This window comes from Psychromonas ingrahamii 37 (assembly GCF_000015285.1).
Lineage (GTDB): Bacteria > Pseudomonadota > Gammaproteobacteria > Enterobacterales > Psychromonadaceae > Psychromonas > Psychromonas ingrahamii.
In genome coordinates this window covers 4094675-4152345 of the sequence record NC_008709.1, presented here as the reverse complement: position 1 = coordinate 4152345, position 57671 = coordinate 4094675, and the positions used below count along the sequence as shown (strand labels likewise).

The following is a 57671-nucleotide window of genomic DNA, read 5'->3' as shown; positions in this document are numbered from 1 at the left end:
CAATTAAACCCACTTCAAAACGCTGTTTAGTCTGTTCAAGTTGGCGTTCAACCGCGCGTTTATTTGCTTTAATTGATTTTACCGCTTCATCTGCACGTAAGACATTAAAGTAAGCCGTTGAGGCTCTAAATAATAAATCCTGCGCAGCTAAACCATAAATGCTGGCATATTGTGTTGCTTGTTTTTCAGCAATGCTTAATTGTTGCCAATGTGAACCATTATAAAGTGATTGGCTTAATCCAATATTGGCCCCAACGTTTGAATTACTTAAATTATCATTATTGTAATTGGTATAATTTGTTTCCAGTCCAAAGCCTATTTGTGGTAATAATGCGGCATTTGCTTGTGTTACTTTTTCTAAATAGGCATCATACTGCGCTTTGCTTTTGAGGATAATAGGATCTTTGATTTTGGCGGTTTGGTAAACTTGTAATAACGTATCAGCTTGAACAGAGTAACTGTAGCTAGTCACGGCAAACAATGCCGCGAGAGTAAATTTTTTTATGGCCATGTTAATAAATCCTATGAGTGTGCGAGCTGCTTCAAATTTAGTGACAGATTAAGTGTAATATAAAACATCCAGGTTAGGTGTTTTGCTAAGGAATAAAAAAATGAACGTTCATTCAGGTGGAAGTGTATTTTATAATCAAGATGATGTACAAGTATTATCGAAAGAATCTTTATATAAAGGCTTTTTTGAATGTAATTTATATACATTAAAACATAAATTATTTGCAGGTGGTTGGAGCCCCGAAATAAAACGTGAGTTTTTTGAACGTGGTCATGCGGCCGTATTATTACCCTATGATGTAAAAAACGATACCGTGGTATTAATAGAGCAGTTCCGTTTGGGGGCCATGGCAGGTGATAAATCCCCTTGGTTATTAGAGTTAGTGGCAGGGATTATTGAGCAGGATGAAGTGGCTGAACAAGTCGCTAAACGTGAAGCCTTTGAAGAAGCGGGTTTAACCGTTAAATCATGCCAATTTATGCTTAATTATTTAGTGAGTCCGGGTGGTACAACGGAACAGATCGATCTTTTTATCGCCAACGTAGATAGCAGTGAGGTGGGGGGACTATATGGACTCGCGCATGAAGGAGAAGATATACGTGCCCACGTTGTACCAAGAGAAACAGCTTATCAGTGGGTAAAAGAAGGGAAAATATATAATGCGGCGACTATTATTGCCTTACAATGGCTCGAACTAAATAGAGACAATTTAACAATTTAAGGCGTGAGAATCTAAAAATAAAAAGGTTTGGATTACTTATCAGTAATAATCCCGTTAGTTAGATCGCAAATTTACAAGTAAATGGCGCATGATCTCATTTTTTCAGCATTTTTTTAAAAAAGCTAACTAAGCCAATGGTAAAGTTATTCACTTAAGTTATAACGGCAATTATATTAAGGTCAGATCATGTGCGTTAACAAATATTGCAATCATTAACTCTAGGTCAAATTATGAACATTAACCAATATTGCAATATCCATTAATCTACGAATGAAAGTTATGAGCACACAAGCCACAAAATTAAGATCAGACCAGCAGGGTTGTTTACAACTTCTGCAAATCACCGATACCCATCTTTTTTCCGATCGGAATAAAGACTTGCTTGGTATTAAACCAGCTGAAAGTTATGAAGCTGTGATTAAACACGCCTCTCGTTACTCATCCAAGTGTCAGGCAGTTTTATCAACGGGAGATCTATCTCAAGATCATACCCAGCAATCTTACCTTGATTTTACCAAGCAGATAAAAACCTTGAATTTACCCTGTTACTGGTTGCCCGGCAATCATGATACGCAATCGGTGATGTTGCCCAGTCTTTTGCAGGAGGGCCTCGCGCAGAGCAAACAAATTGTTAGCGATTTTTGGCAAATTATTTTACTGGATTCACAAGTTGAAGGTGCGCCCCATGGGTTTTTAACGGAGCAGCAACTGAATTTTTTACAGCAAGCTTTGACTGAATATCCCGATAAACATACTCTGATTTGTGTGCACCATCATGTTTTACCGGTTAAATCAGCCTGGTTAGATCAGCATATTCTAAAAAATAATCAGCAATTTTTAGAACTCATCAAGTTGCATAAAAATGTACGTGTGGTGCTGTCCGGGCATGTTCATCAGGCGGGTGATATCGAATTTAATCAGGTGCGATTTTTAACCAGCCCATCTACCTGCTTACAGTTTAAGCCCAATTCTGAGGATTTTGATGTTGATGATAGTGCGCCCGGTTACCGCTATTTAGCGTTGCATAAAAATGGTACTATTACGACCAAAGTTGAGCGCGTAGCGCATGGAGAATTTTCCCCCAATAAAAACGCAACAGGTTATTAATGCAGAAAATTTTATTATCCCTACACGGTTATCATAGTTCTCCCGGATCCTTAAAAGCGCGATTAATGTCTTCTTATTTAGCTGAGCACTTCCCTGAAATAAGCTTTCTCTGTCCACAACTCCCCTGCCAGCCTGAGAAAATGTGGACGCTGATTGAGTCTGTTTTTGAGCAATATAAGGGTGCGGAAATCGCTGTTATGGGGAGCTCCTTGGGGGGGTATTTAGCAGCAAATGCGAGTGAGCAATATGGGGTGAAAGTAGTGTTAATAAATCCTGCTGTTCTTCCCTATTGTTTACTGCAGCAATACACGGGAATGCAAACTCACCCTTATACACAAGAGTCTTATCGGATAGATGAAAACTATCTGCAGCAGTTAAGAAAATTAGCGGTAAAAGAGTTGAGTGATCGGCAAAAATATTGGGTTTTATTACAAAAAAAGGATGAAGTTTTAAATTATCAGGAAGCCTTTGATAAATTCCAGGGATGTAAAATAACCTGTGAAGAGGGGGGCGATCATAGTTTTATTGGTTTTGAACGTTTCTTACCTGATATTATTAAATTTTTATTTTAGCGATTATTTTAGGTGATTATTTTAGGTGGTCACCGGTTAAAATAACTTTCCCCATTTTTCCAAAACAACTCCCCGCGTATTACAATATAACCTTTTACAACTGACGCGGATAGAAATCGCCAGGCAGATTCAACTTTGAAGTATTACTGACTTAGCGATGAAAAATTCTGAACATAAGTGTAAGTAGCACTATTTCACAGCAAATATTATCCATTTGCTAATCACTCTGTGTTGATTTGTCGCAGTCTCTCTACTTATTCGAAAGATAGCTGATTAATCAATAAGATCTTTCGTCTGCTGTGAATAAAGAAACTAGTTAAAAAATAAGGTAATGATATTTATGAAAAAATTTGGGTTTATAGGCTTAGGAATTATGGGTAATGCAATGGCATTAAACTTGGTTAAAGCAGGGCTAGATGTAACAGTTTGGAATCGAAATGTTGATAAATGTACTGAACTGGTTGCACTGGGCGCTCATCAAGGAAAAACACCAAGAGAAGTAGCAGAAACATGCGATATCACTTTTACTATTGTTTCTGATCCTGCAGCTGCTTTAGCTATTTCTGAAGGGCCTGATGGCGTAGTGGCAGGCATTGGTGAAGGTCGTAGTTATATTGATATGTCTACTGTTGATGATGCGACTTCACAAACTATTTCAGCAGCAATAATAAAAGCAGGCGGGCGCTTTTTAGAAGCTCCTGTTTCTGGGACAAAAAAACCAGCGGAAGATGGCACTTTAATTATTTTAGCAGCAGGAGATAAGTCCCTTTATGATGATGCCTTACCCGCCTTTGAAATAATGGGGAAAATGTCTCCATACTTGGGTGAGGTTGGTCAGGGCGCTAAAATGAAACTTGTAGTCAATATGATTATGGGTGGAATGTTAAGTATTTTCAGTGAAGGAATATCACTCGGCCTTAAAGCAAACCTTGATGGTAAACAGTTACTAGATATTATTGATGCAGGTGCAATGGCAAACCCTATGTTTAAAGTTAAAGGGCCAATGCTATTAGATGAAAATTACACTACAAGCTTTCCTCTTAAACATATGCAAAAAGACATGAGATTAGCTGTAGATTTAGGTGATAAATTAAATTTAACGTTACCGACTGCCGCTATTACAAATGAATCTTTCAAACAAGCACGTAAAGCTGGTTTTTCAGATGAAGACATAGCTGCAATTTATAAAACAGTGAAATAAAGTCTATAAGATATAGTGCTAATTTTTCTACCTTAAATAATCGTAGTAATAGCAGCTATTACTGCGATTATTTTTATTGAACTATATAAAATAATGATCGAATAATAAGAAACGTAACCTAATTATTTTAATTACTCTGGAGTATTAATCAAAACTGAGGTTATATATACCCATGTTACTTCAAGATGCTTTGTCAGGCGCAAGCTCTTCGATCAGAGCAAGACGCAAGATGACCTTTCGAGCGATTAACTGCGTTAATCCTCTAGCGGTAGATGTAAATGGTTATTCCCTTTCCGATTGGTGCAATTTTCCCTCACAGGGAGGACCAATTAATTTCTGATGGGACTAACAAAAGAAACCGTCATTCAAAAATGACTATTAGTGAACGAATGCCGATTGTTATCGCATTCCATCAATCAAATCATCGAGATTTCAAGATCTTCTATATCGGTCTGGTATAAAGGTATTGGTCTGAATTTATTCCTAACCCACTCAGCTATGCCAAAAGCATTAAATTTATGATCAAGTTCTTCAAAGGAAGAATTTACGATTACAAAGCCGCTGGGATAATTTTTAATAGTAAATCTGATCACTTTATTAATACGTTTGGTATTACCCGTTTTATAATAATCGCCAAACTTATCAATTCAAGAAACATCTAAAAAGCCATAGCTGGATATATATGGAGGCTCCACATCTGTCAAATAATTGAATTAAATAAATCATTAAAATACTCTGTTTCGTAACCCTAAGGGTAATGCAGTGAAATAAACGGCCGGTGTTCATGAACAGGTTTTCACTAGCGTTAAACCATTTTAATTCGGCTCTGTTCCATTTTATTGTTGTCCTCCATATGCAAATTGTAAAATTTTCTGAGAATTAAGCTTTGAGTGACTTTCCCTAAACTAAGCTAGATAATGTGGCAAATACTTTGTCGCAACTCCTCGCATTTTTCCATTAACCCAACCTTTAAAGTGAGCAATCGCGCCATTAACCGTTTGGGTCTTCATTTTAGGTGATTACTGGTTAAAATAACTCCCCGCGTATTACAATATGAGTACAAGCATGAGCGAGTAGTACAATTCAGATTTTATTTTAGTGATTAATTTCAGATGATAATTGGGTAAAATGACCCCCCCGTTTTTTCAATATAAGTACAAGCATGAGCGAGTAGTACAATTCAGATTTTATTTTGCTGATGAATTTTAAGTGATAATTGGGTAAAATGACCCCCCCGTTTTTTCAATATAAGTACAAGCATGAGCGACCAATACAATTCAGACTTTATTTTGCTGATGAATTTTAAGTGATAATTGGGTAAAATGAATCCCCCCATTTTTTCAATATAAGTACAAGCATGAGCGACCAATACAATTCAGACTTTATTTTGCTGATGAATTTTAAGTGATAATTGGGTAAAATGAATCCCCCCGTTTTTTCAATATAGGTACAAGCATGAGCGACCAATACAATTCAGACTCGATCGAGGTATTAAACGGTCTTGATCCCGTTCGCCACCGTCCGGGAATGTACACCGACACATCACGTCCGAATCATCTTGGTCAGGAAGTTATCGACAATAGTGTGGATGAAGCGCTAGCGGGGCATGCGGCGACTATCCAAGTGATTTTACACGAGGATCAATCATTAGAAGTTATTGATGATGGACGTGGTATGCCGGTTGATATTCACCCTGAAGAGCGTATTTCAGGTGTTGAGCTTATTTTCTGTAAATTACATGCAGGGGGTAAATTTTCAGGTAAAAATTACGAAATATCTGGTGGTCTTCACGGTGTTGGGATCTCCGTCGTTAATGCATTATCAAAACGTGTTGATGTGAGTATTCGTCGTGATGGTCAAGTGTATGAAATTGCCTTTGAAAATGGTGAAAAGGTTGAGGAGTTACACGTAACGGGAGTCTGTGGAAAACGCAATACAGGTACGACAGTACATTTTCATCCCGATCCCGCTTACTTTGACAGCGCCCGCTTTTCAGTGTCCCGTTTACTGCATCTGTTAAAAGCCAAAGCCGTCTTATGTGCGGGTCTTACCATCAAATTTAAAGACAAAGTAAATAAAAATGACTATCAGTGGTGCTATCAAGATGGTTTAAATGATTACCTGCTGGAAGCTGTTGCAGACAACGAGTTATTACCACCGCAGCCCTTTACTGGCAAGTTTTCAGCAAAAAGTGAAACAGCAGAGTGGTCGGTAGTGTGGTTACCCGATGGCGGGCCTTCACTATCAGAAAGTTACGTAAATTTAATACCGACAGTGCAGGGCGGCACACACGTTAATGGTTTTAGGCAGGGACTGCTGGATGCAATGCGTGAGTTCTGTGATATTCGTAACCTTCTACCGCGCGGTCTAAAATTAAGCCCGGAAGATATTTGGGATAGATGTGCCTATATCCTTTCGGTTAAAATCAAAGAGCCGCAGTTTGCCGGACAAACTAAAGAACGACTCTCATCAAGGCAGTGCGTCGCTTTTGTTTCCGGTATAGTAAAAGATGCCTTTAGTTTATGGCTCAATGCGCATGTTAATGAGGCTGAGTTACTGGCTGACTTCTGCATTAATAATGCCCAGACCCGGACGCGTAAAACTAAAAAAATTGCCCGTAAAAAAATAACTCAAGGCCCCGCTCTTCCAGGTAAATTAACTGATTGTTCGACTCAGGAAACCATGCGTGGGGAGATTTTTTTAGTTGAAGGTGATTCGGCTGGTGGCTCTGCAAAACAGGCGCGGGATCGCGAGTTTCAGGCTATTATGCCGTTACGGGGAAAAATCAAAAATACCTGGGAAGACGACTCTGATATTATTTTAAATTCCGAAGAAATACATAATATATCCGTGGCGATAGGAATCGATCCTGCTTCCTCGGACTTATCCGGTTTACGTTATGGAAAAATCTGTATCCTTGCCGATGCCGATTCCGATGGTCTGCATATCGCGACGCTTATCTGCGCCTTGTTCGTTCGTCATTTTAGAGCCGTGGTTGATGCCGGACACCTGTTTGTCGCGATGCCGCCATTATACCGAATCGACATAGGTAAAGAGGTTTATTATGCCTTGGATGAAGCAGAAAAAGACGGGGTGTTAGACCGTATCGAAGCGGAGAAAAAACGCGGTAAAGTCAATGTTCAGCGCTTTAAAGGTTTGGGTGAAATGAACCCGTTGCAGTTACGTGAAACGACTATGGATCCTAATACTCGCCGTTTAGTTCAGCTGACGACCGAAGGCGCTGAGGAAATGTTAGAAATGATGGATATGTTACTGGCGAAAAAACGCGCAGGAGATCGTAAAGTCTGGCTTGAAGATAAAGGTGATATGGCATCGGTTGATTAATTACCCGCGCTCATTGCACATTAATACTATAAAAAGAGCGTGCTTATCACCTGCTTATCTTGGTAGATAAGTGGTTGATGAGCACCATATTTGAGCTTTAAATGAATTATCCAACCCTGTTGCAGGGTGAATAATTCATTTTTTTTGAGAATTTTAACTCATAGAGAGTAGGGCTACACTGCGGCTAATTCTGCCTTGCTGCGCTGGCAGGTAGCTCCACTGCGGGTAACGGCATTAAGGACTGCCTGCAAAGAAGCGGTGACTATATCGTGGCACTTGGCTGCCGCGCAGTAACGCGCGCCTTGAACGCTAAGTTGCACATAGGCGATCGCTTCGGCCTGTTCATTTTCAGCCCCTTTTTTGCTCGGCAGGGCATGCTCGCTATAATCGATTAAGACAATATCACTTCCGATTGACGCACTTAACCCTTTGACAAAAGCGTCCAGAACCCCTTTACCCTGACCATTAATAGTCACTGCACCGTTATTAGTATCGAGTATCTGCGCCTCTAAACTATCTGCGTTACTTTGACGGTTAAGCTGGTAGTTGTCGATACTGGCGGTTTTCTGTGCTGCTAAATAAGTACTGGAAAAAATATCGTGAATAATAGTCGCTGAAACTTCACTTTCTGAGCGTTCGGCATGCTGTTGTACATGGGGACTAAAGTCAACCTGCATCCAGCGCGGCATTTGTATACCGTAGTCCTGCTCCAGTATATAGGCGACTCCGCCTTTTCCTGACTGGCTATTAATGCGAATAACCTGCTGATAAGTTCGCCCTAAATCGCGCGGATCAATCGGCAGATAAGCCACTTGCCATTGTGTTTCTGGTTTCTCTATTCGCTGCGCCGCATCAATCGCCATACATTTGTTAATCGCATCCTGATGGCTGCCAGAAAATGCTGCAAAAACTAATTCACCGGCGTAGGGATGACGAGGGTGTACGGCTAATTGTGTGCAGCGCTCAATGGTTGCAATAATACGATCCATATCGGAAAAATCGAGTTTTGGATCAATGCCCTGACTATATATATTCATCGCCATCGTCACTATATCCATATTACCCGTGCGTTCACCGTTGCCAAGTAATGTCCCTTCGATACGATCAGCACCGGCCAGTACACCGAGCTCAGAGGCAGCGACGCCACAGCCGCGGTCATTGTGAGTATGTAAGCTGATGCTGACCGATTGGCGGTGGCTGATATTGTCGCAGATCCATTCAATTTGATCTGCGTAGACGTTAGGCGTTGATGTCTCAACCGTCGAGGGTAAATTAATAATTACCTTGTTGTCAGGTGTCGGCTGCCAAACGTTAATGACAGCATTACACACCTCTAAGGCATACTCCCTTTCGGTGCCGGTAAAACTCTCGGGCGAGTATTGAAACGACCACTTTGTCTCGGATTGAGCGGCGGCAAATTCCTGCATCCATCGCGCACCTTGTATGGCAAGGGTTTTAATTTCATCGCGCGATTTTTTAAATACCTGTTCTCGCTGCACCGTTGAGGTTGAGTTATATAAGTGCACTATGGCTTTTTTTGCGCCTTTTAAAGCGGCAAAGCTGCGTGCTATTAAAGGCTCGCGTGCCTGGGTTAATACTTGAATAGTGACGTCGTCTGGAATTAAATCCTGTTCAATTAATTGACGCACAAAATCAAAATCAGGTGCCGATGCTGCGGGAAAACCAACTTCAATCTCTTTAAAGCCGACATCAACTAACAGTTTAAACATATCAAGCTTTTGGCTTGGGCTCATAGGTTCAATCAGAGCTTGATTACCATCGCGTAAATCTACACTACACCACAGAGGTGCTGCTTTGATACTTTGATCTGGCCAGCGTCTATCGGTTTTTGGAATGGATGGATAGGCGCGATATTTTTTATGGTTAAAGCTAGAGTTGATATTCGACACGAGTCATTTCCTTGTAAATCATTGGCAGTGGAGAGATGAATTTGCGAGTTGGTGCACCTTGGTAAGGGGTTAACCGCCCGTTTCCGGTAAGAAACTTCGCTCGCTATCCATGTACTAATTTTATAGCGAGTTGGTGCACCTTGGTAAGGGTATAACCGCCTGTTTCCGGTAAGAAACTTTGCTCGCTGTCCATGTACTCACTATAGAGTGAATAGTGTAGCGAGTGGTTGCAAAGTAACTCTTATTTTTAACTTTTTGTGCAATAAATAACTATATAATATATTATTGTTAGATAAAAACTCTACACAGGTGAAATGTTATGCAGGAAGTCATTAAATTAGACCGTATTGACAAGAATATTCTTAGGCTGATGCAGGGAAATGCACGCATTAGTAATCTGGAATTAGCCGACCGTGTTGGCTTATCACCCACGCCTTGTTCACGTCGTGTGAAACGTCTGGAGGAGTCGGGAATCATTGATAAACATGTTACTTTATTGAAACCCTCGGTACTTGGCTTAAATTTGACCGCCATGATTGGTATCTCAATGGATCGCCATACCCCGGATCGTTTTGATAAATTTGAACGTGCGGTTGCAACGTTACCTGAGGTACTGGAATGTTTAATTGTGACAGGGCAGAGTGCTGATTTTTTATTAAAAGTAGTAGTACGCGATATGCAGCATTATGAGAAATTTTTACTAGGGCAATTAACTAAGCTCGAAGGGGTTACTGGTGTACATTCAAGTTTTGTATTAAGGGAAGTGGTCAAAAAGACTGAATTTCCACTCGATTGAGTTATCTGTCTCTATTAGCAAAGATATTTTCGACTGTTATCGTGCTTAAAAAAACAGCGCAGGATTAAGCGCTGTTTTTTTGTCATTAGGCCTAAAAATAGTAACAATGTTATAGATGATAAAAGCAAAGATAGCTGAAACTGTTTTTCAAATAATAAATAATAAATGATAAGAGCATCGGATTTATTATAAGTCACCCTTTACAATTTAAGACCCTGAGCCAGATCCTTGTACTGACCGAAAAAAGTTTTCAAATAATCAATTAATAAGCGCAGTTTTTTAGATTCTGCTCCACCGGATGGAAATACCCCATAAAGATCAATATCATTAAGCTGGTATTCACCAAGAATTGATTCCAAGGTGCCTGCCTGTATTTTTGGCCAGGCATCATAAGTTGGAATACGGCCTAACCCATGGCCACCTTCAACAAAAGCGGTGCGCGCTGCTGCATTATTAGTACTGATCCCCCCTTTGACTTTAATACTAAAGGATCTATTACCTTTGCTTAACTCGATCGTACTGGATGTGAGTTTGTAAATAACCCACTCATGGGCAGTTAACTGAGCAGGGGAGGTTGGATAACCATGCTTTTTAAAATACGCGGGGGCGCCGCATAAACAGGTGCTTAGACTGAAGAGTTTACTGGCCTGCAAACCGGAATCTGGTAAGGGTGCGCCACGAACGGCAAGATCGATTCCCTCCTTAATAACATTAACCACTTCATCGGTGAGTTTCAGATCCAGATCGATTTTAGGGTAAAGCTTTCGAAAAGCATTTAATGCCGGGACGATGATTTGCAGACCCAGATTGACCGGACAGGTTATTTTTAACAGACCTTCAGGTTCATTTTTTAAATTTTCAATCTGCTGGTGGGCAGCTGAAGCCTGTTCGGCAATAACCCTGCAGCGTTGGTAATATTGTGAACCCGCCTCCGTTAAGGTAATAGATCGCGTGGAGCGATTAAGCAGTTTAATGGCTAAATGGGTTTCGAGCTTTTTAATGTGATAACTCACCACGGCACGTGATAAACCAATATGTTTGGCCGCGGCGCTTAAACTGCCCTGCTCTACTACCCGGGCAAAGACAATCATACTTTTGAGTTGCTCAAATGAAATATCCATTATTTCTCTCTATAGCTAAATATTTATCTATTGTATCAATTATTGTAACAATGATGTCAGTTATGTCTGCATTGTTAAAATTCCTATACCGGCATACACTAATCACATAAATTAATCACACACAATCTATTTAACACTACATAAAGGATATAAAAAATATGAATGCTAAAAAAATATTAATGGTATTAACTTCGCACTCTGAACTGGGCAATACAGGTAATAAAACCGGATTTTGGATAGAAGAGTTTGCTGCACCTTATTATATTTTTAAAGATGCAGGCGTTGAAATCACTCTGGCTTCACCAGCTGGTGGACAGCCACCTATCGATCCAAACAGTGATACCGAAGATTTTCAAAGTGACTCAACTCGACGTTTTGCCGAAGATAGCGATGGGCAGTTGCAATTAAAGAACACTAAAGTGTTAGCAGATATTAATGCAGCGGACTATGACACTGTTTTCTACCCTGGTGGTCATGGCCCATTATGGGACTTGACGGAAAATGCTGATTCAATTAGCTTGATTGAATCATTTTTAACAGCTAACAAACCTGTTGCTGCCGTGTGTCATGCGACTGCCGCGTTGCTTAATGTTAAAAACCCTGACGGAGAGTTTGCAGTTAAAGGTAAAGTCGTTTCAGGTTTTACCAATAGCGAAGAAGAAGGCGTACAGTTAACCGATATCGTACCTTTTTTACTGGAAGATGAACTCATTAAACGTGGCGCAGAATATCAAAAAGGTGCCGATTGGTCAGCCTTTGCGGTACAGGATGGACTGATTATTTCAGGGCAAAACCCAGCCAGTTCAGCGTTGGTTGCAGAAAAATTAATGAAGCACCTGACGACACAAAAGTAGCTTAAATAATAGCCGCTTAAATTAGAGCAATTTAAATATGAGCCCCTTAATTAAGTGGCTCATATTGCCAATAAACAGTAGGAAGTCATATGTTAAATTTCAGTTTTCAAAATCAGACACGTATTCATTTTGGTGAAGGTCAAATCGATAAACTCTCTACCGAGATCCCAAAGGATGCCAAAGTATTAGTTGTTTATGGCGGTGGTTCCATAAAAAATAATGGCGTTTATGATCAGGTGGTCAATGCGTTAAAAGATCATACTTGGTTTGAATTTTCAGGCATTGAGCCTAATCCAAAGTACGATACTTTAATGAAAGCGCAGGCCGTCATTAAAGAGCATGATATCGATTATATAATGGCTGTTGGTGGCGGTTCTGTGGCTGACGGTTGTAAATTTATTGCGGCAGCAGCGCTTTATGCGGGTGATGATCCTTGGGATATTCTGGCTAAACAACAGCCGATAGAAAGTGCCTTACCGATTGGTGTTGTGCTGACCTTACCGGCAACCGGTTCTGAGACAAATACTAATGCTGTGGTAACACGTGACGGCAATAAATTACCCTTCTCAAGTGCTGCGGTGCGGCCACAATTTGCAGTGTTAGATCCTGCGGTTACTCTGTCGTTATCGGATCGACAAATCAGTAACGGTGTGGTGGATGCTTTTATCCATACTATGGAGCAGTACCTTACCTATAGTGTTAGTGGAAAAGTACAAGACCGTTTTGCTGAAGGTCTATTACAAACCTTAATTGAAGAAGGGCCTAAAGCGCTGCAGCCGGAAACCAAAGATAATCTTGACGTCCGCGCTAATATTATGTGGTCTGCCACTATGGCATTAAATGGTCTGATTGGTGCCGGTGTACCGCAGGATTGGGCTACCCATATGATAGGTCATGAGCTGACGGGCGCTTACGAAATTGATCATGCGCGTACTCTGTCGATTGTTTTACCTGCAGTAATGAAAGTGCGCCGGACAGCGAAACATGAAAAACTGCTGCAATATGCAGAGCGTGTTTGGCATATTACCCAGGGCAGTGAAGATCAGAGAATTGATCAAGCTATCGCCTTGACGGAAGATTTTTTCCAGAAAATGGCGATGCCTATCCGCTTGTCAGATATTGAATTAGGCGCCGCAGATATTGATATTCTAATGGCTAATCTGGAAGGTCATGGCATGGTGGAGCTAGGTGAAACGAAAGAAATTACCCTTGCAATCAGTCGCCAAATATTAGAACAAGCAAGTTAATAACCACTTTCCCTTTCTTGATACTTTAGCTGGGGAAGCTTTCAGCGCAGTGATGGCTGAAAGCTTCCCCAGTCAAAGTGGAAAGCCCTCCTAGCACAGATTGGAATTATTTATGAGTCAAACTAAACAAGTCAATCGCCAATTTTTATTAGCATCGCGTCCGGTTGGCGCGCCCGTCCGCGCTGATTTTAATCTGGTTGAAACAGCTGTCCCGGCAATTAAAGAAGGTGAGGTTTTATTACGCAGCGTCTATCTTTCTTTAGATCCTTATATGCGTGGTCGTATGAGTGATGCTAAATCCTATGCGCCGGCGGTGGAATTGGGAGAGCCTCTGGTTGGTGGAGCAGTATGCCGTATTGAACAGTCACATAATCCTGATTTTGTAGTGGGGGATTGGGTTGTCGCCTTTGCCGGATGGCAAGATTATGCGGTCTCTGACGGTCAGAGTCTGCTTAAAATCGATGCCAGCCTGGCACACCACTCCTATGCGCTGGGTGTGTTAGGAATGCCTGGTTTAACCGCTTATATGGGCTTACTCGATATTGGTCAACCACAGGCCGGTGAAACCGTAGTGGTTGCCGCAGCAACCGGCGCAGTCGGTAGTTTAGTTGGACAAATAGCTAAATTAAAAGGCTGTAAAGTGGTCGGGATTGCGGGCGGTGCAGAAAAATGCAGGTACGCAGTTGAGCAGTTGGGGTTTGATTTTTGTCTGGATCATAAATCGGAAAATTTAGCAGAGCAATTAAGCAAGGCCTGCGATAACGGTATCGATGTCTACTTTGAAAGTGTTGGCGGTAAGGTTTTTGATGCCGTTTTTCCATTATTAAACACTAAAGCACGTATTCCTGTCTGTGGTTTAATCTCACAATATAACGCCACAGAGCTTCCTGAGGGCCCCGATAGACTTTCTATGCTGATGGGTACTTTGTTAGTTAAACGCATTAAAGCCCAGGGATTTATTGTTTTTGATGATTATGGTGATCGCTATAATGAGTTTAGTGAAGCGATGGGGGAATGGTTAAGTGACGGAAAAATTAAATATAAAGAGCAGATTGTCGATGGTTTAGAAAATGCACCATCTGCTTTTATCGGGCTGCTGCAGGGTGAAAACTTTGGTAAGCTTATCGTGCGTGTTGGACCTGATAATTTACAGTAAACGATAATTTAATTTATATTGTAAATTAAATACCATAAATAAAAAAACCGCTTAAGTTACTGCTAAGCGGTTTTTTTATTGATCCACTAAAGCTCCCTGAGATTAAAAAATCTCTCTTTAAGTGGTTTATCTTTGTCCTATGCCGTCAATACTGCATATTAATGGCTTCTTTAAATGTGTTGGCAAGGAGCTATATTTTGCCTTTTCATATAAAAATATTAGTTTAATCAGTATATTGTAATACTTCATTCTTTATAAAATCCAATATAATATTTATTGAATACAATAAAACCTACCGATTTTTCCCCTTTATAGTGGCTTATTTTCGCAATGCCAGGCCATGTAATCTCTATTGTTTTTTCTTAAACTGTCCTGCCTGTTGACTGATTAGTGATAATTAAACTTTTTTATATTGCTCTATTGTTAAATTCATGCTTTTTTGTGAGTACAGGGTTTACTTAATACTTAACAAATAATGATTAATCATTATTAATAAACAAGCGACAAGATGGAGAGTCTTTTTCAGCAGGTGTTAGCAGTTAAGTCAGTCGAATAATATGACTTACAAAACAGGGACTGTACTTCAACGCATAAGAACGTTTTTTTGTGTGGTCGTTATACAAGGAAGTTGTAGCCTATGGATTTAAATTCAGTAACCTCAACAATAAACAATAAAATTGCCAGACAGGGACATTTGCTGATCGTTAGCGGGCTCATCACTGTCTGGTCTTTGATTTAACCTGCGGACAGTCAGATGGACTTATGGGATATTGCTCAATGACAGGATGCTAAATACCTTTTGGTCTTTCATAAATAGCGGTCAGACCAGAACGGCATGGATAGCAGCGGCTTGATAACAGAGTGAATATTTATAAGTAGTGTTGCGAATACTTAATTCGTAATAAAATTAAACAAGGAGAAATGTCAATGGCAACACAATTATTGATTTATGGGCAAGTAGAGGCATTAAATAACAAACGTCATATCGATTGGTCTATTAAAGCGGGTAATAATTATAATTATGCCAAAAAAGTGAATTCTGTGCCTTTAATGGCAGTGGAATTTTCCAAGGCGTTTGAAGAATACTCAATTGTGTTTGCAGGTAGCGGTGATGAGTTATTACCTGTGGTTATTATGGGTGTACGTGAAGATGAAAATCTTTATGTCGATCAAGAGGGATCGTGGAAAGCTAATTACGTACCTGCGTTTATTCGTCGCTATCCGTTTGTATTTGCCAGTACTGACGATGGAAAAACATTGACCTTATGTCTTGATGAAAATTATGACGGTTGTAATCAAGAAGGGCTTGGTGAGCGTTTATTTGACGCTGATGGAGAACAGACTGAATACTTGGGTAAGGTGCTCGATTTTTTACAAGACTATCAAACTCACTATAAACGCACACAATTATTTTGTCAGGCATTAAATGAACTTGATTTATTTGAAGATATGGGTGCTAAGTTTACTTTGTCGTCGGGTGAAGAACGCTCCTTAACCGGGTTCAAAGTGATTAACCGTGAAAAATTGAAAGCTCTTTCTCAAGAAGCATTGTCAACATTGATGAAAAATGATGGTCTTGAATTGATTTATCTGCATTTACACTCAATGCGCAACTTTAATAAAGTGTTAGAGCGTCTTCCTAAACAAGAAGAAAATGCCAGTGAAGAAGTAAAAGAACTAGAAGCAATTGAATAAACAGCTACAGAGTCAGCTGACATGGTTCATACGCCCCAGTTAAGAGTTAATGAACTTAACGGGGTAAATAGAATGACAACATATAAAAAATATTTAAAATTAGATGCCATATAGCTGGTAAATGATCATGGTTAATGGGGAGGATTGATTGATATTTGATCGTTGTTGCGGATATTGAAAATATTTTGACCTTACTTCGAAGTCTCAATAACCCGACTGTGATTGTTATGGACTAATTAAGCTCAAAACGAAAAGCGAAAAGTTGCTCTGACATCACTTGATCTTCGCCTTGCAGCGCGGGCATAAATAATTCCTGGTCAACAAAAGCCAGCACCGCATCATCCAAAAGGGGGAATCCGCTAGAAGTTAGTATTTTAGGGTTTTTGGGCAGACCTTTTTTGGTGATGGTTAATTTTATGACTACTCGGCCTTGCTGGTTACGCAAAATGGCGCGTTGCGGGTAGACAGGTTTGCGACCGGAAACGACAATGGCTTCCTGCAATACGCCTTGATTTTTTGTGCTACTGGCCAGTGATGAGCTGTTTTCTGAGGGGGATTTTTTTATAACCGCCTTCTTTGCTGGACCGTTGCTCGTTTGTGGTGAAGAGGCTTGGTCTTTTGTTTTGCTCAGTTGCTCTGTTTCGTTGGTTAATATTTTCTCCGTTGCAAGTTGCTCGAGAAAAATCTCTGCTTTTAACTTCGCCACATTATCGGTACCGGCTGTTGCAAAGCTTTCCAGCAATGCCTGCTTTCTTAATTTAATTTCTGATTCAGAAAGTATTAAGCTTTTTGCACTGTATTTTATTACTTTTTTTGACTTAACTTTTGCTCTTTCTACGACTTCTTCTTCTGTAACGTAGGATTTCGCCTCTACTATTTTCTGCTCGGTTGGTGCTGCTAGTTTATCTTCTGCTGGATTCTGTCCTTTGTTAGGTTGGGAAATAAACTGGACTTGAACCGATTGCTCGCCGGAATTTAGCGGCAGTGTTGTAATGCGCTTGGGTTGATCAAGATAAAGAAAAATAAAACCATAGAAAACAAGGCTGATAATAAGAAAAGGGAAATAAGAGCTAATTATTTTCATGCACCACCGTCACTTTCATTGGTCTTTGTCGGTTGCAAAAGCAACATGATGGAATCCGGACAAGCGTAGTTTATCCAAAATTGATAAGGCGACACCTAAATCGGATTTTTTGTCACCACGTATTAATATGGGTAATTTATTGTCTTTTTGCAAGTTAATAACTTGCGCCAACATAAGCTCTTCAGTGGTTACTTCCTCATTAATAAAAAGTTGATTTTTGCTGTTTATACTAATAACTAACAGCTCCTCAGTTTGTTGCTGGCTATCAACTAACTGCGGTAATTCAATATTAATACTACTTTGCATAGTCATTTTAAGCATAACAAAAACAAAAAAAATCAGTAATAAAAAAATCACATCAAGCAGGGGTAACAACTCAAATCGGGCAGGCTGTTGAAAATTTTTCTTGCTTAATTTCATCGCGTTTTATTCCTGAAAGACTCTTTTTGTACCTGCCGAGCAGTCTCTTTCTGCTTTTGTAATTTAAGCTCATCAATGCTGAAATACTCTTTCTTTTTACTAATGGGGCTGGTGTACATCTCGGCCAGTGATTCCTGCGAGGTTTTATGCAGCTCTTTCATTTCCTCATGAAGATTAACCTTCACTTCATCTGACCCCTCTTTAAACTCGTAATGATAAGGCATTTCACTGTCTTTCTGCACTGTGTACTTAAACACTTCTTCGTTATCCTTGTTAGTACGACTCAACTCTTGCGTTTTCATAATTTCACTGAGCTCATTGGAGATAAGGCGCTGCTGATGGCAAATATGATAAAATTCACTGCCCACACCTTCCAAATGCAGTGTCAGTCTTTGCAGTAGTGCGCGAAATAGATTAAAGGGTAATAATGCCAATAGCGCAACCGATAAACCCATCGCAGTTGACACTAAAGCCTGTGCGATACCTGCAACGACCTCAGTGGGGTTGTTGACTCCCTGTACACCGAGAATATTAAAAGAGTGAATAATACCCAATACTGTGCCTAAGATGCCAAGCATTGGGGCAAGGGTTATCACGGTATCGAGTAAAGTTTGCCCGCGGGACATATTGTGGATTTTCCGTTCTGCGTAGGATTCCATTTTTTCATTGGGCGAAAATGGCAGGGCGTTGATACCAAATGCCAACATATTTAAAGCGGGTGTATCTAAACGCTGGCATGCGAGCAGTGCCTTGGTTTTTTCTTTTTTATTTAAATAGGCAAAACAATCGAGCAGTGGCAAGTGTTCTTTCTTAAAGTAGTAATGGAGCCAAACAAAACAACGCTCCAGAGTGACAACAGTGGTTAAAAATGAAGTTAACAGTAACAACCACATTATTAGGCCACCCTGTTGAAACCATAACGGCATCGCTTCATTGATTTGCTGCACCACAACAGAGAAATTGGCAGTGATCATGGTTATGTTGTCTATTGCCATACTTTATTTATTCCTATTTCTATTATTAAAGCTAATGCGTTACAGAAAAAACGTTCACACAGGTCCTATTTTAAACTCGACTGAAAGACGAGCGAATCCGAATTGTCGTCGGACGTTAGTTAATTTTTTTGAATCGTTATCCTAGTCTTTTTTAACCGGACTAATATTTGCCAAACTGATTTTATTGTTGATTTTAATTATATCAGCATTAATGGAAAAGTATGTGCTTAGATTTTTCTGGTTAAGCACCTGTTCCGGGGTGCCATCTGCAATAATAGTTCGCCCTGAATTAGCCTTTCCTGCGCCATGATTGAACTCAGTCTCCCCGAGCAATATTAAACGATCACAATAACTTGCTGCAAGGTTAAGGTCATGAAGTGCCGTGATGGCTAACTTTCCCGATTGCGTTAGCGATTGTATTAACTGCAGGGTTTCTATTTGGTGGCAAATATCTAAGCTTGCGATCGGCTCATCAAGCAAAATAGTCGCGGCCTGCTGAGCCAGTGCGCGGGCGATAATAACCCGCTGCTTTTCGCCACCCGATAAGGTGGTTACCGAGCGCGTTTTAAGGTGGATTATATCGGTTTTCAGCATCGCCTCCTGAATAATTCTGGTATCTTCCGCCGTTTCTAACTCAAAGGGCCCAAGGTAGGGGTTTCGTCCCATCGCAACCAGAGCCTGTACAGTAAAAGCATAGGGCAGTTCAATAGATTGTGGCACAAAGGCTAATTGTTTGGCGATATCGCGACGCTTTTGCGCATGAATATTCACACCATTAAGGTTGACGCTACCCGATTGTTGTTTTATCAAGCCTAACAGCAGTTGCAACAGGGTACTTTTACCCGAGCCATTGGCACCGATCAGGCCAACAAATTGGCCGGTTTTAAAGTCTAAATTAATATCCGTTAATAACGGTTTTTTATCATAGGAGAAAGCGAGCTTGGTACAACTTAAAGGCGACATAAATAAGGCTCCACTAACTTAAAACAAAACGTTGTTTGATTAAAAGAAATAGAAAGAAAGGTGCTCCTAACGCAGCCGTCACCACACCCAGTGGAATAGCCTGCTCACTAAAAAAACTGTTTAAAAACAGATCTGCGCCAAGCAGCGTAATTGCTCCGCCAAATAAACAGGCGGGTAACAGATAACGGTGTGCGGGGCCTAATAATAAACGTAAAATATGCGGTACAACCAAGCCGATAAAGCCGATTCCGCCGACCACTGAAACCGATGCTCCCACCATCGCGCTGCTGATAATTAAAAGATTGAGGCGCGTTTTGCGTACATCAACACCGACCGAGAGAGCATGCTGCTCACCTAACAATAATAGATCTAATTGTTTGCTATAAAATAGCAGTAATACAAATCCGCTCAGGACAATCGGCAGAATAATAAGCACATGATCCCAGGTGCGCCCATCAAGTCCGCCCATGGTCCAATAAATAATCATTCGTGCGACATCCCAATTACTCAGGGATAAAGCCAGTAATAATGAGGTGGCGGCGACATTAAGTGCGCTGATGGCAACGCCTGAAAGCAGCAGGGTAGCGATATTCGTTTGTCCTCTGCTGGAGGCCACGCGGTAAACAATGCTTAACGAGACTCCGGCACCAATAAAAGCAAACAGTGGAATGGCCCAGGCGGAAATAAGGGAAAAACCAAGATAAATAGCGATCACAGCGCCTAATGAGGCACCCGATGAAACACCTAATACGGAAGGGGAGGCCAGAGGATTACGGAACATTCCCTGCATGACCAGTCCGCATAACGCTAAACTTGCACCGGCAAACAGGGCAATAATAACGCGCGGTAAACGAATATCCATAATAACGCTGTGCTGCCAGTTGGCAATATCACTGCCTGGCGCAGTAAACAGAGCCTGTTTGAAGATAGTACCAATATGACTTAATGAAATATCAGCAGGGCCTTGTAACACCCCTAAGACAGTCAGAGCGATAACCAGCAGCATTAACAGTAATAATACTAAGCGGATGGTGGTTAAATTAGTGAACATTGATTTTCTCAGGGTAACTTTCTATTGCTGGATGCAGCAGTTGAGCTATTGCTTCAACACCTTTGATCCGGTGCTGGGAAACACTTCTGAGCCAGGTACCGGGAACGGCATAAATGTGATTGTTTTTCACGGCGGGTACATCTGCCCAGGCTTTTTTATTTTTTAAAATAGTGCGTGGGGAGACTTGCCCCTCTGCCTGATTAAAAATCCATTGGTTCATGACAATCACATCGGGTTGTAATGAAATAGCCAGCTCTTCGCTGATTTTATTTTCACCGTCAGCAAGGACGTCGTTGGTTACATTAATGCCGCCAGAAAGTTGAATGGCCTCATCCATTAAAGAGTTGCCGCCGACGCTGTAACCGTTTAGATCGTAATATAATACGCGCGGTGGTTTTTTATCTTTCACCTGCATTTTAATAAATGCGATGCGTTTTTGAAGATCGACAATCATGGTTTCACCCGCTGCCTTTGTATCGGTGACATTGGCGATAATGCGAATATTATTAAAAATATCGGCAAAAGAATTAAATTCACTGAGACGCACAATGGCAATGCCGCTGCGCAGGAGGTAACGCACTGTTTCGGGGTTGCTGTAGGAAGCGACAAACACTAAATCAGGCTGTAGCACGAGCATAGATTCAATCTCTCCTTGTGTACGGTAAATACTTTTATCAAAAAAACCCACAATATTGGACATACTGGGAGTATCAACATAACTGCTCACTGCCACTAAACGTTGCGGATTAATTAAACCTGAGAGCATATGATCGGTCGCCAAGGTGGCTGAGATAATGCGCACGGGTGTTTTTTTTAAAATAAATTTAATGCCCGTGGTATCTATTAATGTTTTGGGGAAATCCTGTCCTTCTATTTGGGTGGTAAAGTTACCCAAACCTTGGTCAAAAAGGGCAAATATTTGCCCTTTTTGAAAGTGGATCAGAGTAATAAAAAACACTAAAAGAAGGGTGAAAACGATCAGTTTTAGATTATTCATTTACCCTCCCGTTAGTGCTTTTTTTTACTTAAAGCTAAAGCCGATATAAGCTGTAAGCGGATCAGTGTTAAAACCTGAAACTTCTTGATAGTCTTTATCAAGCGCATTTTCAATACGGGCAGAAAGGGTGATATGTTCCTGAATCTGGTATGCAGTGCTGATATTGACAACCGTATAGCTAGAGAGTGTTGAATCATCACTGTCCAGGCGTTTACCAACATAACGAGCACCAATATTGGCACTTAATTCAGGCGTGTATTTGTAATTGGCATTGATACTGGCTGCATGTTTTGGTCGACGAGCCAGTTCATTGCCGTTACCGTCATTCGTCTCCATATAGGTATATCCTGTATTGACACGTAATTTATTGCTCACTTTTACTTTACCCGTAAATTCAATACCGCGTGCAGTGGCTTTATTATTAAGATTGATATACGTGGAATTAGGGAAACTACCAGACCATGTATGCATATCGGTATAAAGTGAGTCAAAATAGGTAAGATCGATATAAGCATCTGTACCCACAAAGTTATACTCTACACCCGCATCCCAACTGCGGCTTTTCTCTGGTTTTAGATCAGCATTTCCAACATAACCCCAGCTAGCATTCTCACCATATAACTGTCCTAAATTGGGGTTTTTGAGACCGGTACCATGGCTGGCATGTAAACGTGTACCATCATTTACCCAGACTGAGGTATCAATATGGTAGGTGGTGGTATCATCAAATTTATTATTAAAGTCACTACGAACAGCTACGTTAACAAAAATTGTTTTTGCCCAGTCAACGCCATAGCCTAAAACAACTCCCGATGCTTCGATACGCTCGTCTTGAGTCATTGACAAACTTTGATATTTATCACTTTCGTGCTCGGCAAGGAATGAGATGCGCTGTGTGTATCCATTAATAGCACTAATATAATAATCACTCTGCAGATCAGTTTTTATTTTTTTCCCTTCATATTTACTGTCGCCCCAGCTGGAAAAATCTTCGGTGTTTGAATCAGAAAAAGCGACTGAAAGACGATTTTTCCATTGATTATTTAACAGGTTAAGATGGCTGCTTAATTTTGCCTGACGTTGACTATTTGTGGTATAGCCTGAATCATATTCTGTTTCTGCATCGTTGTAACGTAGCACTGTATCCATTGAGAAAATATCGGTAAATTGATGGCCGGCTTTTAGGCTGACACTCTGATTTTTGTAACCATCGTCATCTGGATCGGTATCAGTTGCACTAATACCGTCGGTTTTCATGTTACTGGCTGATAGCGAATAATGGCTGTTACCCTGTGCGGCGCTAAGAGTGACATTTTCTTTATGATAGTTATTTCCCCCAACCTCGATACTAGCCGTTGGATGGAATCCTGCTTTGCCTTTTTTAGTGATGATATTAATCACGCCACCCATAGCATCGCTGCCCCAAAGTGCGCTTTGCGAGCCTTTTAAGACTTCTATACGTTCAATATTATCTGCCATCAGGTATGCAAAATCATAACCCCCTTCAAAGTTCCCTAAGTTATTGACTTCAATACCGTCAATAATCACTAAGGTTTGATTGGAATTAGCTCCGCGGATAAATACCGAGGTCGCTTGCCCTAAACCACCGTTACTGGCAACACTCACGCCAGGCACATCCTGTAAAAGTTCAGCCACAGTGCGCGCTTGATTTTCTTTTATATATTGTTCATCAAGCACTGTTACTGAGCTGCCGCTTTCAATACGTTTAGTTTCTACGCGACTGGCAGAAATGACAATATCATCCCGTGTATCTTGTTCTGAAATGGGGGGGGCTGCTGCAATACTTGTTGCGCTGAACAGTGTCGTTAAGGCAAAGGCAATCGGGGTGTAATATAAGCGTGGCATGTTTCTTCCTTGTTATTTTTATATTAAATAAGAAGAAAGTCTGTTGTTCGGGGTTTTACAGTAAGGTGGTGGCCTTTTATATAATACGCTGAGCATCAAAGACTTTCTTTGGCTCGCCACCATTACGAAAACCTTCAGCCAACTGGAAAATTATTTTCAGTTTTTTGGGGCTTTTTACGTTCCAATAGCCGACCCGCTTAATGGACAGTGACGCTCTTTATGCTGGTATCTGACTACCATTTTTAGATTTAAAAACGGGCACAGTTGCGGGGGCAGTGCATGCTCATTTTTAGCAATTTTTAAAGCTGCTAAAACATGCTTCCCATTTAATTATCGTATTAATAAAGCGATAAACATAAAGACAGGCGATTATAGGTAAATATAAACGACTGTCAATAAACCACCCGTCTCTAAACGGGAGGAGTACATTGAATTTTTATAAAATCAATCAGTTAAAATCCTGATAAGGATAAGGATAAAAATTGATAAATTGCTGTTAAATGAATTTAAGAGAAGTCATTCCAGTTTATTTCGTCAACAAGAATACGTTCATTAGCGATGTAGTGTAAAAAATCGCCACTATTGATAAGGGTCTGTGGAGATGGATTTAAGATCATTGCATCACCATTTTTAAAATGGCTGAAGGCAATGACCATCATCGCATGGTTACTTTTAAATCGGCTAAAGAGCAGCTCGAACTGAATCGGTTTTTTCAGTTCAGGTGTCTGCACACAATACAGTGTCGCACCTGTTAAGGTTGAAAGTAAGTGCTTGGTGACTTGGCTTGATCCCGGATCCTGCATACTGCGCACCATCATTTGTGCGCTGCTATCAATACTGCATTCAATTTGCGGGCAGTGAACCTTTAATAAGTCGGCTTTAGTCTTATCAAAAAAATGCGCAGATATGTTGGCATCGGAGTTGGTATAGGTGGAGATACAAAGTGCAATAGATAAGGTTTCATCATCGGATTTACCATCAATGATAATACGTTCTGCATTACTTAACGCGATACGATTAAGTTCTTCGTTATCGGAAAAACTACGTAAACGCACAAAAGAAACCTCATCATTATCTGGAAACGGATTGTTTATCTGCTCGGTAACGCATAATAATATTTGGCGTTTTTGGCGTTTTTTATCACCAAGAATCAACTGCACTATCTGCTCTGTTGAAGAAGTGTCCCAACCTAATAATAAAATATGATTATTATAATGATAAAAATTACTCGTACCGTTCATGTTTTTTCTCGCTAAATTTATAAATAATTGCGTGGTTTTTCCGATAAAAGAGGCGAAAACGATCAGTCCCGATGGAATTTGCACAAAGGCAACAATGGCTTTTCCCATTTCGCTCGTCGGGCTGAAATCGCCAAAACCCACCGTGGAAACCACCACCATATTATAATAAATAAAGTCCATAGGATGCCGGGTTAATGCACTTTCCCCGGCAAATATAAATAACAGATAAACAGTCATTGTCTGCGCCAGCACAAGCAGAAACATGGTAGGCCAAGTTAATCGATGTGCCAGAACACGAAACAGCTTTTTAATCCGCCTGAGGGGAAGCATTATCAACTAACTCTTAGTGATCATTCGCATGGGATAAAAAGAAACGATAAGCCTGGTTCTCTGTTTCATCTTTATAGTTGTAACCCAGTGCATCTAAATGTTCACTGAATGCATCAACCCCTTCGTCGAGTTCAAAACCGGCAAGAACCTGTCCATAAGCCGCGCCGTGATTGCGGTAATGAAATAGCGTTATATTAGCGTGAGTGCCAAGCATATTTAAAAACTTAATCAGCGCATTAGGCTGTTCAGGAAATTCAAAACTGTATAAACGCTCTTTTATAGCACTGACGGGTGCGCCACCAACCATATAACGGACATGCAGTTTGGCCATTTCATCATTGCTTAAATCGGCAACAGAATAACCTGATTTGTGCAGTTTTTCGGTCAACGCTAAAAGTTCATCAACACCTTGCGGGGTGCGTACGCCAACAAAAATATTTGCGTTTTTACGCGAATTTAAACGATAATTAAACTCGGTAATAGCACGCCCGTCGAGCTGATTACAAAAGGCTAAAAAAGCGCCCTGTTTTTCAGGGATAGTGACAGCCAGCACGCTCTCTTTCTGCTCACCTAATTCGCAACGCTCGGAGATATAACGCAGGGAATGGAAGTTGAGGTTGGCTCCACTTAAAATGGCGGCAAGGTTTTGATTTTTAATTTCGTGTACTTGACAATATTTTTTTAAACCTGCCAATGATAATGCCCCGGAAGGCTCCGAAATTGCGCGCGTCTCTTCAAAGATATCTTTTACTGCGGTGCAGATTTCATCACTGCTAACGGTGATCACTTCATCAACATATTGCTGACACAAACGAAATGTTTCACTGCCAATGGTCTTAACGGCAACACCGTCGGCAAATAATCCAACTTTATCTAAGGTTATCGGGCTACCATGCTCCAACGCGGCTTTTAAACAAGCTGCATTGTCAGGCTCAACGCCAATCACCTTAATATTGGGTAAAAGCTGTTTAACATAAACGGCAATACCAGCAATCAATCCACCGCCACCGACGGGGACAAAAATTTTATCGAGGTGGGCATTTTGCTGTAATAACTCTTTGCCAACAGTACCTTGTCCGGCAATAACATCGGGATCATCAAAAGGAGGAATTGAGGTGTAATTATGTAATTCAGCCAGTTCTTTAGAGTGCTTGCTGGCAGCATCAAAAGCATCACCAAATAACACCACCTCGGCACCGAATGCCCGCACTGCACTGACTTTTATCTCGGGTGTGGTGCAGGGCATAACTATCGTTGCTTTCATCCCCATGCGTTGTGCTGAGAGCGCAACACCTTGGGCATGGTTACCTGCCGAGGCAGCAATCACACCGCAGCTTTTTTGCTCGTCAGTTAAATTCGATAATCTATTATAGGCACCGCGTAATTTAAAGGAATGCACGGGTTGCTGATCTTCACGCTTTAATAAAATTTGATTATTAAAGCGCTCTGATAACTTAGTTAACGGTTGTAAGGGTGTTTCTATGGCTGCTTCATAAACAGGAGCAAGTAAGATTTTTTTTAAGTATTGTGCTGCGGATAATTCTGTCATTGCGCTATCAACCCTTTATTTATGTTCAACTTTACTTGCAAATAGCTCACCTAAGCGTGTTACTGAGCCCGCTTGAAGATTTTCTGCAAAATGAATGCTCTCTTTAGGGAATAAAGCCACCACGGTACTGCCCAATTTAAAGCGGCCCATTTCAGCGCCTTTTTCAAGGGTAATATCTTGATTTTTGTAATCCCAATATTGGATTTCTTTGTCAGCATTAGCCGTTAGTGTTCCGGCCCAAACGGTTTCGATGCTGGCCACTATCGTGGCACCCACTAAGACCATTGCCACAGGGCCTACTGCTGTTGAAAAAATGGCCACAGCACGCTCATTGCGGGCAAATAAATTCGGGACATTTTGTGCGGTTAATGGATTGACTGAGAAGAGGTCGCCGGGAATAAAAATCATCTGTTCAAGTTTACCTGTGATCGGCATATGAATACGGTGATAATCTTTAGGCGCTAAGTAAATCGTAGAAAACAAACCCTTATCAAAGGGCGCAGCAACATCATCTCGCCCGCCTAACAGTTCTCGCAGGCTAAAATCATGACCCTTAGCTTGAAAAAGTCGACCTTCTTTAATATCGCCCATTTGGCTAACAGCACCATCCACAGGATGAGCAAGGTTATCTTCACCTGCGATAATTTGCCGCGCCTCCGGTTTTAATTCACGGGTGAAAAAGTCGTTAAAAGTTTTAAAATACTCAGGGTCTGAATATTTTGCTTCACTCATATCAACATTAAATTTGTTAATGAATTTTTTGATTAAAAAAGTGGTTAATTTACCTGCTTCAGCGGCGGCTAATTTACCTAATAGACGCGATAATAGCTTTTTTGGCAGCAGGTATTGCCCAATAATTTTAAGTTGGTCAATCATGTTCTTCTCATTTTGTTAATTTATGCCGAAAATTGTACCTAAATTTTGTACACCGTAAAGGCGTTGTTAATCATAGGTGTTGGGTGGACGATGGCGCGCATTTTTTGCATCATCCATGGTCTCTAAAATGCGTAAAAAGCTACGGTAGCGAGCATTATCTATTTGCCCCTCGGCAACGGCCTTAACCAGTGCACAACCGGGATCTATCTGATGTTTACAATCCCGGAAACGGCATTGTCCTAAAAAAGGACGAAATTCGATGAATCCAGTCGCAATGCGTTCAGGCTCCAGATGCCATAATGAAAACTCACGAATGCCCGGGCTGTCAATAAGATCACCTCCATCGGGGAAATGATAAAGACGTGCCGTGGTCGTGGTATGTTTACCTAATCCAGAGTTTTCCGAAATTTCAGCTGTCGCGGCTTCAATTTCAGGTAATAACAGATTGACTAAGGATGTTTTACCCACACCTGACTGACCGACAAAAATATTAATTTTATCTTTCATTGCACTTTTTAGCCCTACTAAGCCGTCGCCGTGCATCGAACTATATAAAACCTGATAACCGATATCCCGGTAACTTTGTAATTCCTGATCGATTGACTTTGCTGATTGCTCATTCAATAAATCACTTTTATTTAAAACGATAATGGGCGTAATGCCGATATCTTCACAGGCAATCAGGTAGCGATCAATAATATTACGAGAAAACTCAGGGGCAATGGAGCTGACGATAATAATATGGTCAATATTGGCCGCGATAGGTTTTATACCATCATAATAATCAGGACGTGTCAGTACTGTTGTACGCGGATGTACCGCTTCAATCACGCCACTGATACCATGATAAGCCTGATTACCTGCACGCCATACAACCCGATCTCCCGTTACCAGCGATTTTACGCCGCGGCGCAAATTACAACGTTCGATTTTGCCATGCTCGTCTTCAACATCTGCATGCTGTCCAAAACGACTGATCACTATGCCTTCGAGTTGCGGGCCAAGTTCAGACTCGTTCCACTGTTCGATATTATCTTTAGTTAAACGTTTTTTCTGATTAGTTTGAACGCGGCGTGCTTGATTTTTACTGAGTCGTTTCTTCTTGGTCACAGGTTTCCTTAGCTATCACTCATTGTGTTAATACCGTATCATACTATATTAATTTAGAAATGCGGCTCTCTTGTAGCGAAAAGGATCAGAATAACGATGAATAAAAATAACCTGGTATGGATTGATTTGGAGATGACCGGTTTAAATCCAGATACGGATAAAATAATCGAAATCGCCACTATCGTGACGGACAGTGATTTAAATATCCTTGCACAAGGACCTGAATTTGTTATTCATCAAAGTAATCAAGCACTTGATGCGATGGATGAATGGTGCACAACGCAGCACGGTAAGTCAGGTTTAACAGATCGTGTGAAGGCCAGTCAGATTAGTTGCGCGAATGCCGAACAAGCAACCCTCGATTTTTTGAAAGAGTGGGTACCCGCAGGCGCCGCACCGTTATGCGGTAATAGTATCGGCCAAGATCGCCGTTTTTTAGTACGTCAGATGCCAGCGTTAGAGGCTTATTTTCATTACCGTAATATTGATGTCAGTACTATTAAGGAACTGGGCAACCGTTGGGCACCGGAAATGGTTAATCAGCATAAAAAAACCGGCGCTCACACTGCGCTTCAAGATATTAAAGAATCAATTTCTGAATTACAGCATTACCAAAAACATTTCTTTAAGTTTTAAATCTGTTTTTTGGAGCAGATGGATAATGTCTGCTCAAAAACTCAGCAGACAAGCACTAGTCAATGAAAAATCAGCAGAAAAAGCTTGCATTCATCTACTCCCTAATTATAATGCGCACCTCATAACAAACAGGTATCTTCCAACATGCCTAATAATTTGTTATGGAAATAAGATGTGATGCGGTACTAGCTCAGTTGGTAGAGCACGACCTTGCCAAGGTCGGGGTCACGAGTTCGAGTCTCGTGTACCGCTCCAATTTTTCTTTAATAAGAAAAATTAATGCTTATTAAAATGTGATGCGGTACTAGCTCAGTTGGTAGAGCACGACCTTGCCAAGGTCGGGGTCACGAGTTCGAGTCTCGTGTACCGCTCCAACTTCTTTTTAAGAAGTAAAAGTAATATTTGATGCGGTACTAGCTCAGTTGGTAGAGCACGACCTTGCCAAGGTCGGGGTCACGAGTTCGAGTCTCGTGTACCGCTCCAAATTACTTTTCCGGTTTCGAACTTCCAAAATTTCCTGCGTTTAACCTTTATGTTTTTTAGTTCAATTGCCATAGCACGACCTTGACCAAGAATAGCCGGGGTCATGAGATTCTTTTAGTCTCGTGTACCGCTCCAAATTCACTGCCTTTCTTGTTTTAAGCTCCCCAAAAATAAAATTCCAGTTAGTAATATTTCTATATTTATAGCTAGTTATAACTCAGTTGGTAGAGCGCAACCTTGACCAATAAGAGCCGGGGTCATGAGCTGTTTTTTAGTCTCGTGTACCGCTCCAAATCCACTTACCTTTATCGTTCCAATCCCCCAAAACGTAAAAATTCAGCCCGTAATATTTCTATATTTTCTGTAAGTAGCTATTTATAGTTCAGTTGCTAGAGCACGACCTTGACCACTAATAGCCAGGGTCATGATGTGTTTTTTAGTTTCGTGTAGCGCTCCAAATTCACTTCTTTTGCCTGTTTTAAACTTACCAAATTTAAAAATTCACTCAGTAATATTTGTTATTTATAGCTGTTTTTAGTTCAGTTGGTAGAGTACTACCTTTACCAATAATCGCCGGGGTCATGAAATATTTTTTAGTCTCATGTAGCGCTCCAAATTACTTTCCTGTTCCACTCCCCCAAAAAATAAAACTTCAATCAGTAATATTTCTGTGTTTGTCATTTATATCTATTTTTTCAGTTCAATTGCAAGCGCATAACCTTGATTATATAAACTGGCCCCATGAGCTTTTTTTTATAGTAATCCGATGTATATAAATCAACCTTAATCACTTGCTAATTACAGGTTTAAACGGAGATGACATGGCAGGCATAATATTATTATGCAACCGAGAATCAGGGAAATAAATTATCGCGGCCACTCAATTGACACTGGTTATTAACAATATATTTCACTGATTAGCGATTAGCTAAGTGAGTGGATTATTTTAAACCCGGCAAAAAACACTTATCGTAGCTCTGCCGTAATAAACATTTATTTTTTATCACTCTCTTTATAAACACCCGATCATTAATTAAGACTTTTTATTTACTTATAATTTATAATGCTTTGTTATTGCTGGCTTTTTTATGTAATTTTGATGGGGTGTGTCTTCTTTTATAAGAGATAATTCTTCGTGATTGTGTTAAATTAGCGCTATCTGTTTAGGTTAAAAAAAGAACAATCTTAATGTTATGTTTTAATTGATTATTTGGACTCTTCATTACTTTTAGTAATTTATTAGAAAATTGTGCATTGCTTCTCAGTTGTACCTATAGGTGAAAGAATTTGATGCAGGCCGATCTGAAAATGGGGGGATGAGATATTTTTCCTAAAATACTGCTGCCGGAAGCAAAATAAAAGCAATTTTAAAATTGTACTCAAACTGCAGAATAAGAAACTGGATACCAACTATATATGCAATTTATTCCTTTCGTTAAATATACATCCTGTGGCAATAGTTTTGTTATTGTCGATGAGACCGAGCAGAGTTTGCTCAGCGAGGATGATATGTCCCGTTTCGCATTCCAGGCGACCAACATCAGTTTCGGTGTAGGTTGTGATAATTTGCTGATTATTCAGCGTTGTAATGAATTGTCACTGCAATCGATTAATCGTAGCCGGGACTACTGGATACAACCTCCACAGGAAGAACAGGCTGAATTTGTGTTTCGAATGTTTGAACCGTCGGGGGAAGAAGCGCTGTGCTGCGGTAACGGTCTGATGTGTATCGCCAGTTATTTATTGGACAAACATGGTATAAGCAGCGCTTCCATAATGACCGAGATCCCTCTGGCAACACCTAAGGTTATCAAAATCGGTACAGATCAGAATCGAGTTGGCAGTTGGGTTAATCTCGGGCATCCGCGTTTAACGCCACCGGAATTGGTGAACGGGGAGTATGCAGCGTTGGTTGATCCGGCCATTCATGAGATGCAGGAACTGGTCGTTAAGTTTCGCGCTGATGATCTGAAGGCTTACACAACCGATAACGAGTTACGTATCAGAGCATTGCTGGTGTTTACCGGTGAACCCCATCTGGTGATATTCCCCGATAGTGACTTTTCAGCACCGGAGCAGGCGGACTATATTTTTGCAGGTTCCAACCAGGGCGTGGAGCGTCGCGAAAGCTTCGGATCCTGGCTGGTAGAGCATATCGGCAATTATATGAACAATCATATGCGGCATATCTTCCCCGCGGGTATCAATGTTAATTTTGCCCGTCGTCTTGCCTCCGGGGTGATAGAAAACCGTTGTTTTGAACGGGGCATCAATAGAGAAACCCTGGCTTGTGGGACCGGTGCATTAGCGGTAGCCTATATCTATAGTCAAATGCACAAGCTGAATATCTCAGAAGTTGATGTATTACCCCATCGGTGTTGTTGGCATGATAAGAAAGCTAAAATTTGTATTAAACAGAATTCTGACGGGTGGCAGATCAGCTCTGATCCGGTTATGTTATTCGATGCTGTGTACCGTTTTCCACGAAAAAAGAACAGCTTGCCAGAATTATTAAATAAGGACCATGATGAGATAGTTACTGAAGACCGGAAACTAGCGGTTTAAATGGTTATTAATCGTTCCATCTCAATACGTCCGGTCACTACTACTGCATTGGTAATGTTACCTCTAAGTCTGATGATTGCCTATTTATTGCTCAGTATGGGATCTGCTTTCTCAGAAGAGCTGATTTATCTTAAACAGAGTATGGCTAAGACGGCAGAACTGCAGGCGGTGTTATGGTCGCTGTTGGCAGGTGGTCTGGTTCTGACCATGTTTAATCTGTATCACCCGGCAGCTCGGTTTTGGCTGGAACGAATGCCTGCTGCGGGCATAAGTATGGTGCTGGGCACCGCGCTACTGACTTTCCTTTGGTTATATATAGACCCGATTTACAATACCAACGCCACACCTGGTGCTTTACCAGAGTTGCTGGCTGCTGGGGTTACGGCAATCTTGATTGCTGCACTGATTTGTATCGAAGTCTCCTTTGTATTGCTCTCCAGACTCACTGCCCGGGCCAAGACGACTGAGCTGAAAAAAGAAGCTGTAGACTACCGGCTGATGCGGCCGGCGATCTTTGTCTTTCTGTTCGGAATCGATCTGTCGATGGCTTTTATTCCGCTGTATATGGGTAAAATGGAACAAGATTTCTTTGGGCTATCACAAAATATAATGATGGGGCTGCCCATTTCTGTTGAATTTTTTTGTGTTGGTGTGGCGATTCTGCTGGCGGGTGTCTGGTTTGACCGGCGCGGCTGGCAGGAGCCTTTCTATGCGGGACTGGCACTGGCAACGCTCGGTGCGCTGTATTCCTGGATGGCTCCCGATGCCCTGCATTTCATCCTTTCCCGAGGGCTGGTTGGTCTTGGTTACGGCTTGGTACAACTATCTTCTCACGGCTTCGTTATTCGTAATACGGATAAATCCACTAAGGCTCAGGGAATGTCTCATTTGGCTGCCGGTCTCTATGCTGGCAGTCTTTGTGGTGCTGCCACTGGTGCGGTGATGGCTGAGCAGTTCGGCTACGAGGTGGTATTCCTCAGCGGTGCGGTGATTATTACCTCAGTAGTCGTATATAGTCTGCTGATTTTGGGGTATCCCGCCAAAACGCCAAGCAAAACTAAAAGCGTGCCGCTGCAACATGTGGGTAAGTCAGTCTTGCGCCGTTTCTTGCTCGACAAGCGGGTGCTGGCTGCCATCTTTTTCAGCAGCATGCCAGCGTCTATTGCCGTGGTTGGTTTTCTTAACTATTTCAGTCCGGTCTATCTTAATCGGCAAGGTATCTCGGAATCCACTATAGGTCAGGTGCTGATGCTGTTTGGTATCTGCATCGCTGTGCTTGCGCCAAGGGTTGGGCGGCTAATAGATGCGACCGAAAATAAACAACAGCTGGTGCTGATTGGTAGCTTGCTGGGGGCTAGCGCATTCCTTACTTTTAGTATCTGGGACGGGCTGCTGGCGACAACCATTGCCATTTTTTTGTTGGGGTTGTCCAACTGTCTGGTACTCTCAGCGCAGAGCGTATTTCTGCTGAAACTCGATATCACTCAAGAGCTCGGTGAAGGCAAGGCAATGGGTATATTTCGTGCCTCCAGCCGTATCGGCCAAATGCTTGGGCCGATCATTTTCGCCTGGCTGTTTCTATTTGAGGATGTGAGTATTGGCATCACTTATCTAGGGCTGGCATACATTGTTATGTCCCTTATTTTTATCTGGTTGACACGTAGTGATGCCGATCAACTAAAAAAAATACAGGAAGGAACTTCGTAGTATGAATACACTTAAGACAGATGACTGTTCCACGGAAAAGGACTCTTTGATCGATCACTATATGGCTGAGATTAGAAAGCGCCTGCCGGTTGTAGACAAAACATTAGAATTGTACGGAGAACTGCTGCTGAGCGAATATCTTGATGTGGTGACTGAAACCGCAAGCGAGCGCTACCAGTCAGCCGATGATCTGGCTGATGTTGTTTATGAATATGCCGCACCGCTGCTAGGTGAAAAAGTCGCCGCAATGGCGCGGGAGGAGCTGAAACAGAGCCCAGTGGTATTGACGGCTAACCACCATGGTGTTGACTACTTTGCCCAATCGGTGCAGGGAACGCTGCTGTTCAGCCAGCGCAAACTGCCCAATGGCCAGAAAGCTAAGACAGTGCCAGTACTGGCCTGTGGCGCTATTCCATTGAACAATATGACTTATCCGCGTGGGATGTTGTGTTATGATATAACTGAGTTTAAGCGGGCTGGAATCCCTATCCGCTTGCCCCTATTTCCAAAACGTCGACAAAACGAGACTGTCTCGTTGACAGGACCTTTTGAGAAAGGAGCTGTTGAACGAGCGGAAAAGTCCACTCGTAAAATGGTGGGTGATCATTTAATCTCAGCTGCGACTGGCAAGGCGTTAATGTCGGTGTTGGAAGATGAATATTCCAGCCCGAGAGTATTGGGCCTTTCTTCCTACTCAGAGCAAGCCGTTGTGATCAACAGCCTGCTCTGGAAGCGGCTGTTTCACAATAGTGATACATCGCAGTTATTATATCTGGAGCAAGAAGAGATTGTTCGTATCTTATTGGTGCGTGATCTTAAATCGGAGACCTCTATGGCATCGCTGTTAATGCTAGATGTGGACTTTCTAAAAATACTGCTTGCTAACCTAGATGATGCGCGAGGTTGTTGGCAATCCGAAGGGCTTGAAAGCCGTATCTTGTCTGCGGATTCTTTACGGATTAATCCTACTAAATCTACAGGGAGTTTTCTCTTTTGGTGGATAGATGATGCAGGGCGAAGAGTCCCGCTTGTTTTGGATAAAAGCTCTGATCTACTATGTTTAATAGGGATCAGCGAGTCAGGAGTGGAGCACAAGGTAGAGTTGACAGCAAACAACCTGATAGATAGCTTGGAGACTAAAAGGTTGATACCGTCTACCTTTACTTGTTTCTTAGTATTGGCTTTTGCTCGAGGTGTAACTTGCGCGGGTGGTTATTATCAAGCCGATTATCTGCCAGTTATTCAGCAGGGGCTCGTAAAGTCTATCGAAGAGCATGGCAGTCATATGTCGTTGATCCCATATATTCAGGGAATACCTACGGATAAATATTTGTCAGGTATGCAGACAGTTATGCGCAGATGGGAGCATGGTGCCTTACATCCAGCTGGCCCATTAGAAATGATAGCGTCAGAGATGTCGCTTAATGACCATATCAGTAACATTGTTGAGATGACCGTACATGACGCACATAAAGCATCTTTGGTAGAAACTGTCGCTGATGCAGCTCCAGATCAAGTAATGTCTGAGGATTGGTATGCCCGGTTGGCAGATCAACTAGGAAGTTATTTTGCTGGCAACGTAGTAACTGTCTGATCTAAGGTTGAGTACTTAGATAATTAGAAAGGCTCTACTCGTATAACAAAGTATTAATAGATCATAACCATAGGCGGAATTACCATGTATTGTATTCGAAACGTTCTCTACATTTTTATTTGTGCTCTTATAAGTTTCACCAGCATAGCGGAGGCAGAAGATAAGTCTTCTTTTAGCACCACCCCTGTATTAAATGATGGGAAGCATTGGCGTGTTGGCTATTACGAGGGGGGGGAGTATACCGATTACCAGAAGGAGTTTACCGCCACTATAAAGGGGTTAATGAAACTAGGCTGGATTGAGCTGCAAACTATTCCAGAGCAACCAGGAGAACGTACAGACCTTCTCTGGAAATGGTTGTCAACACAGATTAAGAGTGATTATATCGAGTTTGTTCCGGATGCATACTATTCAGCTGGTTGGGATGAAGAGCTCCGTAAGCAAAGTGCTGCAGCAGTGATTGATCGACTCAAGAATAAGCCGGATATTGATCTGATGATAGCCATGGGAACTTGGGCGGGTAAAGATTTGGCAAATGATCGTCATACAACCCCCACGTTGGTTTTGTCTGCCAGTGATCCGCTAGCTGCTGGGATTATAAAAAGTGTCGAAGATTCAGGCTATAGCCACTTACATGCGGCTGTTGATTTAGATCGGTTTGCTCGTCAGGTAAAACTCTTCCATGAGTTAGTAGGATTTAAAAATTTGGGGGTCGCTTTCGAAAACAGCGCTAGCGGCCGTAGTTATGCTGCGATTGATTCGATTGAAATACTGTCTAAGGAACGTGGCTTTGACATTATTCCCTGTTATACGCAGAGTGATATCAGCGAAAAGGCGATAGCTGAAGCCAGCGTGATCTCTTGCTTTGAGCTTCTTGCTAAGAGTGCTGAAGCAATATATGTTACCAATCAAGGAGGAGTGACTTATAATAGTATTCCAAAACTAGTAGAGATTGCCAATAAGCACCGGATACCAACATTCTCTCAGTCTGGTGCCGAGGAAGTTAAATATGGATTTTTATTGAGCCTGTCGCGCGCAGCATTTCGTTATCTGGGTGATTTTCATGCTCTCACAATTGCTAAAGTCTTCAATGGTGCGAAACCTGGGCAATTGATTCAACTTTTTGAGGAACCTCCAAAAGTGGCAGTGAATCTAAAAACAGCAAAAATCATCGGTTTTAATCCTCCGCTTCTTCTGCTTGGGGCAGCTGATGAGATCTACCACGAAATCCAGAGCAGCCAATAATATAAATAATCTGCGATTAATACTAGTGGCAGGCAGGAGTACAGAAAAATGAGGAAAAAAAAACAAGGCATTTTTATCTGGTTAGTACTGTGCTGCAGTGTTCTGACAGCGAGTGTCAGTGCTGAGAATTTCAGCACTCGTCCGCAAGCTAAGCCAGATAAACCTTGGCGTATCGCATACTATCAGGGCGGTGAGTACGTATCTTATTATGATTATTTGTATGCAACGGCCAAAGGTCTGAGCCAGTTAGGTTGGATTGAACCATTTTATCTACCTGACTTTCCCAATAAAGATACCCGCAAATTGTGGCAGTGGTTGTCGAATAATATTAACAGCGAGTATTTGGAGTTTGTTGCTGATGGTTACTTTTCAGCCGGCTGGGACGAGATTGTTCGGAAAAAAGTGCGTAACAGCCTGATCGCAAGGTTCAATCATAGCAAGGATATTGATATGGTGTTTGCTGTTGGGACTTGGGCAGGGCAGGATCTGGCCAATAATCTTCATCATGTACCTACTGTTGTAATTTCTACTTCTGATCCCCTGCGTTCAGGCATTATTCATACATCTGATGATTCTGGTTATGATCATGTCTTTGCCAGTTACGATCCTAGTCTTCTATCACAACAGATACAGGTTTTTCATGAGCTGATCGAATTTAAAAAATTGGGCGTGCTTTATGAAAATACCCTCAGTGGCAGAAGCTATGCGGGTATGGATTTGATTGAACAGGTCTCGGCTGAACTGGAATTTGAAATAGTGCCTTGTTATACCCAAAGTGATATTGCCGATCAACAGCGGGCGGATCAGAGTGTTCTAGAGTGCTTCAATAAACTGGCACAGAAAGTTGATGCTATTTTTGTTTCTGCTCAAGGGGGAGTAAACGCTAAAAGCATTCCCAAGCTTGTAAAGATTGCTAATCGCTACGGTATTCCAACATTCGCACAGAATGGAGAACAGGAAGTGCGTTATGGCTTACTGTTAAGTCTGATCCCGCGCTCGGGAATCGGACCTGAAGGGCTGTTTGTGGCTGATAATGTTGGGAAAATCATTAACGGCGCTATACCGCACAATTTGAAACAGCGCTTTGAAGGGTCCTTCAGTGTGGTCATGAATATGAAAACCGCGGAAAAAATAGGTCTGTATGTCAATGCCGACCTGCTTGCTGCAGCGGATAAATTATACTGGCAGATTGAGATTCCACAATGATCTTTACTTCGCTGAAATTTAAGGTGGTGGCGCTGATTCTGCTGGTGCTGGTGATCACTTCTGCGGCTACTTTGTACTTTACTCAACGTGATGTCGGCAGCGCTATGCTTCGGGCGGAGCAGTCATCGGCTGAAAATGTGCTGCAACTGGCTGAACTGAATATTCGCAGTAGTTACGATCAGCTAATCAGTGACAAAATTGAGCTGTTAACACAGTTAAAAAAAGAGATGGTACAGACTGCAAAAGTAAGCAATTCTGTGCTGCACGAATTTATGCTGCTGAGTCAAGGTGGCCGTTTGTCAAAAGAGGAAGCGCAGCAAAGAGCAAAGCGCTGGTTGTCTAAAGTTGATTACCCTAGCGGTGACATTTTTCTGTTTGATCACAAGGGTACTATCCTTTCCTCTAGTCAATCTAAGCTCAATGGGGTGGCTATTACTGATATTCGGGACGTTAAAGGGCGTTTGATTTATGACGCGATGCGGGACGATCAGTTAGAACCGCGCGGCGATACGGCGATATTTTCCTGGCAGAAACCTTGGCAGACAAAACCGAGTCAATTTATGGGACAGTTTCTGCCCGTTAATGGTTGGTCCTGGACCTTGGCTGTGGTTGTCAATTTTGATAATGTTGAGCAGGAAAGCCAGCGTAAGATGGACAGTATTATTGCCACCCTGACCCAAACCTTTACTAAGATTCAGATAGCAAAAACTGGCTATGCTTTTCTCTTTGATGGTGATAAAAAAATTCTTATTGCCCCTCCGGAAGATAACTTAGATAACTTAGATAACTTAGATAAGTTTAAAGATACCTCCGGGTGGCTGCCCCGATACAGCAGCGTACTGGATAAAATTATTGCCGTAAATGGCAAAAATAAGAGCGCCATCAGTTATAACGATCCCTTTTCCGGTGATCGTGAGGTAGAAGTTTTCACCAGCTACTTTAAAGCATTCGACTGGTATCTGGGGGTGGTCGTTCCGATGGCCGAAATCAAAGCGCCGGGTAAAAACCTTATCAAGCGGCAGAGTATTATTATTGCCCTGATTTCTCTGGTAGGTTTAGCTGCCGCACTGCTTTTAGTGTTTCGAATCTCCCGTCCGCTGAACACCCTGGCATCTTATGCTAAGGCATTACCAACCCAGGATTTCAGTCAGCAAAACCCTGACACCATAAAAATCAAACGTTTGGCGATGAAATATAGTGATGAAGTGGGGCGTCTGGCGGAGTCTTTTGTCTTTATGGAAGCCTCTATTCGCAAGAATATCCAGCAGGCACTGCATGAAAAAGAGATCGCAGTGAAGGCCAGCCAGGCTAAAAGTGAATTTTTGGCGACCATGAGTCATGAGATTCGCACCCCAATGAACGGCGTACTGGGTATGACTGAGCTGGTACTGGAAACCGAACTAAGTAGCGAACAGCGTCGTTTTATGGAAATGATCAAATCCTCCGGCTTCGGATTGCTGGATATTATTAATGATATTCTGGATTTTTCTAAAATTGAGGCGGGTAAACTGCAGCTGGACAACCATCCTATGCAATTACAGGAGCTGATTAAGCATTTGGTTACTTCGCTTAGCCCTCTGGCTAAGAAAAAAGGATTACAACTAAATTATAATTTGCCCCAGGAAATGGATACCTGGGTGCTTGGCGATAGGATTCGCTTGCGGCAGGTCTTAACTAATCTGATTAGTAATGCTATTAAGTTTACCCAGCGTGGTGAAGTTTTGGTGTCTGCGGTCATTTTTGAACAGTCGGCGACGGCGTTATCATTGCAGATCAGGGTGCGGGATAGTGGCATAGGTATTGCGCCTGAGAATCAGGATAAAATTTTTGAGTCATTCTCTCAGGCTGACAGTTCAACCACCCGTAATTATGGTGGTACCGGATTAGGTTTGGCTATATCCAAACAGCTGATAGAAATGATGGGTGGAAGTATAGGCTTTAGTAGTGAGTTAGGTCAGGGAACGACCTTCTGGTTTGACCTTAAGTTAAAGCCTACTGAGCAGATTTTGAGTGATGAAACTTTGCCCGTAAGCACCCTTGAGCAACAACAGATAACACTGCAGGGTAAGATACTGTTGGTGGAAGATCATCCGGTTAATCAGGAATTCGCCATGCAGATTTTGAGTGGTTTAGGTGTTGATCTGCATTTAGCCGGGAATGGTGTCGAAGCACTGAAGCAATTAAAGGAACAAAACTATGATCTGGTGTTGATGGATTGCCAGATGCCGGTGATGGATGGTTATCGGGCAACGGAGTTAATCCGTCAGAAAGAGCAGGAAAACGGATCGCCGCGCCTACCAATTATTGCCCTTACCGCAAACGCAATGATCGAGGACCGGCAGCGCTGCATCAGTGCCGGTATGGATGATTATCTGTCCAAGCCATTTAATAAAGCGCAAATTGTAGTCCTGCTGCAGCGCTGGCTTTCTGCTGATTCAGGCTTGATGGCGGTTGTTGAGCCTGAAATGGCTGTTGAGAAAGCAACGGCGACGAAGGTTATTGAGCCTGAAATAGCTGTGTCAAATGAACCGCTGTTGCCTGCAATTATTGCGCAGCTTCAGGAGATGGATGATAACGACGGTTTCTTTAATCGTATTGTTGATGCTTATCTGGAAAAATCCCCTGCCGATATCGAACAGTTAAATCAGGGGCTCGCGCGCTCCGATCCTGAAGCACTGCGCAAGGCGGCCCATAGTTTCAAATCCAGTAGCTATAATCTGGGTGCTCATAAGCTGGCTGAATTGTGTAAAACGCTGGAAAAAAGGGTGCGGGATAAAGATCTTGAGGAGGCTGCATCGCTGTGCGTAAGTATTGATGGAGAATATCAACGGGTCAGGATGGCATTAATTAAAATTAAAGAGAATAATAATGCAGAAAATTCAGATGAACAGTGGAGCCATTAAATTGACCAGAGTATTAGTGGTTGATGATGATATCACCGCCCGGCTTATGGCCCGTCAGGCGTTGGGCAAAGAAAACTTTGCTGTTATAGAAGCTGAAGATGGCTTTGCTGCATTAGCGTTATTTGAGGCGGTACAGCCGGATATTGTGCTGCTGGATGTCGAAATGCCGGGCATGAATGGTTTTGAAGTCTGCAGACAACTGCGCCGTTTTCCCTGCGGTAAATTAGTACCGATACTGATGGCAACCGGACAGGATGATCTGGATTCGGTACGTCAGGCTTATGAAGCGGGTGCCACCGATTTTGTCACTAAACCGTTTAATTGGAAGATTCTGGCACACCGATTACGCTACATGGTAAGGGCCAGTGATATTACCGAACAGTTAGAGGAATTGCAGAAAAGTGAATCACGCTTAGGTAATGCTCAGCGTATCGCTCGCCTGGGTAATTGGGAGTGGGACCTTAAGAGTAATGAAATTTACTGGTCAGAACAGCTTTATCATATGCTGTGGTTACGTCGCGGCGTTGCTAAACCAAGCTTTCGCGGTTTTATCAGCAGACTGCCTCATGGCGAACGAAAAGATTTCATGGGCTGGATTCAGGGTCTGCGGCATGGTGCCAAGGAAGAACAACGAGGCGGCTGGAATCATAGTCTTAATCAAGCTGACGGCAGTCGCCTGAATGTGCAGCATCAGGCTGAAGTGTTCTATGACGAAAACGGTGCTGCCAAGGTGGTATCGGGTACCGTGGTTGACGTGACTGAATTGACACAAGCACAAGACCAAATTCTTCAGCTGGCTCACTTTGATAGCCTTACCGGATTGGCTAACCGCAATGCCTTTCGGAAACGGGTCGAGCTAGCGATGGAACGGGCAAAACAGTATGGTCACCTTGGGGCGGTTTTATTTCTGGATCTGGATAACTTTAAAAGAATTAACGATACCCTTGGACACAGCATCGGTGATCAACTTTTACAAGAAGTGGCCAGACGTTTAACCGACATTGTTCGCGGTAGTGATAGTATCTGCGGTACGAATTTTAACCATGCAATAGATGATAATCTGATTTCCCGTCTTGGTGGTGATGAATTTACAGTATTATTGCCTGAGATCGGAAAAATAAAAGATGCGGAACATGCTGCCAGAAGAGTGCTTAATTCGATCGGGGACATTATTAATCTTTCTGGTCATGACATTGTTGTCACCCCGAGCATTGGTATAGCGATCTTCCCGCATCATGGTGAAAATGTTGATAGCCTGCTTAAAAATGCTGATGCTGCTATGTATTACGTTAAGCGTGCGGGCAAGAATGACTATGAACTGTTTGTTAACTCCATGAATGTTGTGGCGAAACGTCGCCTGGAACTGGAAAGTTTTTTACGGCATGCTATTGATAATAAAGAACTTTCGGTCAACTACCAGCCGCAAATTGATATTCCGACTGGGCGTATTATTGGTGCCGAAGCCCTGCTCCGTTGGAATAGTGCTGAACTTGGAATGGTTTCTCCGGTTGAATTTATTCCGATCGCGGAGGAGACCGGATTAATTTCACCAATTGGCGAGTGGGTGCTCAGAGAAGCGTGTCGTCAGGTTAAAGAATGGCGAGATGATGGCTTGCCTGAGATTCAGATTGCAGTGAATATATCAGTGCAGCAGTTCGCTAAACAGAGTCTTGATAAATTGGTATCAAAAGTGTTGTTAGAGACGGGTCTGCCAGTTCATTGTCTGGAGCTTGAGATCACTGAGAATATGTTGATGGACGATGTCGAAGGTGCTGTTGAGACCTTACATAAACTGAAAGATTTAGGTATCAATCTGGCGATAGATGACTTTGGCACCGGCTATTCAAGCCTGAGTTATCTGAAACGTTTCCCGATCGATAAGCTTAAAATTGACCGCTCCTTTATTACCTATGTGACCACTGAACCTAGCGATGCCGCGGTCACTCAGGCGATTATTTCAATGGCACATAATTTGGGGTTAACGGTGATAGCGGAAGGTGTGGAAGAGGCATCTCAACTGGAATTTTTACGTCAGCATCATTGCGAAGAAATGCAGGGCTATTATTTTAGCAGACCGCTGATTGCATCGGATATGGAAGCTTTGTTGCGCAGCCATAAAGGCTCGCCAAAGATTTGATATTGCAGAAACGAATAGAAAGAAGCAGCTGACTAGGCTCAGCAATACCTTCCTCGAAGTGAAATAGGCAAAGGTGTTATAGTTTCGATTATTTTTTCGTTTCTGTATAACGCACTCATTCTTGATCCAACCTGAATCCGGTCAATCACTTTATTTTCATTGCCTACTTCTTGAGTGTAAAAGTAACAAATTGAGGATTATGATCCGATGTTTTAGTTGCCCAGTTTTCGCTATCTACCACCCGTAACCCGCGATAATAAATATGATCCAGGGGCTTTCCAAAAACAGTAGTACGTCGATCATTTTCAAATAATACCTCTTGAAAATCCGCTTGTTGTAATATTTTAGCAACCTGCTCTAAGCGAGGAGCAGACCAAGTATTAAAATCGCCACTGAATATTACCGGACCGGCATGAGATTTGATCAGTGTTAAGTAAGGTTGTATCTGATCAACAAGGGGGGCGGCGGTAAAAGTGAAATTCACACCATGAATATTGATAAGTAATAATGAATCCGGGAGGTTATCTAAGGGATAGATGGTTGCTAATCCTGTTTTTGGGATAATTGTCCAAGGCTCACCAAAGCGTGTGCCGCAAACATAACTTGGTCTAACTTTACTGAGTGTATTCACCCCATAGACAACATTCTGATACTGGAATGCGTTATTTTGAAAATAAAAAAAGCTGTTAATCCTGCTGAAATTTATAAATGCGGGCGAATATTTTATCTCCTGCAGAGTAAGCAGATCAGATTTTTGACTCCATTTTTGCAGCGTTTTTTGCCAGTTTATATTTTGTTGTTTGAAGATATTCCAATTCAACAGGGTAAAGGGAAGTCCGAGTTTTTGTGTTAAACCGGAAGCCGGTTTGACTGCCGTAAGTTCAGGGCAGCTTTGTAAATAAAGCTGTTCATTATTATCCGATACGGTTAAATACTGCGGTGATTTGGGGAAAGTCGCTAATACTCCGATCAGGATAATCACAATGGGTAAATAGACTGTCAGTATCACTTTTGTAGAGAGAAGTGTGAGATTGCGTTTCATCTATTCATCTTCTTATTGATGGCGAGGGATTATACGGTTATATTAGGCATTCTGTTCATTAATATTTAAGTCATCATTATGCCATTAGAAAGAACACTTTCAATCATTAAACCCGACGCCGTAGGTAAACACCTTACTGGTAGAATTTTAGCGCGTTTTGAACGTGCTGGCTTACAGCCTGTTGCTATAAAAATGGTTCGCCTAACCAGTGAGCAAGCTGAGGCTTTTTATGCAGAGCATAAAGGCCGAGAGTTTTACCAACCATTAATTGATTTTATGACTTCCGGGCCGATGGTCGTGCAGGTTTTACAAGCTGAAAATGCAATCAATCTGTATCGTGAAATGATCGGAAAAACCGATCCTACGCAAGCGGCTGCCGGTACTATTCGTGCTGATTTTGCTGAATCTACCCGCTGTAATGCAGTGCATGGATCCGATAGCCCCGCTTCTGCGGCAAAAGAAATCGCCTTCTTTTTTAGCGATGATGAAATATGCCCACCAGCAGCAGATTAAAATGAGTGAAAGCTGGGTAATTTTATGAATGATATTGTCATCTTGTTAGAGTATTCCCCTCCATACCTTTACGGGATAGTCACTATTCTGGGCTTGTTGATAGGTTCATTTTTAAATGTTGTTATCTATCGTTTGCCTGTGATGATGGAGCGGGAATGGAAAGCGGAATGTGCGGACTCTTTTCCCGATGTCAATATCAATATTGAGCCAGATACCTTTAATCTTGTCTTACCTCATTCGCGTTGTCCAAGCTGTCATCATTTGATAGGTCCAACGGAAAATATCCCGGTGATCAGCTGGTTGTTACAAAAGGGACGCTGTAAGCATTGTAGCTGTAAAATCAGCAAACGTTATCCAAGTATTGAATTATTAACCGCTATGCTGTCCTTGGCTGTTGCTTATCTGGTACCGTTTGGCTGGCCATTATTATTTGCTTTAGTCTTTACCTGGGTATTAATCAGCCTGACTTTTATTGATTTTGATACGATGTTATTACCCGATAACCTGACGCTGCCGTTATTGTGGTTAGGTCTATTAATCAATATTTCCGGCACTTTTACCGATATAAGCAGTGCGGTATTAGGCGCCATCTTTGGTTATTTAACACTTTGGTCTATCTATTGGGGATTTAAAATTGTCACCGGCAAAGAGGGAATGGGATATGGTGATTTTAAATTATTGGCGGCTTTAGGGGCGTGGTTCGGCTGGCAGGCATTACCGCTTATTATTTTACTTTCTTCTTTTTCCGGGGCAATTATCGGTATTGCCATTATGTTAGCCTCCAAGGATAAACAGAGTCGGCCAATGCCCTTTGGTCCCTATCTTGCCGTTGCGGGGTGGTTATTTCTGGTTTACGGGGATAGGTTAACTGAAATCTATTATTCACTGGTTTTATAATGTCAAATGACAAGACATTGACGGCGCAGCAACACAATGATCAAAAATGGATGGCCTACGCGCTCTCTTTAGCAGATAAAGCCGAATCGTTCGGTGAGATCCCGGTTGGCGCGGTGATTGTTAAAGACAATAAAATAGTGGCGGAAGGTTGGAATTTATCCATTATTAATCATAATGCCTGTGCTCATGCGGAGATTATGGCAATACAAAGTGCGGGTCAAAAAATTCAAAATTACCGTTTAATTGACTGTACGTTATATGTCACCCTAGAGCCCTGCGCGATGTGTGCGGGTGCATTAGTGCATGCGCGCATTAAGCGTCTTGTTTATGGTGCCGGTGATTATAAAACCGGTGCTGCGGGTTCGGTATTTAACCTTGTGCAGAGTGAACAGTTAAATCATCAGCTGGAGGTAACTGCCGGTGTTTTTGCAGAAGAAAGTGCCACAAAAATAAGTGCTTTTTTTAAGCGCCGCCGTTTAGAAAAAAAACAGTTGAAGAAGCAATTAATTGATTCTACTCTGCCCGCTTAAAAATGAATTATCGAGTGAGTGGAGCCTGAAAACAGTTAACTTTGTATAGAAGCGAACTGTTGATACCATTCAACTTCACTGATTAAATCTTGCGTCGATTCTAACTGGTCAATAAAGGTTAAGCCGTTCAAATGATCTAATTCGTGCTGAAAAATACGGGCAATAAACCCCGTTAATTCCTGCTGCTGTTTATTACCTTGTTGATCAACATAACGGACAGTGATTTGGCTATGCCTTGGTACTAAACCGCGCATACTAGGTACACTTAAACAGCCTTCCCAGCCTTTCACTTTGTCACTGGAATAATGCAATATTTCAGGGTTAATGATCGCTGTTGGTGCCATTAATGGCGCGTCCGGGTAACGAGCATTGGGTTTAGAACACATAATAAACATGCGCACACTATGATGAATTTGTGGTGCTGCAATACCGACACCACCGGCTTCTGATACAGCGAACATCATTTGATTAATTAATTGCTGACATTCATCGGCAAGCACATTTTCAACCTCAGTCGCTCTTTGTCTTAATACTGGATGGCCCAATTGAGCAATGGGATATGACTTGTTTTTAGTTTGATTCATTTCGCTTTAGTCTTTTCTCTTAATCGTTACTTCAATATTTTTACTCTCGCCCGCAAACCATTTTTGAACGTAGATAGATCCTAAAACAGGTGGCAACCCGTCTTCAGGTACTTCTTTATAGCGAATGCTGTTTTTATTGTGCTTTTCAAATTCGAATTGAATTACTTTCTCAGACATAACTAATTCACCCTTTATTTAACATTTCACTGCATTGTATAAGTGTTCATAAATAAATTCTAGTATTCAAGGTTTGTCAGTCCGTTGTTAATGAATATATCTATTTTATTGATAGCTGATAAAGGCCAAGCTCAAGGGGACTCGCATTTATTTTACTGTGGTGGCTAAGTAGATCAGCTTATGGTTTCTAAATTTATTTTAGGGGGCGTCTATACATCGCCGCCATACATCCCCCTTAGATAATGATGAAAACTTAATTAAGTCTTCCTTGCAACTATTCTGACACTGCGGGACAGCCATAAAATACGGATATTTTCGAAGGAGAATAACAAATTATGAATTCTATAAAGTATCGTCACAATCACAACATAATAAGAAAAAACGTCCTATTCAAATCCGCATTTTTTTTGTAAATGGCTTGTATGCTTCCTATACTCTTTACACTACTGGAGGATAAATTATGAAAAAACGAGATCAACGCGGCGATACACCATCCCTGGATATCAATGATCAGCTGAAGGTGAAAGAGATTGCTCACCCTTTTAGATTTGAAAAGTACAGCAAAGAAAATGAACTCACAGAATTGATTGTTGAGGCGGTAAATCGAATGGGCGGTTCGGGTGAATTGGCTGAAGAAAAATATCGCTTATGTGTTGACAAGTTATGCCGAAAATCGAAGCTCACCTCCCAAATTATCCAGGAAGAATACTTTGATTTGGCAGAAGATGCTTATCTTGATCGATGGGGATTGACTATGCTTGCTGTTGAGCTTCAGGATCAAAATGGATTGGCATTTTTTGATAAGATTTTGGCCGAAGAGATTCCAGAAGAAAAAAGTAAAGACCCTCATAGTTTTACCTCGGTTGGAGAGGAAGTGATGATACGTACTACCGCGATAGAAGGACTGGAACGGTTGGCGGCTAATGGCAATGATGATGCGATTAAAGTTTTGTTCGGTAATATTAGTCATGAAGTTTTTTCAGTCCGTCGCGCCGCCACTCAAGCATTGTTAGCTGTTGGTGGTGAAAATATGCTGGAGAAACTCAAGAGCGAGTTACCCAAGCGGCATCATGATCTGTTAAAGATTAAGCGCACTGATGTTCGTAATGCAGAGCAGGCAGAAGGGGGATTATTTATTAGGAATCAGGATGATAGCGATATCCCTGCACCAAAAAGTGACTCGTCAGCTAAACATTGTCGCGACTGATCTGTTTTTTGAAAAACGGTTAACATTAAAACTAACTAAGGAGTAATACCATGGCTTCCTGTACCTACTCTGTACCAAATATGAATACTTCTGGTGATAATCTTTATGGTCCGCATATTTGTTACCAGCCTTTTATTGATTACGCCTGGAACGTCTACGGGTTTAGTGGCAATAAGAATTATTGGGACGACGGCTTTGGCTGGCATGACCCTTGCAATAGTACTAAACCGTTGGCGCGTGCCTTTAACGCTTGCTGGTTGTTAACCTATTCAGCCAATGATTATACCAACGACAGCTGGAGTTCACCGATCCTCAATTGGGGACGCCGATATGTGCGAAATAATATTGATGATCTTCGCGCTAAGTGTGGTGACGGCTCCGCGATAGCGGCTTCTTTTTCAGGATTTTTTGTTAACGATAGAGTGGAACTCTATCTTGGTTTTTTCTATTCAAAAGATGTACCCGGGCGTGCAGAAACGCTGTTACATGAGTCTCGCCATCAAGGTGGGAAGTCGCATAATGCAAATTTTCCATCGGGTTCAGTGTTTGGTTCTGGTAGCGGGGCAGACTCAAGCTGGGGTTATAATGGTGCATGGATGTACGGCGCTCTTTATTTGTGGTGGTTTTTTGCGGCGGGTGCGAGAACAACATCGGCTATGCGCCAAAGAGCACGTCAACGTGGTAACTTAGTCATTGATAATGCCTTTGCCAGTCATCCGGGATACAGTATTTAATCGTAAATCATTTGTAATTTTAGGCTGTTGATTTTCTAAAAGGCTGTTAAACCTATAAATCAGTCAAGGAAAGCCTCTTTATCAGAGATCCATGCGTTAATGGATCCGCATATTGTCTTTTACCTTTGACTATATACCCATAAAGCTAAAGTCTTGGCGTTATGGCATATCTATTTAAAGGAGAAATAGGATTTTACGCTCGCTAGCGGGAGCATTTTAGGATTAGCTGGCGGTTGCTTATACCCATGATACTTCAAGATGCAAAGTCAGCAAGAAAAATTGTGCTGAGATGCTAGGCATAAAATTGAAGTATAGTTATTCTACATAGCGACTTTATAACAACGCAGATTGGCACAATTTTCCTTGCCCTACGGGGCGCTAGCTCGAAAACCAGCGCTGCGTTGCACCAATCGGAAAGGGAATAACCATTACCTCATGTTGCGTCTTACTCTGGTCTCCGAGCTTGCGCCTGACAAAGCATCTGAAGTAACATGGGTATATGTGCAGAAGAGGTTTACCGGTAACAGCAAAAACAGTCAGTGACCCTAACAGTAACTCTGGAGAAAAAGATTAACAGCTCTTTTATTTAGGCCCAAACTACCTGAATCTGAATCTTCAAGTAGTTTAGGTCTGAAGGGCCCGCCGCAGCGCTGACATTATTCAGCTTCTCTGTTTTTACTTGCCTGTTATTTGCTGACCGCGGTTATATCTGCTGTCGCGACTTCCGTCTCCTGCACTTCTTTGGTCTCTGCCTGTTTCTTTTCTTGAGCTGCCGGCTCCTGTTCAGCTGCCGGCTCCTGTTCAGTTGCTGGTTCCTGTTCCGCTGTCGGTTCCTGTTCAGCTGCAAGTAGGGCTTTAGCCCCCAGTTCCTGCTCATCCTCCAGTTTGGCTTTAGCCACTAGTTCTTGTTCAGCCTCCTGCTTGGCTTTTGCGGCCAGTTCGATTTTTTGTTCAGCCTCCTGCTTGGCTTTTGCGGCCAGTTCGATTTTTTGTTCAGCCTCCTGCTTAGCTTTTGCGGCCAGTTCGATTTTTTGTTCAGCCTCCTGCTTGGCTTTTGCGGCCAGTTCGATTTGTTGTTCAGCTTCCAATTTGGCTTTTGCGGCCAGTTCGATTTGTTGTTCAACTTCCAGCTTAACTTTTGCGGCCAGTTCGATTTGTTGTTCAGCTTCTAGCTTGGCTTTTTCTGCCAGTTCAATTTTTTGTTCAGACTCCTGCTCGGCTTTTTCTGCCAGTCTACTTTTTTGCTGCGCCTCCTGCTTGGCTTTTTCTGCCAGTCTGCTTTTTTGCTGCGCCTCCTGCTCGGCTTTTTCTGCCAGTTCGATTTTTTGCTGCGCTTCCAGCTTGGCTTTTTCTGCTGGACTACTTTTTTGTTCAGCTTCGAGCTTGGCTTTTGCTGCCCGTTTTTGTTCAGCTGCAAGCTTGGCTTGTACTGCCAGTTCGATTTTTTGTTCAGCCTCCTGTTTTGTTCTCTCGGCAATAAACCAGGTTAATGTTTTTAAATATTGACGGATATTGTTGACATAATGTTGGGCTTCCCGCCCACGCGCATAACCGTATCTAGATTGGCTATACCATTTTTTTTCATGAAGCAGTGGCAAGTTTGCTTTAACATCTGACCATGCATCAGGATTTTGTTTTTTCTTCAGAGTGATCCGCCGGGCATCCATTACATGCCCGTAACCAAGGTTATAACTGGCTAATGCAAACCAGATTTTTTCATCATCAGGAATACTATTGGGCAGACGTTTAATGAGCTTTGTTAGATAGTCAGCACCTCCCTTGATACTTTGAGCGGGATCTAATCTGTTTTTTATACCTATATAATCTGCCGTATCAAGGGTTAACATCATCATGCCGCGAACACCTGTGGGTGATTCGGCTTTTGGATCCCAATGCGATTCCTGATAACTGACCGCGGCGAGTAATAACCAATCCACTTCAGATGTGGCATGTTTTTTAAATAAACTTTCAAATTCAGGCAGGATGCTTTGGTTGCGTCGTAAAAATACTTTTGTATCAACAAAATCAAACTGCCTGACGTGACCAAAATATTTTTCTTCAAGCTTGGCGATGGTCTGGTCATTGTATCTGTTACCCATAAATTCAATGATCGCAGAGTACAGCGTATCATCCTGGTGACGCTTCAATAACCAGGCGACGGGTTGCTTTTTCGAGATCGTAAAGGCTTCTGTTAAAACCGGATAATAAAGTTGTTTTTGCGCCAGTGTCGAGCTGTCGACAATGGCAAAGGTAATCTCTTCTTCGGCGACTTTTCGCAGTAAAGTCTCCTGATCTGCATTTTCTAAGATGTTCACTTCAAGTTCAGGCATTGCGCTTAACAATTTGTCCAGTGTTTCCTCATGGCTGCTATCTTTAAGAACAAAGACAGGGGCATTAATGTCTGTTGCTTCCCGAGGACGATAACTGCCCTTGCGATAAACTAATTTTTGAGATGCAAAATAATAAGGAGGGGAGCTGCGATATTTTTGCGCTCTTTTAGGGGTTAATGTCAGTCCCGCAGCGAGAAAATCCACTTTATTATTATCTAAAGCCTTAAATAACGCTTCGAATGTCGCGTATTCTTTGATGGTTAATTTAACGTTCAGCTCATCAGCGAGCTGTTTGCCCAGTTCATAGTCAAAACCGCTGTAAACACTGCCGTCAAAACTATAAGTCAGGGATCCATTGATCGTGCCCATCATAATATCACCCCGCTTTTGAATATTTTCTAAGTGAGTGGTCTGTAAAAAAGGGTTGCAGGCAGTTAGTAAGAACAATAAAAAACTAAAAGAGAGCCATGCTATTGATTGCTTGAATTTTATAAAAGGCATCTTTAGATCCATATAATGATTTTTGAGTGGAGTCGTCTGGATTTCCAGGTGAATGTTGCGAAGATAACATTATCAAAAATAAATTAAGTTCGACTATAGAGGGTTTCTATTTAATATAAAATGCTTTATGCATATAATACGGCTATTAATACCAATTATGTCAAATAGGTCTGGATGTGAAGGCAATTCTATTATAGGAAGAGCCTAACTGTAACACTTTTTCGTTGTAATTGGCGTAACCCAAGTTCATTTATCTATCTTATGAGAGAAATTACCTATGGAAATTTTGCGTGGGGCTCCCGCCTTATCGACATTTCGTGTTAATCAGTTATTAAAAAACTGTGAGGCATTAAATCTACCTGTAAAAGATATATATGCGGAATATATGCATGCAGCTGATTTAACTGAGACTTTAAATGACCAAGAGTTAGTGGTACTGCAAAAACTATTAACTTACGGGCCTAAAATTGCAGAGCATGAGCCGCTAGGTAAGTTACTGTTTGTTACACCTCGTCCGGGCACCATTTCACCCTGGTCCTCAAAAGCGACTAATATCGCCCATAACTGTGGACTTGCAAAAGTGGCACGGTTAGAGCGTGGTATTGCTTATTACGTTGAAACGACGTCGGCACTCACCAATGATCAAGTTAAAACATTATCTGCTTTATTGCACGATCGTATGATGGAAGTTGTGCTGAGTTCATTTGACGATGCCAACACCTTGTTTGTAAAAGGGTCTCCCGCTAAAATGAACAGTGTTGATGTATTAGGCGGTGGGCGCGGTGCCCTTGAAGTTGCCAATAAAAGCTTGGGCCTTGCATTGGCCAATGATGAGATTGACTATCTGGTAGAAAATTTTATTAAATTGGGTCGTAATCCCAATGATATTGAATTAATGATGTTTGCACAGGCAAACTCCGAGCATTGCCGTCATAAAATATTTAATGCAGATTGGACTATTGATGGCATAAAACAGCCTAAATCTCTGTTCAAAATGATCCGTAATACGCACGAAAAAATGCCTGATTTTGTATTATCTGCCTACAAAGATAATGCAGCGGTAATGGCCGGAGAAAAAGCGGGTCGTTTCTTTCCCAGTGTTGATGAGCGCGAATATGGCTATCACCATGAATATATCGATATTCTGATGAAAGTTGAAACCCATAACCATCCAACGGCTATCTCTCCCTTCCCCGGCGCTGCAACAGGCTCCGGTGGTGAGATTCGTGATGAGGGCGCAACGGGGATCGGATCGAAACCAAAAGCAGGTTTAGTGGGTTTCTCTGTTTCCAACTTGCGTATTCCTGAATTCGAACAACCTTGGGAAACGGATTTTGGTAAACCGGCGCGTATTGTTTCGGCATTAGATATTATGCTCGAGGCACCGCTAGGAGGCGCTGCATTTAATAACGAATTTGGTCGCCCTAATATCCTCGGTTATTTCCGTACCTATGAAGAGCAGGTCGAAAGCCATAACGGTTTAGAGATTCGAGGTTACCACAAACCTATTATGTTAGCGGGCGGTCTGGGTAATATCCGCCGCAGCCATGTGGAGAAAAAAGAGGTGCCGGTCGGTGCAAAATTAATCGTCTTAGGTGGCCCTGCAATGAACATTGGTTTAGGCGGTGGTGCTGCTTCCTCAATGGATTCAGGTTCTTCTTCAGAAGCCTTAGATTTTGCTTCTGTGCAGCGCGAAAATCCGGAGATGGAACGCCGTTGTCAGGAAGTTATCGACCGTTGCTGGCAGATGGGTGAAGATAATCCAATCCAATTTATTCACGACGTTGGGGCGGGCGGTCTTTCTAATGCGATGCCTGAACTGGTTAATGATGCCGGTCGTGGTGGTAAATTTAATTTACGTGCTATTGCTAACGATGAAAAAAGCATGGCGCCTCACGAAATCTGGTGTAATGAATCTCAAGAACGTTATGTGTTGGCCGTTAAACCTGCAAACCTCGCCGTCTTTGAAGCTATCTGTCGACGTGAGCGTGCTGAATATGCGGTTATTGGTGATGCCACAAAAGAAATGCAGCTAACTCTGCATGATTCAGAATTTGATAACTATCCAATCGATATGCCGCTTGAAGTGTTATTAGGTAAAGCGCCTAAAATGCATCGTGAAGCGACCACCCAAACCGCACGGGGTGAAGCCCTGGATTTATCGGGTGCAAGTCTTAAGGATGCGGCTGAGCGTCTGCTGCGCTTGCCGTCGATTGCCGAAAAAACATTTTTAATCACTATTGGCGACCGCAGTGTGACAGGTCTTGTTGCTCGTGACCAAATGGTTGGGCCCTGGCAGGTGCCGGTGGCTGACTGTGCGGTAACAGCCGCGAGTTACGATACTTACTTTGGCGAGTCAATGGCCATTGGGGAGCGTGCACCTGTTGCTCTGCTTAACTTTGCAGCTTCAGCACGTTTAGCCGTGGCAGAATCAATCACTAATATCGCTTGTTCTGATATTGGCGATTTTAAACGTATTAAACTCTCTGCTAACTGGATGTCGGCAACGGGTCACCCCGGCGAGGATGCGGGTTTATATGCTGCTGTTAAAGCGATTGGTGAAGAGCTTTGTCCTGAGCTGGAATTGGCTATTCCAGTGGGTAAAGATTCAATGTCGATGAAAACACGCTGGCAGGAAGGGGATATCGATAAAGAAGTTATCTCTCCTCTGTCCTTAATTATTACCGCATTTGGTGCAGTCAAAGATATTCGTAATACGGTCACTCCGCAGTTGTGTACTGAACATGAGGATAGCAGCCTTATCCTGATTGATTTAGGTAACGGTCTAAACCGCCTGGGTGGTTCATCACTGGCACAGGTTTATAAACAACTGGGTGATACGACCCCCGATGTTGAGAGTCCCGGACAGCTAAAAGGGTTCTTTAATGCACTGCAAACCTTAGTGGCAGAGCGTAAGTTGCTTGCTTACCACGACCGCAGTGATGGTGGTTTATTCTCGACCATTACAGAAATGGCCTTTGCCGGGCATTGCGGTGTGACGGTTAGATTGGATCAGCTTGGCAGTGATGATTTTGGTGCGCTTTATAGTGAAGAATTGGGAGCTGTTATTCAGGTGCGCGCTGAAGATAAAGAAGCGGTATTAAATACTCTAGCAGGCCATGGTTTGGCGTCAAATTCAATGGTCATTGGTAAGCTTAATAATAGCGATCAAATCGAATTTACCCGTGATGGAAATGACGTGCTGGTCGGTTCACGTACCGAATTCCGCGGAATTTGGGCAGAAACCACTCATAAAATGCAGGCGTTACGTGATAACCCTGAATGTGCCTTACAGGAGTTTGAGCAAAAATTAGATGATAATGACCCCGGTTTAAGTGCGAACTTAACCTTTGATATTAATGAAGATGTTGCAGCTCCCTATATAGCAACGGGTGTGTTACCGCGCATGGCTATTTTGCGGGAGCAGGGAGTCAATTCACAGCAGGAGATGGGGGCTGCTTTTAATCGTGCTGGTTTCTCGGCGATAGATGTTCATATGACCGATATTTTATCGGGTGATGTGCAGCTTGCTGACTTTGCAGGTTTAGTTGCTTGTGGTGGTTTCTCTTACGGTGATGTATTAGGGGCGGGAGAAGGTTGGGCTAAATCAATTTTGTTTAATGCTCGAGCACGGGATCAATTTCAGACATTCTTTGAGCGTCAGAGCTCCTTTTCCTTAGGTGTATGCAATGGTTGCCAGATGTTATCAAACCTCAATGAATTAATTCCAGGTTCTGATTTATGGCCGCGTTTTGTGCGTAATAACTCAGAACGTTTTGAAGCACGATTCAGCCTTGTTGAAGTGCAAAAAAGTAATTCATTATTTTTAAATGAGATGGCGGGTTCAACGATGCCGATTGCTGTTTCACATGGGGAAGGCCGTGTTGAAGTCAGAGATCAAGCGCATTTAAAGGCCATTGAAGCAAGTGGCTCAGTCGCCCTGCGCTTTATTAATAACTATGGTGAGCATACCGAGCAATATCCTGCTAACCCGAATGGATCGCCCAATGGTATTACGGGTCTGACCTCTAAGGATGGTCGTGTTACGCTTATGATGCCTCACCCTGAGCGAGTCTTTAGAACGGTTGCAAATTCCTGGCACCCCGACGAGTGGCAGGAAGATAGCCCATGGATGCGGATTTTTAGAAATGCGCGTAAGCAGTTAGCTTAAACAAAAACCAACCTAACTGCACAGAAAACAAAAGGGAGAACTTAAGTTCTCTCTTTTGCACTTGCATTAGACTTTACTTATTGATTTAATGGTGATTGTTTTTTTTAGTAAGGTTTTTTTTGTCTAATTCTATTGGAAATGTATTATATCTGGGGCAAAATCTTCCCCTTGCTGAGGCATTTTTTAACTCATTTGCTGCAGATAAAAAAACAGATAACTATCAAGTTTTTCATTTAGTGAGTGGAGAGAAACTCTTCCTGACCTTATCGGAAAATAGCGTTAGCCACCTTATTTCAGAAATCCCCATTAATTTAGAAATAAAAGATAAAATCAAAGCAGATTTTCCTCTATTAAAGACAACCTACCTGAATCCAGATGACCAACCCAAAGAGACCGGATTATCCGTTGACCTTGAAAATATTTTTACTGATGAGGTTCAAGTCGTCTTAGAGTCTCTTAGTATTCCTATCTATTTTAAAAATAAACAAGCGCAATATTTAGCCTGTAATCGCCATTTTTCGGAGCTGCTTGGCCTAACACCGAATCAAGTTATTGGAAAAAAATTAGCTGATCTATTGGATTCCCCCTTAACGGATGCTATCGGCAAAATAGATCAAAAAATGTTTATTGAGCATCAAGTTTGTTTACATGAATACACTTGGACTAATCCGGTGGGTGAACAGTGTGATCTTCTCTTTCATAAAGAGTGCGCCGCTAGCAGCGACATTCAAAGTGGACTTGTTTTTGATATCACCGAGCTTAATAAGTCACAATCTTTATTAGAAAAAGAGCGTGTCATGCTGCGTACGACTGCTGATACTTCTCGGGACATTATCTTTTTTAGAGACTTAGAGGGGCTATTGTTAAGTTGTAATAAGCAGTATGAAAAATTTACTGGTGGTTTGGAAAAGGATCTTGTGGGCAAAACTGTGTTTGCCTTTCTTCCATTAGATGAAGCAATATTAGCGGCACAACGAGACAAATATATTATAAAAAATAATAAGCCTTATACATGGAAGGGTTTTTTTACAGCGCACAATAATGAATGTTATTTTTTTGAAATAAAAAAATCACCTATTCAGGATAAAGATGGAAATGTACAAGGGGTCGCAACGGTTGGACGGAATCTGACCGAGCAGCTAAGAATGCAGAAGCGTCTTCAAATTACCGATGTTGTATTCGAACACAGTAGAGAAGCGCTGATCGTGACCGACGGCGATGGTCACATCATTTCAGCCAATGATCATGCCTGTTTTCTTTTTGGCTATAGTAAAGACCAGCTGTTAGCGGAAGAGATTAATTTATTGGCTTCTGATAACTATAATGATGAGTATTATAAAAATATTGAGCAGATTTTAGAGACAGAGAGTTTCTGGCAGGGAGATATTACCTATCGCACTAAGAATGGTAGTGTTTATTATGCCTGGTTAGAGGTCTATGCGGTCGAACACGTAGAGGAAAACAGCGTTGACCGAGTCTATTCTTATACGGATTTAACGCACTTTCAAGTAACAGATAAAAAAATTAGCTTTTTATCAAAACAGGATCCGTTAACTGGATTACGTAATCGAATTTCACTGTTTAGCCGGCTGGAAGATATAATAACATGCGCCAATTATCTGCACAGCGCAGTGGCGGTGATGTTAATTGATATTGATGATTTTAAGGCGATTAATGATAACTATGGTCATAATGCCGGTGATAAGGTTTTAAAGGAGGTTGCTGAGCGTCTAACAAGCTGTGTTTCCGGAAAAGATACCTTGGGTCGTTATGGTAATGACCAATTTATTA

At 42.0% G+C, this 57671-nt stretch carries 43 protein-coding genes, 3 tRNA genes, 2 pseudogenes and 1 riboswitch (2 of these 49 running past the window's edge); of the genes and pseudogenes, 29 read left to right on the top strand and 19 right to left on the bottom strand.

Going from position 1 to position 57671, the window contains the following annotated elements; genetic code table 11:
- Positions 1-511: the 5' portion of an outer membrane channel protein TolC gene (gene tolC / locus PING_RS17335; protein ID WP_011771598.1), read on the bottom strand. Its footprint begins 824 nt before the window's first position; only the first 511 of its 1335 coding nucleotides appear in the window; it begins with the start codon at positions 509-511; its stop codon lies beyond the left edge, outside the window.
- A 100-nt stretch (positions 512-611) separates the two neighbouring features.
- Between tolC and nudF the strand changes: the two genes are divergently transcribed.
- From nudF to PING_RS22010, 5 genes and pseudogenes are all read left to right on the top strand, one after another.
- Complete coding sequence (gene nudF, locus PING_RS17330) at positions 612-1232, top strand: ADP-ribose diphosphatase (RefSeq protein ID WP_011771597.1); 621 nt, start codon at positions 612-614, stop codon at positions 1230-1232.
- A gap of 279 nt (positions 1233-1511) precedes the next feature.
- On the top strand, positions 1512-2339 hold the full coding sequence (gene cpdA, locus PING_RS17325) for a 3',5'-cyclic-AMP phosphodiesterase (protein ID WP_041766665.1): 828 nt from the start codon (positions 1512-1514) through the stop codon (positions 2337-2339).
- Positions 2339-2911, top strand: a complete 573-nt coding sequence (locus tag PING_RS17320; protein WP_011771595.1) for a YqiA/YcfP family alpha/beta fold hydrolase — start codon at positions 2339-2341, stop codon at positions 2909-2911. The genes cpdA and PING_RS17320 overlap by 1 nt, the downstream gene beginning before the upstream one ends.
- 340 nt (positions 2912-3251) lie before the next feature.
- Complete coding sequence (locus tag PING_RS17315) at positions 3252-4112, top strand: NAD(P)-dependent oxidoreductase (protein WP_011771594.1); 861 nt, start codon at positions 3252-3254, stop codon at positions 4110-4112.
- Positions 4113-4390: 278 nt separating this feature from the next.
- Positions 4391-4633: pseudogene (locus PING_RS22010) on the top strand (IS982 family transposase); the annotation flags it as partial.
- Between the two features lie 315 nt (positions 4634-4948).
- On the opposite strand, the pseudogene PING_RS21530 reads toward PING_RS22010, so the two are convergent.
- Positions 4949-5113: pseudogene (locus PING_RS21530) on the bottom strand (IS1595 family transposase); the annotation flags it as partial.
- Between the two features lie 454 nt (positions 5114-5567).
- Here PING_RS21530 and parE point away from each other — a divergent pair.
- Positions 5568-7457, top strand: a complete 1890-nt coding sequence (parE, locus tag PING_RS17310; protein ID WP_011771593.1) for a DNA topoisomerase IV subunit B — start codon at positions 5568-5570, stop codon at positions 7455-7457.
- Between the two features lie 173 nt (positions 7458-7630).
- Here the strand turns inward: parE and leuA are convergent, their stop codons facing one another.
- Positions 7631-9367 carry a 2-isopropylmalate synthase gene (gene leuA / locus PING_RS17305; protein WP_011771592.1) on the bottom strand — a complete coding sequence of 579 codons (1737 nt, stop codon included), beginning with the start codon at positions 9365-9367 and terminating at the stop codon, positions 7631-7633.
- A 319-nt stretch (positions 9368-9686) separates the two neighbouring features.
- Between leuA and PING_RS17300 the strand changes: the two genes are divergently transcribed.
- Positions 9687-10163, top strand: coding sequence for an Lrp/AsnC family transcriptional regulator (locus PING_RS17300; RefSeq protein ID WP_011771591.1), 477 nt, complete (start codon positions 9687-9689; stop codon positions 10161-10163).
- A 200-nt stretch (positions 10164-10363) separates the two neighbouring features.
- Here PING_RS17300 and PING_RS17295 read toward each other — a convergent pair whose 3' ends face one another.
- A complete protein-coding gene (locus PING_RS17295; protein ID WP_011771590.1) occupies positions 10364-11284 on the bottom strand; it encodes a LysR family transcriptional regulator in 921 nt (306 codons plus the stop codon).
- Between the two features lie 158 nt (positions 11285-11442).
- On the opposite strand from PING_RS17295, the gene PING_RS17290 reads away from it, so the two are divergent.
- The 4 genes from PING_RS17290 (at position 11443) to PING_RS17275 (ending at position 16236) form a co-directional block, all read left to right on the top strand.
- Positions 11443-12138: a type 1 glutamine amidotransferase domain-containing protein gene (locus PING_RS17290; protein WP_011771589.1), complete on the top strand. Its 696-nt coding sequence runs from the start codon at positions 11443-11445 to the stop codon at positions 12136-12138.
- Between the two features lie 89 nt (positions 12139-12227).
- Entirely contained in the window at positions 12228-13385 is a 1158-nt protein-coding gene (locus tag PING_RS17285; protein ID WP_011771588.1) for an iron-containing alcohol dehydrogenase, read from the top strand.
- A gap of 112 nt (positions 13386-13497) precedes the next feature.
- Complete coding sequence (locus tag PING_RS17280; protein WP_011771587.1) at positions 13498-14541, top strand: NADP-dependent oxidoreductase; 1044 nt, start codon at positions 13498-13500, stop codon at positions 14539-14541.
- 927 nt (positions 14542-15468) lie between these two features.
- Positions 15469-16236, top strand: coding sequence for a SapC family protein (locus PING_RS17275; protein ID WP_011771586.1), 768 nt, complete (start codon positions 15469-15471; stop codon positions 16234-16236).
- Between the two features lie 232 nt (positions 16237-16468).
- Here PING_RS17275 and PING_RS17270 read toward each other — a convergent pair whose 3' ends face one another.
- The 11 genes from PING_RS17270 to rsgA form a co-directional block, all read right to left on the bottom strand.
- Positions 16469-17320: an energy transducer TonB gene (locus PING_RS17270; RefSeq protein ID WP_011771585.1), complete on the bottom strand. Its 852-nt coding sequence runs from the start codon at positions 17318-17320 to the stop codon at positions 16469-16471.
- A gap of 15 nt (positions 17321-17335) precedes the next feature.
- Entirely contained in the window at positions 17336-17740 is a 405-nt protein-coding gene (locus tag PING_RS17265) for an ExbD/TolR family protein (RefSeq protein ID WP_011771584.1), read from the bottom strand.
- Positions 17737-18735, bottom strand: coding sequence for a MotA/TolQ/ExbB proton channel family protein (locus tag PING_RS17260; RefSeq protein ID WP_011771583.1), 999 nt, complete (start codon positions 18733-18735; stop codon positions 17737-17739). The genes PING_RS17265 and PING_RS17260 overlap by 4 nt, the downstream gene beginning before the upstream one ends.
- 141 nt (positions 18736-18876) lie before the next feature.
- The gene (locus PING_RS17255; RefSeq protein WP_011771582.1) at positions 18877-19698 is read right to left on the bottom strand and encodes an ABC transporter ATP-binding protein; all 822 of its coding nucleotides are present in this window, start codon (positions 19696-19698) and stop codon (positions 18877-18879) included.
- A 13-nt stretch (positions 19699-19711) separates the two neighbouring features.
- The gene (locus PING_RS17250) at positions 19712-20749 is read right to left on the bottom strand and encodes a FecCD family ABC transporter permease (RefSeq protein WP_011771581.1); all 1038 of its coding nucleotides are present in this window, start codon (positions 20747-20749) and stop codon (positions 19712-19714) included.
- Positions 20739-21746, bottom strand: coding sequence for an ABC transporter substrate-binding protein (locus PING_RS17245; protein ID WP_011771580.1), 1008 nt, complete (start codon positions 21744-21746; stop codon positions 20739-20741). The genes PING_RS17250 and PING_RS17245 overlap by 11 nt, the downstream gene beginning before the upstream one ends.
- Positions 21747-21770: 24 nt before the next feature.
- Positions 21771-23612 carry a TonB-dependent receptor plug domain-containing protein gene (locus PING_RS17240; RefSeq protein WP_011771579.1) on the bottom strand — a complete coding sequence of 614 codons (1842 nt, stop codon included), beginning with the start codon at positions 23610-23612 and terminating at the stop codon, positions 21771-21773.
- Positions 23613-23815: 203 nt separating this feature from the next.
- A riboswitch (cobalamin riboswitch) is annotated at positions 23816-23986 on the bottom strand.
- Positions 23987-24118: 132 nt separating this feature from the next.
- On the bottom strand, positions 24119-25183 hold the full coding sequence (locus PING_RS17235; protein ID WP_011771578.1) for a potassium channel family protein: 1065 nt from the start codon (positions 25181-25183) through the stop codon (positions 24119-24121).
- Positions 25184-25196: 13 nt separating this feature from the next.
- Positions 25197-26732: a threonine ammonia-lyase, biosynthetic gene (gene ilvA / locus PING_RS17230; RefSeq protein WP_011771577.1), complete on the bottom strand. Its 1536-nt coding sequence runs from the start codon at positions 26730-26732 to the stop codon at positions 25197-25199.
- 15 nt (positions 26733-26747) lie between these two features.
- On the bottom strand, positions 26748-27608 hold the full coding sequence (gene asd / locus PING_RS17225) for an archaetidylserine decarboxylase (RefSeq protein ID WP_011771576.1): 861 nt from the start codon (positions 27606-27608) through the stop codon (positions 26748-26750).
- A 66-nt stretch (positions 27609-27674) separates the two neighbouring features.
- Entirely contained in the window at positions 27675-28718 is a 1044-nt protein-coding gene (gene rsgA / locus PING_RS17220; RefSeq protein ID WP_011771575.1) for a small ribosomal subunit biogenesis GTPase RsgA, read from the bottom strand.
- 90 nt (positions 28719-28808) lie between these two features.
- On the opposite strand from rsgA, the gene orn reads away from it, so the two are divergent.
- The 11 genes from orn (at position 28809) to PING_RS17165 (ending at position 43194) form a co-directional block, all read left to right on the top strand.
- The gene (orn, locus tag PING_RS17215) at positions 28809-29354 is read left to right on the top strand and encodes an oligoribonuclease (RefSeq protein ID WP_041766661.1); all 546 of its coding nucleotides are present in this window, start codon (positions 28809-28811) and stop codon (positions 29352-29354) included.
- 179 nt (positions 29355-29533) lie between these two features.
- A tRNA-Gly gene (locus PING_RS17210) sits at positions 29534-29609 on the top strand.
- 43 nt (positions 29610-29652) lie between these two features.
- Positions 29653-29728 (top strand) — tRNA-Gly (locus PING_RS17205).
- Between the two features lie 33 nt (positions 29729-29761).
- A tRNA-Gly gene (locus tag PING_RS17200) sits at positions 29762-29837 on the top strand.
- Positions 29838-31253: 1416 nt separating this feature from the next.
- Entirely contained in the window at positions 31254-32402 is a 1149-nt protein-coding gene (gene dapF, locus PING_RS17195) for a diaminopimelate epimerase (RefSeq protein WP_011771573.1), read from the top strand.
- Positions 32403-34109 (top strand): MFS transporter, encoded by a 1707-nt coding sequence (locus PING_RS17190; protein WP_011771572.1) that lies wholly within the window; start codon positions 32403-32405, stop codon positions 34107-34109.
- Position 34110: 1 nt separating this feature from the next.
- On the top strand, positions 34111-35703 hold the full coding sequence (locus PING_RS17185) for a hypothetical protein (RefSeq protein WP_011771571.1): 1593 nt from the start codon (positions 34111-34113) through the stop codon (positions 35701-35703).
- A gap of 84 nt (positions 35704-35787) precedes the next feature.
- Positions 35788-36948 carry an ABC transporter substrate binding protein gene (locus tag PING_RS17180; protein WP_011771570.1) on the top strand — a complete coding sequence of 387 codons (1161 nt, stop codon included), beginning with the start codon at positions 35788-35790 and terminating at the stop codon, positions 36946-36948.
- 48 nt (positions 36949-36996) lie between these two features.
- The gene (locus PING_RS17175; RefSeq protein ID WP_011771569.1) at positions 36997-38154 is read left to right on the top strand and encodes an ABC transporter substrate-binding protein; all 1158 of its coding nucleotides are present in this window, start codon (positions 36997-36999) and stop codon (positions 38152-38154) included.
- Positions 38151-41057, top strand: coding sequence for a cache domain-containing protein (locus tag PING_RS17170; RefSeq protein ID WP_011771568.1), 2907 nt, complete (start codon positions 38151-38153; stop codon positions 41055-41057). Before PING_RS17175 ends, PING_RS17170 begins: the two co-directional genes overlap by 4 nt.
- Positions 41023-43194, top strand: coding sequence for a putative bifunctional diguanylate cyclase/phosphodiesterase (locus PING_RS17165; protein WP_041766659.1), 2172 nt, complete (start codon positions 41023-41025; stop codon positions 43192-43194). The genes PING_RS17170 and PING_RS17165 overlap by 35 nt, the downstream gene beginning before the upstream one ends.
- 163 nt (positions 43195-43357) lie before the next feature.
- Here the strand turns inward: PING_RS17165 and PING_RS17160 are convergent, their stop codons facing one another.
- Positions 43358-44236: an endonuclease/exonuclease/phosphatase family protein gene (locus PING_RS17160; RefSeq protein WP_011771566.1), complete on the bottom strand. Its 879-nt coding sequence runs from the start codon at positions 44234-44236 to the stop codon at positions 43358-43360.
- A gap of 78 nt (positions 44237-44314) precedes the next feature.
- Between PING_RS17160 and ndk the strand changes: the two genes are divergently transcribed.
- From ndk to tadA, 3 genes are read left to right on the top strand one after another with little or no spacing between them, the layout of a single operon-like run.
- Complete coding sequence (ndk, locus tag PING_RS17155; RefSeq protein ID WP_011771565.1) at positions 44315-44749, top strand: nucleoside-diphosphate kinase; 435 nt, start codon at positions 44315-44317, stop codon at positions 44747-44749.
- Positions 44750-44773: 24 nt separating this feature from the next.
- Entirely contained in the window at positions 44774-45646 is an 873-nt protein-coding gene (locus PING_RS17150; RefSeq protein WP_011771564.1) for a prepilin peptidase, read from the top strand.
- Positions 45646-46176, top strand: coding sequence for a tRNA adenosine(34) deaminase TadA (gene tadA, locus PING_RS17145; protein ID WP_011771563.1), 531 nt, complete (start codon positions 45646-45648; stop codon positions 46174-46176). The genes PING_RS17150 and tadA overlap by 1 nt, the downstream gene beginning before the upstream one ends.
- A gap of 35 nt (positions 46177-46211) precedes the next feature.
- On the opposite strand, the gene def is transcribed toward tadA, so the two are convergent.
- Complete coding sequence (gene def / locus PING_RS17140; RefSeq protein WP_011771562.1) at positions 46212-46760, bottom strand: peptide deformylase; 549 nt, start codon at positions 46758-46760, stop codon at positions 46212-46214.
- Between the two features lie 6 nt (positions 46761-46766).
- Complete coding sequence (locus PING_RS21155) at positions 46767-46937, bottom strand: hypothetical protein (protein WP_011771561.1); 171 nt, start codon at positions 46935-46937, stop codon at positions 46767-46769.
- A 460-nt stretch (positions 46938-47397) separates the two neighbouring features.
- Between PING_RS21155 and PING_RS17135 the strand changes: the two genes are divergently transcribed.
- Together PING_RS17135 and PING_RS17130 are read left to right on the top strand one after the other, a co-directional pair.
- On the top strand, positions 47398-48144 hold the full coding sequence (locus PING_RS17135) for a HEAT repeat domain-containing protein (RefSeq protein ID WP_011771560.1): 747 nt from the start codon (positions 47398-47400) through the stop codon (positions 48142-48144).
- A gap of 50 nt (positions 48145-48194) precedes the next feature.
- A complete protein-coding gene (locus PING_RS17130; protein WP_011771559.1) occupies positions 48195-48878 on the top strand; it encodes a hypothetical protein in 684 nt (227 codons plus the stop codon).
- Between the two features lie 686 nt (positions 48879-49564).
- Here PING_RS17130 and mltF read toward each other — a convergent pair.
- Complete coding sequence (mltF, locus tag PING_RS17125) at positions 49565-51709, bottom strand: membrane-bound lytic murein transglycosylase MltF (RefSeq protein WP_157035399.1); 2145 nt, start codon at positions 51707-51709, stop codon at positions 49565-49567.
- A gap of 277 nt (positions 51710-51986) precedes the next feature.
- On the opposite strand from mltF, the gene purL reads away from it, so the two are divergent.
- Both purL and PING_RS17115 read left to right on the top strand, forming a co-directional pair.
- Positions 51987-55880, top strand: coding sequence for a phosphoribosylformylglycinamidine synthase (gene purL / locus PING_RS17120; RefSeq protein WP_011771557.1), 3894 nt, complete (start codon positions 51987-51989; stop codon positions 55878-55880).
- Between the two features lie 119 nt (positions 55881-55999).
- Positions 56000-57671: the 5' portion of a sensor domain-containing protein gene (locus tag PING_RS17115; RefSeq protein ID WP_011771556.1), read on the top strand. It continues 998 nt past the right edge of the window; 1672 of the gene's 2670 nt are visible here — the first part of the coding sequence; it begins with the start codon at positions 56000-56002; the stop codon falls past the right edge of the window.

Excerpts from the sequence above, each read along its gene's own strand:
- PING_RS17185 (WP_011771571.1), top strand. The coding sequence starts at position 34,111 with ATGAATACACTTAAGACAGATGACTGTTCCACGGAAAAGGACTCTTTG.
- PING_RS17235 (WP_011771578.1), bottom strand. The coding sequence starts at position 25,183 with ATGCTTCCCCTCAGGCGGATTAAAAAGCTGTTTCGTGTTCTGGCACAT.
- PING_RS17315 (WP_011771594.1), top strand. The coding sequence starts at position 3,252 with ATGAAAAAATTTGGGTTTATAGGCTTAGGAATTATGGGTAATGCAATG.
- PING_RS17180 (WP_011771570.1), top strand. The coding sequence starts at position 35,788 with ATGTATTGTATTCGAAACGTTCTCTACATTTTTATTTGTGCTCTTATA.
- PING_RS17245 (WP_011771580.1), bottom strand. The coding sequence starts at position 21,746 with ATGAATAATCTAAAACTGATCGTTTTCACCCTTCTTTTAGTGTTTTTT.
- cpdA (WP_041766665.1), top strand. The coding sequence starts at position 1,512 with ATGAGCACACAAGCCACAAAATTAAGATCAGACCAGCAGGGTTGTTTA.
- PING_RS21155 (WP_011771561.1), bottom strand. The coding sequence starts at position 46,937 with ATGTCTGAGAAAGTAATTCAATTCGAATTTGAAAAGCACAATAAAAAC.
- PING_RS17250 (WP_011771581.1), bottom strand. The coding sequence starts at position 20,749 with ATGTTCACTAATTTAACCACCATCCGCTTAGTATTATTACTGTTAATG.
- PING_RS17170 (WP_011771568.1), top strand. The coding sequence starts at position 38,151 with ATGATCTTTACTTCGCTGAAATTTAAGGTGGTGGCGCTGATTCTGCTG.
- parE (WP_011771593.1), top strand. The coding sequence starts at position 5,568 with ATGAGCGACCAATACAATTCAGACTCGATCGAGGTATTAAACGGTCTT.
- tadA (WP_011771563.1), top strand. The coding sequence starts at position 45,646 with ATGTCAAATGACAAGACATTGACGGCGCAGCAACACAATGATCAAAAA.
- PING_RS17135 (WP_011771560.1), top strand. The coding sequence starts at position 47,398 with ATGAAAAAACGAGATCAACGCGGCGATACACCATCCCTGGATATCAAT.
- PING_RS17260 (WP_011771583.1), bottom strand. The coding sequence starts at position 18,735 with ATGGCAATAGACAACATAACCATGATCACTGCCAATTTCTCTGTTGTG.
- ndk (WP_011771565.1), top strand. The coding sequence starts at position 44,315 with ATGCCATTAGAAAGAACACTTTCAATCATTAAACCCGACGCCGTAGGT.
- PING_RS17265 (WP_011771584.1), bottom strand. The coding sequence starts at position 17,740 with ATGAAATTAAGCAAGAAAAATTTTCAACAGCCTGCCCGATTTGAGTTG.
- PING_RS17270 (WP_011771585.1), bottom strand. The coding sequence starts at position 17,320 with ATGAAAATAATTAGCTCTTATTTCCCTTTTCTTATTATCAGCCTTGTT.
- PING_RS17150 (WP_011771564.1), top strand. The coding sequence starts at position 44,774 with ATGAATGATATTGTCATCTTGTTAGAGTATTCCCCTCCATACCTTTAC.
- PING_RS17160 (WP_011771566.1), bottom strand. The coding sequence starts at position 44,236 with ATGAAACGCAATCTCACACTTCTCTCTACAAAAGTGATACTGACAGTC.
- PING_RS17130 (WP_011771559.1), top strand. The coding sequence starts at position 48,195 with ATGGCTTCCTGTACCTACTCTGTACCAAATATGAATACTTCTGGTGAT.
- PING_RS17175 (WP_011771569.1), top strand. The coding sequence starts at position 36,997 with ATGAGGAAAAAAAAACAAGGCATTTTTATCTGGTTAGTACTGTGCTGC.
- PING_RS17300 (WP_011771591.1), top strand. The coding sequence starts at position 9,687 with ATGCAGGAAGTCATTAAATTAGACCGTATTGACAAGAATATTCTTAGG.
- PING_RS17255 (WP_011771582.1), bottom strand. The coding sequence starts at position 19,698 with ATGTCGCCTTTAAGTTGTACCAAGCTCGCTTTCTCCTATGATAAAAAA.
- PING_RS17190 (WP_011771572.1), top strand. The coding sequence starts at position 32,403 with ATGGTTATTAATCGTTCCATCTCAATACGTCCGGTCACTACTACTGCA.
- PING_RS17275 (WP_011771586.1), top strand. The coding sequence starts at position 15,469 with ATGGCAACACAATTATTGATTTATGGGCAAGTAGAGGCATTAAATAAC.
- PING_RS17295 (WP_011771590.1), bottom strand. The coding sequence starts at position 11,284 with ATGGATATTTCATTTGAGCAACTCAAAAGTATGATTGTCTTTGCCCGG.
- PING_RS17240 (WP_011771579.1), bottom strand. The coding sequence starts at position 23,612 with ATGCCACGCTTATATTACACCCCGATTGCCTTTGCCTTAACGACACTG.
- dapF (WP_011771573.1), top strand. The coding sequence starts at position 31,254 with ATGCAATTTATTCCTTTCGTTAAATATACATCCTGTGGCAATAGTTTT.
- asd (WP_011771576.1), bottom strand. The coding sequence starts at position 27,608 with ATGATTGACCAACTTAAAATTATTGGGCAATACCTGCTGCCAAAAAAG.
- def (WP_011771562.1), bottom strand. The coding sequence starts at position 46,760 with ATGAATCAAACTAAAAACAAGTCATATCCCATTGCTCAATTGGGCCAT.
- ilvA (WP_011771577.1), bottom strand. The coding sequence starts at position 26,732 with ATGACAGAATTATCCGCAGCACAATACTTAAAAAAAATCTTACTTGCT.
- nudF (WP_011771597.1), top strand. The coding sequence starts at position 612 with ATGAACGTTCATTCAGGTGGAAGTGTATTTTATAATCAAGATGATGTA.
- purL (WP_011771557.1), top strand. The coding sequence starts at position 51,987 with ATGGAAATTTTGCGTGGGGCTCCCGCCTTATCGACATTTCGTGTTAAT.
- PING_RS17320 (WP_011771595.1), top strand. The coding sequence starts at position 2,339 with ATGCAGAAAATTTTATTATCCCTACACGGTTATCATAGTTCTCCCGGA.
- PING_RS17285 (WP_011771588.1), top strand. The coding sequence starts at position 12,228 with ATGTTAAATTTCAGTTTTCAAAATCAGACACGTATTCATTTTGGTGAA.
- PING_RS17290 (WP_011771589.1), top strand. The coding sequence starts at position 11,443 with ATGAATGCTAAAAAAATATTAATGGTATTAACTTCGCACTCTGAACTG.
- mltF (WP_157035399.1), bottom strand. The coding sequence starts at position 51,709 with ATGCCTTTTATAAAATTCAAGCAATCAATAGCATGGCTCTCTTTTAGT.
- PING_RS17280 (WP_011771587.1), top strand. The coding sequence starts at position 13,498 with ATGAGTCAAACTAAACAAGTCAATCGCCAATTTTTATTAGCATCGCGT.
- PING_RS17165 (WP_041766659.1), top strand. The coding sequence starts at position 41,023 with ATGCAGAAAATTCAGATGAACAGTGGAGCCATTAAATTGACCAGAGTA.